Origin of the sequence: Methylobacterium sp. 1030, assembly GCF_040544715.1 — a bacterium.
In the GTDB taxonomy this organism is placed as follows: domain Bacteria; phylum Pseudomonadota; class Alphaproteobacteria; order Rhizobiales; family Beijerinckiaceae; genus Methylobacterium.
This window is the reverse complement of the sequence record NZ_JBEPKM010000014.1, coordinates 1-54364: the sequence shown is the minus strand read 5'-3', so window position 1 is coordinate 54364 and position 54364 is coordinate 1. Positions and strand designations below refer to the sequence as shown.

The 54364-nt window shown below is 71.4% G+C and carries 59 protein-coding genes and 1 pseudogene (1 of these 60 cut by a window edge); 17 read left to right on the top strand and 43 right to left on the bottom strand.

The window, feature by feature from the left end:
* From ABIC30_RS20580 to ABIC30_RS20535, 10 genes are all read right to left on the bottom strand, one after another.
* A protein-coding gene (locus ABIC30_RS20580; RefSeq protein WP_020095399.1) for an NIPSNAP family protein crosses the window boundary here: on the bottom strand, positions 1-364 show its 5' portion. Its footprint begins 251 nt before the window's first position; the window shows 364 of its 615 coding nt (coding positions 1-364); its start codon is at positions 362-364; the stop codon falls past the left edge of the window.
* 106 nt (positions 365-470) lie between these two features.
* Positions 471-752 (bottom strand): hypothetical protein, encoded by a 282-nt coding sequence (locus ABIC30_RS20575; protein WP_020095400.1) that lies wholly within the window; start codon positions 750-752, stop codon positions 471-473.
* Positions 749-3139, bottom strand: coding sequence for a hybrid sensor histidine kinase/response regulator (locus ABIC30_RS20570; protein ID WP_020095401.1), 2391 nt, complete (start codon positions 3137-3139; stop codon positions 749-751). The genes ABIC30_RS20575 and ABIC30_RS20570 overlap by 4 nt, the downstream gene beginning before the upstream one ends.
* Before the next feature lie 52 nt (positions 3140-3191).
* The gene (rarD, locus tag ABIC30_RS20565; RefSeq protein WP_020095402.1) at positions 3192-4088 is read right to left on the bottom strand and encodes an EamA family transporter RarD; all 897 of its coding nucleotides are present in this window, start codon (positions 4086-4088) and stop codon (positions 3192-3194) included.
* Positions 4089-4234: 146 nt separating this feature from the next.
* Positions 4235-4837, bottom strand: coding sequence for a pyridoxamine 5'-phosphate oxidase family protein (locus ABIC30_RS20560; RefSeq protein WP_020095403.1), 603 nt, complete (start codon positions 4835-4837; stop codon positions 4235-4237).
* The gene (locus tag ABIC30_RS20555; protein WP_020095404.1) at positions 4834-5166 is read right to left on the bottom strand and encodes a lipid-A-disaccharide synthase N-terminal domain-containing protein; all 333 of its coding nucleotides are present in this window, start codon (positions 5164-5166) and stop codon (positions 4834-4836) included. Before ABIC30_RS20555 ends, ABIC30_RS20560 begins: the two co-directional genes overlap by 4 nt.
* Entirely contained in the window at positions 5160-5951 is a 792-nt protein-coding gene (locus tag ABIC30_RS20550; protein ID WP_020095405.1) for a glycosyltransferase, read from the bottom strand. The genes ABIC30_RS20555 and ABIC30_RS20550 overlap by 7 nt, the downstream gene beginning before the upstream one ends.
* Positions 5948-7669, bottom strand: a complete 1722-nt coding sequence (locus ABIC30_RS20545) for an ArnT family glycosyltransferase (RefSeq protein WP_354456034.1) — start codon at positions 7667-7669, stop codon at positions 5948-5950. Before ABIC30_RS20545 ends, ABIC30_RS20550 begins: the two co-directional genes overlap by 4 nt.
* 165 nt (positions 7670-7834) lie before the next feature.
* A complete protein-coding gene (gene metC, locus ABIC30_RS20540; RefSeq protein ID WP_020095407.1) occupies positions 7835-9025 on the bottom strand; it encodes a cystathionine beta-lyase in 1191 nt (396 codons plus the stop codon).
* Between the two features lie 107 nt (positions 9026-9132).
* On the bottom strand, positions 9133-9306 hold the full coding sequence (locus ABIC30_RS20535; protein WP_020095408.1) for a ribosome modulation factor: 174 nt from the start codon (positions 9304-9306) through the stop codon (positions 9133-9135).
* 88 nt (positions 9307-9394) lie between these two features.
* Between ABIC30_RS20535 and ABIC30_RS20530 the strand changes: the two genes are divergently transcribed.
* A complete protein-coding gene (locus ABIC30_RS20530) occupies positions 9395-9664 on the top strand; it encodes a hypothetical protein (protein WP_020095409.1) in 270 nt (89 codons plus the stop codon).
* Positions 9665-9764: 100 nt separating this feature from the next.
* Here ABIC30_RS20530 and ntrC read toward each other — a convergent pair whose 3' ends face one another.
* Genes ntrC through dusB form a run of 3 tightly spaced genes read right to left on the bottom strand, consistent with a single transcriptional unit; the run spans position 9765 to position 13453 of the window.
* Entirely contained in the window at positions 9765-11231 is a 1467-nt protein-coding gene (gene ntrC / locus ABIC30_RS20525) for a nitrogen regulation protein NR(I) (protein WP_012319142.1), read from the bottom strand.
* A 48-nt stretch (positions 11232-11279) separates the two neighbouring features.
* Positions 11280-12422: a two-component system sensor histidine kinase NtrB gene (locus tag ABIC30_RS20520; protein ID WP_020095410.1), complete on the bottom strand. Its 1143-nt coding sequence runs from the start codon at positions 12420-12422 to the stop codon at positions 11280-11282.
* The gene (gene dusB / locus ABIC30_RS20515) at positions 12419-13453 is read right to left on the bottom strand and encodes a tRNA dihydrouridine synthase DusB (RefSeq protein ID WP_026605285.1); all 1035 of its coding nucleotides are present in this window, start codon (positions 13451-13453) and stop codon (positions 12419-12421) included. Before dusB ends, ABIC30_RS20520 begins: the two co-directional genes overlap by 4 nt.
* Positions 13454-13624: 171 nt before the next feature.
* Here dusB and ABIC30_RS20510 point away from each other — a divergent pair, with 171 nt between their 5' ends.
* Positions 13625-14956 carry a bifunctional 2-C-methyl-D-erythritol 4-phosphate cytidylyltransferase/2-C-methyl-D-erythritol 2,4-cyclodiphosphate synthase gene (locus tag ABIC30_RS20510; protein ID WP_331327297.1) on the top strand — a complete coding sequence of 444 codons (1332 nt, stop codon included), beginning with the start codon at positions 13625-13627 and terminating at the stop codon, positions 14954-14956.
* A 59-nt stretch (positions 14957-15015) separates the two neighbouring features.
* On the opposite strand, the gene ABIC30_RS20505 is transcribed toward ABIC30_RS20510, so the two are convergent.
* The gene (locus ABIC30_RS20505) at positions 15016-15414 is read right to left on the bottom strand and encodes an MAPEG family protein (RefSeq protein WP_091680423.1); all 399 of its coding nucleotides are present in this window, start codon (positions 15412-15414) and stop codon (positions 15016-15018) included.
* 103 nt (positions 15415-15517) lie between these two features.
* Here ABIC30_RS20505 and ABIC30_RS20500 point away from each other — a divergent pair, with 103 nt between their 5' ends.
* Entirely contained in the window at positions 15518-16015 is a 498-nt protein-coding gene (locus ABIC30_RS20500) for a CinA family protein (RefSeq protein WP_331327298.1), read from the top strand.
* A gap of 32 nt (positions 16016-16047) precedes the next feature.
* A pseudogene (locus ABIC30_RS20495) lies at positions 16048-16194 on the top strand (FAD-dependent monooxygenase); the annotation flags it as partial.
* A 325-nt stretch (positions 16195-16519) separates the two neighbouring features.
* Here the strand turns inward: ABIC30_RS20495 and ABIC30_RS20485 are convergent.
* The 7 genes from ABIC30_RS20485 to ABIC30_RS20455 form a co-directional block, all read right to left on the bottom strand.
* The gene (locus ABIC30_RS20485; protein ID WP_020095415.1) at positions 16520-16978 is read right to left on the bottom strand and encodes a type II toxin-antitoxin system RatA family toxin; all 459 of its coding nucleotides are present in this window, start codon (positions 16976-16978) and stop codon (positions 16520-16522) included.
* Between the two features lie 15 nt (positions 16979-16993).
* Positions 16994-17977, bottom strand: a complete 984-nt coding sequence (gene lipA / locus ABIC30_RS20480; protein WP_020095416.1) for a lipoyl synthase — start codon at positions 17975-17977, stop codon at positions 16994-16996.
* Positions 17978-18111: 134 nt separating this feature from the next.
* Entirely contained in the window at positions 18112-18843 is a 732-nt protein-coding gene (locus tag ABIC30_RS20475) for an MIP/aquaporin family protein (RefSeq protein ID WP_331327300.1), read from the bottom strand.
* 259 nt (positions 18844-19102) lie between these two features.
* A complete protein-coding gene (gene glpK, locus ABIC30_RS20470) occupies positions 19103-20608 on the bottom strand; it encodes a glycerol kinase GlpK (protein ID WP_020095418.1) in 1506 nt (501 codons plus the stop codon).
* A gap of 55 nt (positions 20609-20663) precedes the next feature.
* Complete coding sequence (gene glpD / locus ABIC30_RS20465; RefSeq protein ID WP_020095419.1) at positions 20664-22196, bottom strand: glycerol-3-phosphate dehydrogenase; 1533 nt, start codon at positions 22194-22196, stop codon at positions 20664-20666.
* 83 nt (positions 22197-22279) lie between these two features.
* Complete coding sequence (locus tag ABIC30_RS20460; RefSeq protein WP_020095420.1) at positions 22280-23101, bottom strand: DeoR/GlpR family DNA-binding transcription regulator; 822 nt, start codon at positions 23099-23101, stop codon at positions 22280-22282.
* 278 nt (positions 23102-23379) lie between these two features.
* Complete coding sequence (locus ABIC30_RS20455; protein ID WP_026605287.1) at positions 23380-23622, bottom strand: hypothetical protein; 243 nt, start codon at positions 23620-23622, stop codon at positions 23380-23382.
* A 207-nt stretch (positions 23623-23829) separates the two neighbouring features.
* On the opposite strand from ABIC30_RS20455, the gene ABIC30_RS20450 reads away from it, so the two are divergent.
* Genes ABIC30_RS20450 through ABIC30_RS20415 form a run of 8 tightly spaced genes read left to right on the top strand, consistent with a single transcriptional unit; the run spans position 23830 to position 35101 of the window.
* Complete coding sequence (locus ABIC30_RS20450) at positions 23830-24324, top strand: chemotaxis protein CheW (protein ID WP_026605288.1); 495 nt, start codon at positions 23830-23832, stop codon at positions 24322-24324.
* Positions 24325-24331: 7 nt separating this feature from the next.
* A complete protein-coding gene (locus ABIC30_RS20445) occupies positions 24332-25864 on the top strand; it encodes a CheR family methyltransferase (protein ID WP_354456033.1) in 1533 nt (510 codons plus the stop codon).
* A complete protein-coding gene (locus ABIC30_RS20440; protein ID WP_354456032.1) occupies positions 25864-26427 on the top strand; it encodes a chemotaxis protein CheW in 564 nt (187 codons plus the stop codon). Before ABIC30_RS20445 ends, ABIC30_RS20440 begins: the two co-directional genes overlap by 1 nt.
* Positions 26428-26463: 36 nt before the next feature.
* The gene (locus ABIC30_RS20435) at positions 26464-28137 is read left to right on the top strand and encodes a methyl-accepting chemotaxis protein (protein ID WP_091977363.1); all 1674 of its coding nucleotides are present in this window, start codon (positions 26464-26466) and stop codon (positions 28135-28137) included.
* Between the two features lie 13 nt (positions 28138-28150).
* Positions 28151-30439: a hybrid sensor histidine kinase/response regulator gene (locus tag ABIC30_RS20430; RefSeq protein ID WP_354456031.1), complete on the top strand. Its 2289-nt coding sequence runs from the start codon at positions 28151-28153 to the stop codon at positions 30437-30439.
* Positions 30436-31503, top strand: coding sequence for a chemotaxis-specific protein-glutamate methyltransferase CheB (cheB, locus tag ABIC30_RS20425; RefSeq protein WP_354456030.1), 1068 nt, complete (start codon positions 30436-30438; stop codon positions 31501-31503). The genes ABIC30_RS20430 and cheB overlap by 4 nt, the downstream gene beginning before the upstream one ends.
* Positions 31500-33218 carry a response regulator gene (locus ABIC30_RS20420; protein WP_056531218.1) on the top strand — a complete coding sequence of 573 codons (1719 nt, stop codon included), beginning with the start codon at positions 31500-31502 and terminating at the stop codon, positions 33216-33218. The genes cheB and ABIC30_RS20420 overlap by 4 nt, the downstream gene beginning before the upstream one ends.
* Positions 33215-35101, top strand: a complete 1887-nt coding sequence (locus ABIC30_RS20415) for a response regulator (protein WP_331327305.1) — start codon at positions 33215-33217, stop codon at positions 35099-35101. Before ABIC30_RS20420 ends, ABIC30_RS20415 begins: the two co-directional genes overlap by 4 nt.
* A 412-nt stretch (positions 35102-35513) precedes the next feature.
* On the opposite strand, the gene rplQ is transcribed toward ABIC30_RS20415, so the two are convergent.
* The 5 genes from rplQ to rpsM all read right to left on the bottom strand — a co-directional run bounded on the left by rplQ (position 35514) and on the right by rpsM (position 39082).
* Positions 35514-35924 carry a 50S ribosomal protein L17 gene (gene rplQ, locus ABIC30_RS20410; RefSeq protein ID WP_020096288.1) on the bottom strand — a complete coding sequence of 137 codons (411 nt, stop codon included), beginning with the start codon at positions 35922-35924 and terminating at the stop codon, positions 35514-35516.
* Between the two features lie 200 nt (positions 35925-36124).
* On the bottom strand, positions 36125-37144 hold the full coding sequence (locus tag ABIC30_RS20405) for a DNA-directed RNA polymerase subunit alpha (protein WP_010686165.1): 1020 nt from the start codon (positions 37142-37144) through the stop codon (positions 36125-36127).
* 109 nt (positions 37145-37253) lie between these two features.
* Entirely contained in the window at positions 37254-38126 is an 873-nt protein-coding gene (locus tag ABIC30_RS20400; RefSeq protein WP_026605429.1) for an MBL fold metallo-hydrolase, read from the bottom strand.
* 25 nt (positions 38127-38151) lie between these two features.
* The gene (gene rpsK / locus ABIC30_RS20395; RefSeq protein ID WP_010686167.1) at positions 38152-38541 is read right to left on the bottom strand and encodes a 30S ribosomal protein S11; all 390 of its coding nucleotides are present in this window, start codon (positions 38539-38541) and stop codon (positions 38152-38154) included.
* 172 nt (positions 38542-38713) lie between these two features.
* Positions 38714-39082 carry a 30S ribosomal protein S13 gene (gene rpsM / locus ABIC30_RS20390; RefSeq protein ID WP_010686168.1) on the bottom strand — a complete coding sequence of 123 codons (369 nt, stop codon included), beginning with the start codon at positions 39080-39082 and terminating at the stop codon, positions 38714-38716.
* Positions 39083-39332: 250 nt separating this feature from the next.
* On the opposite strand from rpsM, the gene ABIC30_RS20385 reads away from it, so the two are divergent.
* Positions 39333-39689, top strand: a complete 357-nt coding sequence (locus ABIC30_RS20385) for a Vch_cass14 family protein (RefSeq protein WP_020096285.1) — start codon at positions 39333-39335, stop codon at positions 39687-39689.
* Between the two features lie 32 nt (positions 39690-39721).
* Here the strand turns inward: ABIC30_RS20385 and ABIC30_RS20380 are convergent, their stop codons facing one another.
* From ABIC30_RS20380 to ABIC30_RS20300, 17 genes are all read right to left on the bottom strand, one after another.
* Positions 39722-39952 carry a hypothetical protein gene (locus ABIC30_RS20380; protein WP_020096284.1) on the bottom strand — a complete coding sequence of 77 codons (231 nt, stop codon included), beginning with the start codon at positions 39950-39952 and terminating at the stop codon, positions 39722-39724.
* A 95-nt stretch (positions 39953-40047) separates the two neighbouring features.
* Entirely contained in the window at positions 40048-40650 is a 603-nt protein-coding gene (locus tag ABIC30_RS20375) for an adenylate kinase (protein WP_020096283.1), read from the bottom strand.
* Positions 40651-40820: 170 nt separating this feature from the next.
* A complete protein-coding gene (secY, locus tag ABIC30_RS20370; RefSeq protein WP_020096282.1) occupies positions 40821-42167 on the bottom strand; it encodes a preprotein translocase subunit SecY in 1347 nt (448 codons plus the stop codon).
* Positions 42168-42312: 145 nt separating this feature from the next.
* Positions 42313-42816: a 50S ribosomal protein L15 gene (gene rplO, locus ABIC30_RS20365; RefSeq protein WP_020096281.1), complete on the bottom strand. Its 504-nt coding sequence runs from the start codon at positions 42814-42816 to the stop codon at positions 42313-42315.
* 10 nt (positions 42817-42826) lie between these two features.
* Positions 42827-43018 carry a 50S ribosomal protein L30 gene (rpmD, locus tag ABIC30_RS20360; protein ID WP_020096280.1) on the bottom strand — a complete coding sequence of 64 codons (192 nt, stop codon included), beginning with the start codon at positions 43016-43018 and terminating at the stop codon, positions 42827-42829.
* A gap of 11 nt (positions 43019-43029) precedes the next feature.
* Positions 43030-43617, bottom strand: a complete 588-nt coding sequence (gene rpsE, locus ABIC30_RS20355) for a 30S ribosomal protein S5 (protein ID WP_012319173.1) — start codon at positions 43615-43617, stop codon at positions 43030-43032.
* A gap of 104 nt (positions 43618-43721) precedes the next feature.
* Entirely contained in the window at positions 43722-44084 is a 363-nt protein-coding gene (gene rplR / locus ABIC30_RS20350; RefSeq protein ID WP_020096279.1) for a 50S ribosomal protein L18, read from the bottom strand.
* A 10-nt stretch (positions 44085-44094) separates the two neighbouring features.
* The gene (gene rplF / locus ABIC30_RS20345) at positions 44095-44628 is read right to left on the bottom strand and encodes a 50S ribosomal protein L6 (protein WP_020096278.1); all 534 of its coding nucleotides are present in this window, start codon (positions 44626-44628) and stop codon (positions 44095-44097) included.
* Positions 44629-44650: 22 nt separating this feature from the next.
* On the bottom strand, positions 44651-45046 hold the full coding sequence (gene rpsH, locus ABIC30_RS20340) for a 30S ribosomal protein S8 (protein WP_010686178.1): 396 nt from the start codon (positions 45044-45046) through the stop codon (positions 44651-44653).
* 10 nt (positions 45047-45056) lie between these two features.
* The gene (rpsN, locus tag ABIC30_RS20335; RefSeq protein WP_010686179.1) at positions 45057-45362 is read right to left on the bottom strand and encodes a 30S ribosomal protein S14; all 306 of its coding nucleotides are present in this window, start codon (positions 45360-45362) and stop codon (positions 45057-45059) included.
* 40 nt (positions 45363-45402) lie between these two features.
* Positions 45403-45969 carry a 50S ribosomal protein L5 gene (gene rplE / locus ABIC30_RS20330; RefSeq protein ID WP_020096277.1) on the bottom strand — a complete coding sequence of 189 codons (567 nt, stop codon included), beginning with the start codon at positions 45967-45969 and terminating at the stop codon, positions 45403-45405.
* Complete coding sequence (gene rplX / locus ABIC30_RS20325; protein ID WP_012319178.1) at positions 45962-46276, bottom strand: 50S ribosomal protein L24; 315 nt, start codon at positions 46274-46276, stop codon at positions 45962-45964. The genes rplE and rplX overlap by 8 nt, the downstream gene beginning before the upstream one ends.
* Positions 46276-46644: a 50S ribosomal protein L14 gene (gene rplN, locus ABIC30_RS20320; RefSeq protein ID WP_010686182.1), complete on the bottom strand. Its 369-nt coding sequence runs from the start codon at positions 46642-46644 to the stop codon at positions 46276-46278. Before rplN ends, rplX begins: the two co-directional genes overlap by 1 nt.
* A gap of 402 nt (positions 46645-47046) precedes the next feature.
* Positions 47047-47424: a hypothetical protein gene (locus tag ABIC30_RS20315; RefSeq protein ID WP_020096276.1), complete on the bottom strand. Its 378-nt coding sequence runs from the start codon at positions 47422-47424 to the stop codon at positions 47047-47049.
* Between the two features lie 193 nt (positions 47425-47617).
* On the bottom strand, positions 47618-48313 hold the full coding sequence (locus ABIC30_RS20310) for an amino acid ABC transporter permease (protein ID WP_020096275.1): 696 nt from the start codon (positions 48311-48313) through the stop codon (positions 47618-47620).
* The gene (locus ABIC30_RS20305) at positions 48310-49056 is read right to left on the bottom strand and encodes an amino acid ABC transporter permease (RefSeq protein WP_354456029.1); all 747 of its coding nucleotides are present in this window, start codon (positions 49054-49056) and stop codon (positions 48310-48312) included. The genes ABIC30_RS20310 and ABIC30_RS20305 overlap by 4 nt, the downstream gene beginning before the upstream one ends.
* 19 nt (positions 49057-49075) lie before the next feature.
* Positions 49076-49879, bottom strand: coding sequence for an ABC transporter substrate-binding protein (locus ABIC30_RS20300; protein ID WP_354456028.1), 804 nt, complete (start codon positions 49877-49879; stop codon positions 49076-49078).
* Positions 49880-50653: 774 nt separating this feature from the next.
* On the opposite strand from ABIC30_RS20300, the gene rpsL reads away from it, so the two are divergent.
* The 4 genes from rpsL to ABIC30_RS20280 all read left to right on the top strand — a co-directional run.
* Entirely contained in the window at positions 50654-51025 is a 372-nt protein-coding gene (rpsL, locus tag ABIC30_RS20295) for a 30S ribosomal protein S12 (RefSeq protein WP_007557568.1), read from the top strand.
* 128 nt (positions 51026-51153) lie between these two features.
* On the top strand, positions 51154-51624 hold the full coding sequence (gene rpsG, locus ABIC30_RS20290; RefSeq protein ID WP_012319183.1) for a 30S ribosomal protein S7: 471 nt from the start codon (positions 51154-51156) through the stop codon (positions 51622-51624).
* Positions 51625-51654: 30 nt separating this feature from the next.
* Positions 51655-53730, top strand: a complete 2076-nt coding sequence (gene fusA / locus ABIC30_RS20285; RefSeq protein ID WP_020096272.1) for an elongation factor G — start codon at positions 51655-51657, stop codon at positions 53728-53730.
* A gap of 44 nt (positions 53731-53774) precedes the next feature.
* Positions 53775-54364 (top strand): GTP-binding protein (locus ABIC30_RS20280; RefSeq protein WP_354456027.1); only part of this gene is annotated, 590 nt, incomplete at its 3' end.

Here is a 54364-nt window from a genome sequence, read left to right as displayed (position 1 = left end):
TCGGCGGCAGGCCCCCCGGCTTCTGGCGATAGGTCCGGATCTCGTACACCCCGCCCCGGTCGCCCGTCCGGATCGGCGGCAGGAAGGGGAACGGGGCGTAGCTGTCCATCTCCAGCGCGGTGATCACGTGCCCGGCGTTGAACGGGTTGGCGCTGAGCAGGGCGCGCCGGCGCTCGGCGGTCATGTCCTCGGGCGCCGCGAAGCCGCGCAGCACGATCAGGCGCCCCAGCGTCCCGATCTCGGTGCGCCAGCAGCCGACCAGCTCGCCCTTGGCGTCGGGATCGTCCAGCCAGGCCTCGACGCCGGCCGAGACCTGACCCACCGCGAGCAGCGGGCACGAGAGGGTCGCGAGTTCGTACAGCATGGGCGCCTCGGCGACGTCGTCCCGTCGACGTCACGCCGTCAAAGCGGGAGATCGTCTTTCGTTGCCATCGGGACGCGCGGACCAGCTCCGCGCCGCCGGCCGAGCCTCACAGCTCGGCGCGGGCATCCTCCAGCAGCTGCGCCAGCCCGCTGTCGACCTCCTCGGCGAGCATCGTCCGCTCGGCGTCGGTGAGGTCCTTGGCCCAGGCGCCGCTGCCGAACCCGTCCGTGCAGCGCGCCCGCTCCGAGGCGATGTAGGCCTCGGTCTCGACCGGCCGGGTCTTCATCGCGTGGACGAAGCCGAACCACGCCGCCCGCTCCACCACCGCGAGCCGCGCCCGCAGCCGGATGGCCACCGCCTTCTCCGGATCGATCCCGTCCGCGCTCATCGTGGTTCTCCCGCGTCCTTCTCGGCCAGCCGATCCAGCAATCCCTGGAGCTGCCCCGGCACCGGCTCGGTCGCCGAACGCGCGTAGAGGACGCGCAGTTGCCGGCCGATCTCCGCGAGGCTCATGGAGCCCTTGGCGATCACCCGGTCGGCCTGCCGGTTCAGGCTCTCCTTCTCGGCCGCCGTGACCTCCTTGGCGGTGAGCACCACCACGGGCACGTCGCCGTCGGGCCGTGACCGCAGCGCCCGCAGGAAGCCGAACCCGTCCATCTCGGGCATCATCAGGTCGAGCAGGATCAGGCTCGGCCGCGCCTGGCTGACCCGCTCCAGGGCGATCCGGCCGTTCTCCGCCTCGTCGACGGTCCAGCCCTCGCGGCCGAGCGAGCGGCGCAGGCGCTCCCGGGCATCCGCGTCGTCGTCGACTACGAGGACCCGCGCCTCGTTCGGCGCCGCGGGCCGGTAGCGCTCCATCAGGCCCTTGAGCCGGTCCCAGTCGATCGGCTTGACGAAGTAGTCGGTGGCGCCGAGCGCCTGGCCGAGCCCCTGCTCGGCCACCACCGAGGTCATGATCACCGGCGTCCCGGCGAGGTCGGGGTCGTTGCGGACCGCGTGCAGGACCGCCCAGCCGTCCATGCGCGGCATCTCGACGTCGAGCAGGATCGCCCGCGGCTTCAGGGCCCTGGCGAGCGTCAGGCCGGCGCGGCCGTCGTTGGCGCTGCGGACGTGGAAGCCCTCGCGCTCCAAAAAGCGCTGGAGCAGCTCGCGGGCGGCCGGGTCGTCGTCGACCAGCAGCACCGTCTCGTGCTCCTCGTGCGGCTCCACCGGCGTGTGCGCCTCGGCCTCGGTCGGCGGCGCGTCCTCCGGGCGCAGGGTCGCGGGCAGGCGGATCGTGAAGATCGCGCCCGCGCCCGGGGTGCTGGCGACGCCGATATCGCCGCCCATCGTCCGGCAGAACGCGCGGGTGATGGCGAGCCCGAGGCCCGTCCCCCCGAACTGCCGGGTGGTCGAATCGTCGGCCTGGACGAAGCGCTCGAACAGGCGGTCGATCTGGGCCTCGGTCAGGCCGATGCCGGTGTCGGCGACCGCGAAGGACAGCCAGTCGGCCCCAGCCTCGCGGTGCCGCCGCACCGTCAGGGTGATCGTCCCCCGCTCGGTGAACTTCGCGGCGTTGCCGATCAGGTTCAGCAGGCACTGGCGGATCTTGGTCTGGTCCTGGTGCATGGAGCCCAGGCCGGCCTCGCCCGCCGCGCCGGCGTCGAGGACGAAGCGGTTGCCCTTCTTCTCGACCAGGGAGCCGGTGGAGTCGGTGACGTCCCGGAGCAGGTCGGCCACCGTGAAGGTCTCGGCCGAGGCGGTCATGCGGCCGGCCTCGATCTTCGAGATGTCGAGGACGTCGTTGATCAGCGACAGCAGGTGACGGGCGGCCGCCTCGATCTTGCGCAGGTCCGGCAGCAGGGCGGCCTGGCCGATATCCTCCAGCTCCTCGCCGAGCATCTCGGAGTAGCCGATCACCGCCGAGAGCGGGGTGCGCAGCTCGTGGCTCATGTTGGCGATGAACTGGCTCTTGGCCCGGTTGGCCGCCTCGGCGGCCTGTCGGGCGCGCTCCACCGCCTCCTCGGCCTCCTTGCGCTCGGTGACGTCGACGCAGGTACCGACCCATTCCCGCAGGGAGCCGTCCTCGGCGAGAACCGGCACGCCGCGCACCTCCATGGCGCGCCAAGCCCCGTCGTGCCGGCGCAGCCTGTACTCGACCTCGTAGGTCGCGCGCGCCTCCACGCAGGCGGCCCAGGCATCGGCCGCGTGACCCCGGTCGTCGGGATGGACGGCGTCCAGCCAGCCCCAGCCCTGGTAGGCCTCCTCGGTCTGGCCGGTATAGGTGCTCCACCGGACCTGCGGCGGCATCAGCTCGCCCGCCGCATCCGTGTTCCAGATCACAGCCGCCGAGGCGTCCACCAGCGCCCGGAAGCGCTGCTCGGAATGGCGCAGGCGCTCCTCGACCGCGCGGCGGACGGTGATGTCGGTGTTGGTCCCGTACCAGCGCAGGATCCGCCCGGATTCGTCCCGGTAGGGCAGCGCCTTCGACAGGAACCAGCGGTAGCTTCCGTCGCGGCCGCGCAGCGGGAACGTGTCTTCCCAGGACCGGCCCAGCGTGATCGCGGCGCGGTAGCGCTCGGTCACCGACGCGACGTGGTCCGGGTGGTGGACCGTGCGCCAGCCCCAGCCCCGCATCTCGTCGAGGGAGGTGCCCGTGTAGTCGTACCAGCGCTGATTGTACCAGACGATGGTGCCGTCGGCCTCGGCGATCCAGGCGAGCTGCGGCAGCGTCTCGGCGAGGTTGCGGTAATCGGCATCCGTGACGGACCCTGGGCCGCTCTCAGTCTCGCTCATCGACCCGACGCTGTCCCGTCACCCGCCCCGCGGCGGCTTGAACCAGTATTCCTTATACACGCATCGCGTCCGGATCCGACCGCGGGGCCGCGGGGGCCGGCGGCCGGCGAAACCGCAGGGCGTCGATCGTGTAGAGCGCGAGCGCCACCCAGATCAGCGCGAGCATCAGCGCCCGATGCGGCTCGACGCGCTCGCCGTAGACGAGGACGCTCAGAACGAGCAGGCAGGTCGGCGCCACGTACTGCAGGAGGCCCAGGGTCGTGAGCCGCAGGCGCACCGCCGCGGCGGCGAACCAGATCAGCGGCAGCGCGGTGGTCAGCCCCGTGAGCATCAGCAGGGCACGGTCCCCCGGCGCGGCCGGCAGGAACGGCTCGGGCGACAGGACGAGCCAGACGATCGCCGCCGGCAGCAGCAGCAGGGTCTCGGCCAGGAACCCGACCAGCGCGTCGACGCCGACGATCTTCCGGGCGAGCCCGTAGAGGGCGAAGCTCACCGCCAGCGACAGTGACATCAGCGGCAGTTCCCCGGCCCACACCACCGCGACGGCGACGCCCGTCGCGGCGATACCGATCGCGACGGCCTGCGCCGGCCGCAGGCGCTCGCCCAGCACCACCCGGCCAAACGCCACGCTCACGAGGGGATTGATGTAGTAGCCGAGGCTCGCGTCGAGCAGGTGCCCGCCGCTGACGGCGTAGAGGTAGAGCAGCCAGTTCACGCCGATCATCGCCGCCGAGAGCACCAGCAGCGCGTGGCGCTTCCGGAGCGGCAGCGGCAGGTTGAGGCGGTGGCGGGCCGCGAGGATCAGCGCCAGCGCGCCGGCGAACACGCTCGACCAGACGATCCGCTCCGACAGGATGTGGTACGGCGTGTAGGCCCCGAGCATCCGGAAATGCACCGGGACCACGAGGCCCCAGCTCAGATAGGCGGCGAGCGCGTAGACGAGGCCCACGGAGTCCTCCCGGTCGACCCGGATGGGCGGCCGGGTCCGCGGGCTTTAGCCCGGACGGCCCGATCGCGACAGGCCGGGCGGTGCAGGGCTGCCATCTGGACCGGCGAGCCGACCCCGGGCGGCCCGGCTCGCGGACGGCGCTCCGGCTACGGCGCGATCCAGCCACCGGACCACCCGCCGGCCAGCCGATGCCAGGCGGCCCGGCGGTGTCCGCGGCGGTCGAGATAGAGGAAATCCAGCCGCTCGGCCCGAACCAGAACGGCGGCGAAGTGCGGCCGGCCGAGCGTCGCGGCCGCGGTCTCGTCCGGCAGGCTGTAGGCGTCCCCCGCCGGAAGCGACGTGCCGGGGCCGGGCTCGGCCCCGTAGCAGACCCGGCTCATCGCCCGGGACCCGGTCCAGGCCGCCTCGGCCAGAGCGTCGTCGGTGTGCAGCGCGGCGCGGCCCTCGACGCGGATCTGGATCTTCGCGGCCGCGTCGTAGGCGGCGAGGGCGCAGGCGGGGGCGGCCAGGATCTCGGCGGCCTTGTCGGAGCGGCGGTCGCAGTGGAACCGGAGCGTTCCCTCTCCCGGGTCGGCGGCGCGCAGGACCACGGTGCGCAGCCGCGGCCCGCCATCGGCCCCGAGCGTCGCCAGGGTCGGCAGGTGGACGCCGCCACGGCCATGGGCGGCCCCGTCCGCCAGCAGCCGCCAGAGTTCCGCGAAGGTGGCGTCGAGGTCGTCGTAGAAGGCGGGCAGCGGCGTCCGTGTCATGCGGCGCCCCGCTTCCTCCGCCGCTCGCGGAAGATCAGCGCGAGGTTGCGCAGGTAGATGCCGGTGGAGAGGCTCTGGCCGATGATGATCACCGGCTCGCGGCGCACGAACCCGTAGACCAGCGTCATCATCCCGCCGAGGATCGACAGGAACCAGAACGACAGCGGCATCACGCTCCGCCCGGCCCGCTCGCTCGCGATCCACTGCAGGATGAAGCGCGATCCGAACACCACCTGGGCGACGATTCCGAACACCAGCCAGAAGTCGAGCCGGGTGACGAACACGTCGTAGAAATAGGCCGGCAGATCGTGGGCGAGCTGGATCAGCATCCGACGTCCTGGTCCGCGGGTTGGCCGGCCGGCGGCTCCGCCGGCGCGCCGGCCGGGCCGGCGATCTCCTCGGGCCGCGGGTCCGCGCGCTTGCGCCGGATCAGCCACCAGACGCCGGCGAGGTCGAGGAGCCCGACCCAGAGGCGGTCGAACAGGCCGTAATTGGACACCCCCGTCAGCCGCGGCCGGTCGACCACGTCGCGGTGGACGACGGAGAAGCCCTCGCGGGCGACCAGGGCCGGCATGAACCGGTGCAGGGCGTCGAAATACGGCAGCCTGAGATACACGGCGCGGCGGAAGACCTTCAGGCCGCAGCCGGTGTCGCGGGTGGAATCGTTGAGGATCCGGCCGCGCACGCCGTTGGCGATCCGGGACTGGAGCATCTTGAAGCGGCCGTCCTTGCGGCCGCGCCGCTGGCCCTGGGCGAGACCGGCCCCCGGTCCCGCCGCCTCAAGGGCCTCGAGCAGCGCGGGGATGAAGGCCGGATCGTTCTGGCCGTCGCCGTCGAGGGTCGCGACGATCCCGCCGCGGGCCGCCAGGACGCCGCTGCGCACCGCCGCCGACTGGCCGCCGCTCCGCGCGTGGCGCAGCACCCGCAGCCAGGGGCGCCCCGCCCGGGCCGCCGCCAGGGCCGCCGGCGTGCCGTCGGTGGAGCCGTCATCCACGTAGATCAGCTCGAAGGCGAGGCCCGCGCAGGCGGCCTCGATCTCGGCCACCAGGGGCGCGATGTTGCCGGCCTCGTTCTTGACCGGAACGACGACGCTGAGATGGGGGGATCCGCTCACGGCGCCACCGCGTAGGCCGTCACGAAGACCCGGCGGCCGGTGTTGAGGTTGAAGCCCTCGACCTCCGCCAGGGGCGCGGGCGCGCCGCGTCCCACCGGCCAGGCCGCGTTGAAATCGTCGCGGTCCCGGGACTCCACGAAGAGCAGGCGGCAGCCGCCGCCCTCGAGGAAGGACCGGGCGGCGGCCCCGTCGGGCGGCAGGGCGAGGCCGGTGCCGACGAGGAAGACGAGGCTCGGCTCGCGGTAGCCGAGGCTCGCCACGAGCGGGTTCGGGCAGGGCATCCGCTCGCGCAGGGCCGCGAGCCGCGGCGAGACCTTCAGGGCCGGCAGCGAGCGCTGCGCCAAGCCGAGCACCGCGGGCCCGAGCAGGGCGGAGGCCAGCACGCCGAGGACGAGCGCGCGCTCGGCCGACCCGTGCGCGAAGGCGAGCCAGGCCAGGAATGCGACCGCGCAGGCAGCGGCGAGCAGCGGGAGGGCCGGCCACGGGATCGTGTGGGCGTCCAGGCGCCAGCCGGCGAGGCAGAGGCCGAGGGTCAGGGCGACCGGGATCGCCGGCAGCAGCAGGGCCGTCAGGCGGGCGCCCCGCAGGCGCGGGTCCAGCGCACCCCGGTTCAGCGCCAGCACGGTCAGGATCGCGAGCCAGGGCATCAGCGGCAGCACGTAGTGGGGCAGCTTGGTCGGCACCGCCTCGAAGATCAGCCAGGCCGGCAGCACCGCGGCGATCAGGAAGATCACGGCGGGCTCCCGCCGCGCCCGCCACGCGAAGGGCAGGCTCATGGCGGCGAAGGCCGCCCCGGGCCAGAAGGTCGCGAAGAACACGAGCGCGTAGGCCCCGGGCGGTCCCCAGTGCCGCTCGGCCACCCCGCCGACCTTGCCGAGCATGTCGTGCCCGACCGCCTCGGCGTAGAACGCGCCGCCGCTCTTCCAGGCGATCGCCGCGAACCAGGGCGCCACCAGCAGGAGCGTCAGGGCGAGGCCCGGCCACGGCCGCAGGGGCAGCAGCCAGCGGCCGGACCGCGCGACGAGCGACAGGCCGAGCGCCGGCAGCGCGACGAAGAGCGGCACCATCGGCCCCTTCACCAGGATCCCGACCGCCATGCCGAGCCAGAACGCCGCGAAGGTCGGCCCCGAGACCGGCCTGCCGTCCCGCGGCGCCAGCCACGCGCGGGCGAGCGCGGCGAGGCTCGCGGTGGCGCAGGCGGCGAGCAGCGCGTCGGTCTTAGCGAGGTGGGCCTCGGCCGAGAGCATCAGGCAGGCGCCGTAGAGGGCGGCGGCGAGCAGCGCCGACCGTCGGGGCAGGAAGGCGAGCGCCCCCCAGTAGGCGAGCAGGACCGAGGCGACGGCGCCGATCAGCGACGGGATGCGGTACAGGGCGATCTGGGTGCGGGCGCCGGGCACGCCCAGCGCCTCGCCGGCCGCCACGGCGGCGGCCTGCGCCCAGTAGATCCCCACCGGCTTCTTGTGCCGCGCCTCGCCCTGGAAGCGGATATCCACGAGGTCGCCGCTCTCCAGCATCTGCTTCGAGGCCTGGGCGAAGCGGGGCTCGTCGCGGTCCATCGGCTGCAGCGAGATCTGGCCCGGCAGGAACAGGAGCAGGCACAGCGCCAGCAGGGCGGCGGCGGCCCTGGCATGGGTGAGGCTCAGCGCGTCGAGCCCGCGGCCGATCCGGTCGACGGGGGCAAGGCGCGGCGCGCCGCCGGCGGAGAGGCTCGTGGTCATGCCGGGCCGGTCAATCAGGAACGCGGCGCGAGGTCAAATACGGTGGTGCCGTCGCCGGTCGCGACGGCGCGCACGCACATCACGATGCGCGGATGTGGCGCCGCTCCCGCCGCGCGTCCCGGCCCTGAGGTTCGCCGGTCCCCGCCCGTCGGGGACGGGACCGCCCTACGACGCCGCCCGGAGGCGCGCGAAGCCGGCGTCGAGGTCGGCCTTGAGGTCGGCGGTGTCCTCGAGGCCGATGTGGAAGCGGAGCGCCGGTCCGCCGGGCGCCCACCGGGTCGCGGTCCGGTAGCCCGCGCAGTCGAAGGGGATCACGAGGCTCTCGAAGCCGCCCCAGGAGAAGCCCATCCCGAAGAGCTGCAGCCCGTCGAGCATGGCCGCCACCGCCGCCTCGGGCACCGGCTTGAGGATCACCCCGAACAGACCGGAGGCGCCCGCGAAGTCGCGCTTCCAGATCGCGTGGCCCGGATCCTCCGGCAGGCCGGGATGGAGCACCCGCAGCACCTCGGGGCGCGCCTGGAACCACCGGGCCATCTCAAGGCCGGCGCGGCCGTGCTCGCGCAGCCGCAGGTTCATCGTCCGCAGGCCGCGCAGCGCCAGGAAGATGTCCTCGGCGCCGGCGCACATGGCGAAATGGTCGAAGGTGCGGCGCACGGCCGGGTAGTAGCGCGCGTTGGCGGAGGTCAGGCCGATCAGCAGGTCCGAGCCGCCGCTCAGGTACTTGGTGCCGGCCTCCACGGCGATGTCGACCCCGCGCGCGTGCGGCGGGAACAGCAGCGGCGTCGCCCAGGTGTTGTCCATGATCACGCAGGCATCGTGGGCGTGCGCCACCTCGGCGATGGCCGGGATGTCCTGCATCTCGAAGCTCTGAGATCCGGGCGCCTCGACCAGCACGGCCCGGGTGTTCGGGCGCATCAGTTCCGCGATGCCGGCGCCGATGACCGGGTCGTAGTAGGTGATCTCGACGCCGTAGCGCGCCAGCACGCCGTCGCAGAACTGGCGGGTCGGCCGGTAGGCGGAATCGGTGACGAGGAGGTGGTCGCCCGCCGACACCGCGGCCATCAGCGCCACGGTGAGCGCCGCGAGGCCCGAGGGCGTCACGACGGTGCCGGCGGCGCCGGCGAGTTCCGTCCAGGCCCCCGTCAGCGCGTCCATGGTGGGCGTCGCCGAGGTGCCGTAATTGTAGCGCCCGCGCCGGTTCTTGATCGCGTCGTAGGTCGGGTAGAGGACCGTGGAGCCGCGGTAGATCGGCGTGTTCACGAAGCCGTGCTGCTCGCCCGGGTCGCGGCCCGCGTGGACGAGGCGCGTCGCGGGCGCGAAGGTCTGCGTGGCGTCGGGCGAGGGCTTCAGGGACATCGAGGCTCGGAGATCGCGTTGCGGTGCACCGCACGAAGCGCGCCGCGCCCGGCGAGGTCAAGCCGGACGCGCGGGCTCGCAGTGCCGGGCCGCCGCGTTTTCCGCCGTCACGGCTTCTCGGGCGGATCCGAGACCGCGGCCTCCTCGTAGGCCTCCATCCACGCGGCGCGCTCCTGGGAGCCCTCCGGATAGGGGCATTCGCTCACGGGCTTCCCGTAGAGGCGCGCGTTGCGGCCCTGGATGAACGGGCTGTCGCTCGCGGTGGCCTGGACGTTGGTCAATATCGCCTCCCGAAGACTTGGAGTGGGGCTTCGTTAACGGCCGCGCCGTAAATCTGTTGCCGTCTCAAGTCGCGTCCCGGGTGGTCGCTTGCGTATCCTGCGTTCCCTCCTCGGCGCCGTCCTCGTCCTCGTCTCGACGGCGACCGTCGCCCTCGTCAGCGCCGACCGGCTCGCCCATCTGGCGCCGGCGCCGGTGGTCCGTGCCGCCCAGGCCGAGCCGTCGGCGACGGGGTCGATCCCGCTTACGGCGAAGGCCGCACCGGCGCCGAAGCCGGCCGTGCCCAGCATCCCCAACGGGTTCGACACGGAGCGGCTGCACGCGCTGATGCGCGGCGACCCGATCCTGCCGGGCCGCTGAGAGCGGGCCGGAGCGCGCTCATCCCACCCTCCGCGTGATCCCGGGGCGCGCCGCGCGCACCTCGGGACCTGGGATGTGTTGGGATCGGCCGGGGATCGCCCTACCGCGCCGTCCGGAAGACCTGCAGGTCGAGGTCGCGGACCTTCTTGCGCAGGGTGTTGCGGTTGACGCCGAGCAGCTCCGCGGCCCGAATCTGGTTGCCGCGGGTGGCGGCGAGCGCCGCGCCGATCAGCGGGCCTTCGATCTCCCGCAGGATCCGGTGATACAGCCCGGGGGGCGGCAGCGTGTCGCGATAGCCGGAGAAGTAGTCCGAGAGGTGGCGCTCCACCGCGCTGGACAGGGTCTCCGACTCGCCGTTGGCCTTGCGGGCGGCGCCGTTGGCGGCCGGCGCCGCGGGTGTCGCCAGCGGCAGCGTGTCGAGCTCGGCCTCGATCACCGGGCCGGTGATCGTCTCCTGCGGGTAGAGGGCGGCGAGCCGCCGGACGAGGTTCTCGAGCTCGCGGACGTTGCCGGGCCAGCGGTAGCGCTTCAGCCGCTCCATGGCGTCGCCGTCCAGGGTCTTCCGGGTCAGGCCCTCGCGCTCGACCAGCACGAAGAAGTGGCGGACGAGGTCCGGCACGTCCTCGGAGCGCTCGCGCAGGGCCGGCAGCCGCAGCGGCACGACGTTGAGGCGGAAGAACAGGTCCTCGCGGAAGATGCCCTGCTGGATCGAGACCCGCAGGTCCTTGTTGGTGGCCGCGATGATCCGGACGTTGGTGCGGATCGGGACGCGCCCGCCCACCGTCGTGTACTCGCCCTGCTGGAGCACGCGCAGCAGCCGGGTCTGCGCCTCCATGGGCATGTCGCCGATCTCGTCGAGGAACAGCGTGCCGCCCTCGGCCTGCTCGAACCGGCCGGCGGAGCGCTGGAGCGCGCCCGTGAACGCGCCCTTCTCGTGGCCGAACAGCTCGGACTCGATCAGGTCGCGCGGGATCGCCGCCATGTTGACCGGCACGAACGGGCCGGTGCGGCGGCGGCCGTAATCGTGCAGCGCGCGGGCGACCAGCTCCTTGCCGGTGCCCGACTCGCCGGTGATCATCACGGTGAGGTCGGTCGGCATCAGCCGGGCGAGCGCCCGGTAGATCTCCTGCATGGCCGGCGAGCGGCCGACCAGCGGGATGTCCTCGTTCTCGGGGGGCGCCCCGGCCGGCGCCGCGCCGCGGGGGCGCGAGAGCGCCCGGCCGACGATGGCGATCAGCTCCTTCAGGTCGAAGGGCTTGGGCAGGTACTCGTAGGCGCCGCGCTCCGAGGCGCGGATCGCCGTCATGAAGGTGTTCTGCGCGCTCATCACGATGATCGGCAGTTCCGGCCGCACCCGCTTGATGCGCGGCAGCAGGTCGAACACGTTCTCGTCGGGCATGACCACGTCGGTGATGACGAGGTCGCCCTCCCCCTGCGCGACCCAGCGCCAGAGGGTGGCGCAGTTGCCCGTCGAGCGGACCTCGTAGCCCGCCCGGGACAGCGCTTGGTTCAGCACGGTGCGGATGGCGGCGTCGTCGTCGGCGACGATGATGTGGCCGTTCGGCATGACTCTCTACTCAGACCTCCGACGGGGGGCCGGATTCGGGGATCGACATCACGGATCGACCGCCGATTCGCGCCCGTCCCGGGCACTCGACATCGGCAGAAGGATGCGGAACGCCGTGCGGCGCGGGGCGGGATCGCACTCGACGATCCCGCCGTGATCGCCGACGATCTTGGCCACCAAAGCAAGACCCAGGCCGGAACCCTGCGCCTTGGTGGTGACGAACGGGTCGAACAGGTCGGGCAGCAGGTCGGCCGAGATGCCCGGGCCGTTGTCGCGCACCGCCACCTCGATCGGCAGGCTGACCCGCTCGCGGGAGCCCGGAACCTGCAGGCGCAGGCCGGTGCGGAAGGCGGTCGACAGGGTGATCTCGCCCTCGACCGCGTCCGGGCCGATCGCCTCGGCGGCGTTCTTCACGAGGTTCAGGATCACCTGGATCAGCTGGTCGCGGTTGCCGAGCACCGGCGGCAGCGACGGGTCGTAGGTCTCGATGAACCGGATGTGCCGGGCGAAGCCCGACTGCGCCGAGCGCTTCACCTGGTCGAGCACCCCGTGGACGTTGACGGCGCCGCGATCCGAGGGGCGCTCGTCGCCGAACAGCTCCATGCGCTCGACGATGCGGACGATCCGGTCCGACTCGTCGCAGATCAGGCGGGTGAGCAGCCGGTCCTCCTCGGCGCCGGTGCTCTCGAGGAGCTGCGCCGCGCCGCGGATGCCGGCGAGCGGGTTCTTGATCTCGTGGGCCAGCATCGCGCCGAGCGCCACCATCGAGCGCGCCGCGCCGCGATGGGTGAGCTGGCGGTTCATCTTGTCGGCGATGGTGCGCTCCTGGAGCATCATCACCACGGCCTCGCCGTCGTCGCCGAGCGGCGTCGCGAACACGTCGACGCTGCGCTCCAGGCCGAGGCGCGGCTGGGTCAGCTCGACCCGGTACTCGCTGACGCTGGCGCGGCGGCGGCGGACCTCGGCCACGAGCGCGATGATCGGCGAGGCGAACGGGATGATGTCGCGCAGGCGCCGGCGCTGCATCAGGCGCGCCGAGTAGTCGAAGAACGCCTCCGCGGCGTGGTTGCAGTGGAGAATCTGCTCGTCGGCGCCGATGGTCAGGACCGGCAGCGGCAGCGCGTTCAGGACGGCCTCGGCGGCCGTGTCGCGCCGGGTGCCGGGTTCGCGCGGGAGGGGCTCGTCGCTCACGCGGCCTCCTGCACGGGGTTCGCCGCACCCGCGAAGGCCCGGGCCAGCAGGTTGAGCGCGATCTCCGGGTCGGTGGTGGTGAGGAGGGTCGCGCGTTCCGCGGGACCCAGCGCGCCGCCGGTCTCGGCATAGGCGGCGAGGTGCTTGCGGGCGTGGCGCACGCCCATGTCGCGGCCGTAGAGCGACAGCAGCCCCGCGTAATGCTCGGCGGCCAGGACGGCCTGCGCGGCCCGGGACGGTTCCGCGGCCGGCCGGCCCGCGAGCGCCGCGGCGACTTGGCCGACCAGCCAGGGGCGGCCGGTCGCCGCACGGCCGATCATGACGCCCGCGGCGCCGGAGGCGTCCAGGCAGGCGCGGGCGCTGGCGAGGTCGGTCACGTCGCCGTTGGCGATCACCGGGATCGACACCGCCGCGACGACGGCCCCGATCGCCGACCAGTCGGCGCTGCCTTTGTAGAATTGCTGCCGGGTGCGCCCGTGGACCGTCACGGCGTTCAGGCCCAGCCGCTCGGCCCGGGCGGCGAGATCCACGGCGTTGCGGCTCGCGTCGTCCCAGCCGAGGCGCATCTTCACCGTCACCGGGACCGACACCGCGCCCCGGACCGCGGCGAGCAGGCGCTCGGCGTGGTCGAGGTCGCGCATCAGGGCCGAGCCCGAGGCGATCCCCGTCACGATCTTGGCCGGGCAGCCCATGTTCACGTCGATCACGTCGGCGCCCCCGGCCTCCGCGATCCGGGCGGCCTCCGCCATCGGGCCCGCCTCGCAGCCCGCGAGCTGGACCACGTGCAGGTCGACCCCGGAGCCCTCGGCGCGCATCGCGGCCTCGCCGGACCCGCGCGCGAGTTCCCGGGCCGCCACCATCTCGGAGACGACCGCGTCGGCGCCGCAGCGGCGGGCGATGCGGCGCATGTGCAGGTCGGTGACGCCCGAGAGCGGCGCGAGCAGGCAGAGCGGGGCGGGATCGGTCCCGTTTGCCCCCTCCGCGGTCGCTCCCGCACGGCGCAGCGCGCTCAAATATTGGTCAGTCGTCATTCTGCACAACAATGAGGCAAAGCCGGTCCGCTGGCAAGCGGGACCGCGCGTTGATTTCGGGCCCTCCCCCGCTTAAACGACGGGCACCCTCCGCGGCAGGGTCACGGCGGCACGCCTGGCCCGCGCGCTGGCCGCCATTCCGCCCCTCAGGACGTCACGAGCTCGTTGCCCATGCCCGCCACCGGCACGCCAGCCACCGGACCCGCCAGCGCGGGAGCCGGCGTCGCCGCGGTGGTGGTGGCGGCCGGACGCGGCATCCGCATCGGCGGCGGCACCCCCAAGCAGTACCGCCGCGTCGGCGGCCAAGCGGTCCTCACCCGCACCCTGGCGGCGCTCGCGGCGGACGACTCGATCGCGCGGATTCAGCCTGTGATCGCCGCCGACGCGGCGGAGTTCTTCCGCGACTGCCTGGAGGAACTCGCGCCCGCGATCCGCGCCAAGGTCGCGCCGCCGGTCGAGGGCGGCGCGACGCGCCAGCTCTCCGTGCGCGCCGGTCTCGAGGCCCTGGCCACCGGCGACGCGCCCGAGATCGTGCTCGTCCACGATGCCGCCCGCCCCTACGTGGATTCCGCTTTGATCGCCCGGGCGATCGCGGCCGGCCGCGACCACGGGGCGGCCGTTCCCGGCGTGCCGGTCACCGACACGGTCAAGCGCGTCGTCGACATCGCTCCCGGCATCGGCCGGGTGCACGAGACCCCGCCGCGGGAGCACCTGCGCGCGGTCCAGACACCCCAGGCCTTCGTGTTCGGCCCGCTGCTCGGCGCCCACCGGGACGCCGTCGCGCAGGGCCTCGACGGTTTCACCGACGACGGCGCCCTCGCCGAATGGGCCGGCCTGCCGGTGGTGGTGTTCGCGGGCGACGTCGCCAACCGCAAGATCACCCAGCCCGCCGACCTGATCGAGGCGGACCGCGCCTTCGCGACCGAGACCACCGCATTGCCAGCGCCGGGAGCCCGCGCCATGACCACCTACGTGACCCGCCTCGGCACCGGCTTCGACGTGCACGCCTTCACCACCGGCGACCATGTCTGGCTGGGCGGGGTGAAGATCCCCGCCGACCGCGGCGTGCTCGCCCACTCGGACGGCGACGTCGCGCTGCACGCCCTGACCGACGCCCTGCTCGGGGCCATCGCGGACGGCGATATCGGCACCCACTTCCCGCCCTCCGACGAGCGCTGGCGCGGGGCTTCCTCGGACCAGTTCCTGGCCCATGCCTGCGACCTCGTCCGTGCCCGCGGCGGCCGCATCGACCACCTCGACATCACCGTGCTCGCCGAGGCCCCCCGCATCGGCAAGTACCGCGAGGAGATCCGCGCGCGCATCGCCGCCATCGCGGGCGTCCCGCTCTCGGCGGTCTCCATCAAGGCGACGACCACCGAGAAGCTCGGCTTCGTCGGCCGGGCGGAGGGGCTCGCCGCCCAGGCGGCCGCGACGGTCCGGCTGCCCGAGGAGGACGGCCCCGCCCTCGACGCGCAGGCCGAGACCGCGATGCGGCAGGGCTGAGCGGCCAGAGGTCGGGCGCGGGCCCCTCTCTCGCACGGGAGGGGGCGTCGCGCTCCGCCTCAGGCCACCCGCACCAGCAGCGCGATCGCCGCGACGCCCAGGACCGCCATCGTCAGCAGGATGCCGCCGCCCCGGCAGGCGAACTGGCGCGGCGAGTTCGGGGGCGCGAACATCCCGATCGGGTGCAGGATCCGGGCGACCAGCAGGGCGACCAGCAGCGCCCGGACGAGCCCGTGGCTGCCGCCGCTCGCCTCCAGCAGGCCGACGACGATCAGGGCCAGCGGCACGTATTCCGCGAAATTGGCGTGCGAGCGCACGCGCCTGAGGACCGTGTCGTCGCCGCCGTCGCCGAGCAGCACGTTCCCGGAGACGCGGGCCCCGATCACCCATCCCGAGAGGCCGAGATACACGAGGGCGAGCAGCCCGGCGTAGAAGGCCGTGGTCGCGGGGAAGATCATGGAAGGGCTGTCTCCAGTCGGCGGCCGCCGGTCCTTGAGCCGGGCTCGGCCATGGGTCACAACAGGAGATAGGGCGGCGGCGCCCGAGGGGAGCCCGTTCGCGATGGTCGACGACGCAGAGCTTCTCGCCCGGGCCGAGGCGCTGGTTAACGCCTACGCGGCGGACGGGCGCACCGTCGCCACCGCCGAGTCCTGCACGGGCGGCCTCGTGGCCGGGCTGCTCACCGCGGTGCCGGGCTCGTCGGCCGTCCTGGAGCGCGGCTTCGTCACCTACTCGAACGACGCGAAGGCCGAGGCGATCGGTGTGCCCATCGACCTGATCTGCCGGCACGGCGCGGTCAGCGAGCCCGTGGCGCGGGCGATGGCCGCCGGGGCGCTGGCCGCGTCGCGGGCCTCCGTCGCTGTCGCGATCACCGGCATCGCCGGCCCGGGGGGCGGGAGCGCCGAGAAGCCGGTGGGGCTGGTGCATTTCGGCCTCAGTCGGCGAGATGGCGAGACGCGCCATCTGGAGCGGCGCTACGGCGATCTCGGGCGCGCGGGCATCCGCCGCGCCGCCGTGGCCGACGCGCTCGGTCTGTTGGAGGACGCCCTCGGCGACTGATCGCGGCACGGGAAGGACGGCCCACGGGTACGATGACGACCCGCCTCTGCATCGTCGGCGGGGGCCCCGCCCGGACGATGGCCGGCCTGCTCTTCGTCCGCGCGAGCCTCGACGTCACCGTTCTGGAGACGCACGCGGACTTCCTGCGCGACTTCCGGGGCGAGACCATCCACCCCTCCGGCCGATGGACGAGCCGGGCTTCACCGAGCGCTTCCGCGCCCTCCCCCAGGCAGTCCCGCGTGATCGCCGCGTCGCTGGCGGCCGACGTGCCGGTCCGGGCGCCGCTCGCCCTGCGCCTCTTCGACGCCCTGCCGCGGCTTCAGGTCCTTCCGGCGCTGAGGATCGGGATGGATGTGCGGCCCGAGCACGTGCGCGTGTCGCTGCGGGCCTGACGCCATCCCTGCGCACCGTCTTTGCGAGCGCTGCGAAGCAATCCAGGGCAACGCCACATTCGGAGGCGTCCCATTTCCCTGGGTCGCTTCACGGCGCGCGCGAGGACGGCGGCTAAGCCCGCGCCCCGTACATCCGGTTCGCCCGCCCCTCGAAGGCGTCGGTGAACTTGCGGAAGGCGCGGTCGAACATCGTGCCCATGAGGAGCCCCAGGGTGCGGCTCTTGAACTCGTAGGTGATGAAGAAGTCGACGTTGCAGCCGCCGTCGGGGCCGTCCTTGAACAGCCAGCGGTTCTCCAAGTGCCGGAACGGGCCGTCGATGTACTCGGCGACGATCTTGAGACTCGCCGGATCGAGGGTGACCCGGGTGGTGAAGCGCTCGCGGATCGCCTTGTAGCCGACGCCCATCTCGGCGATCAGCACCTGCCCGCCCTCGGGCATGTCCTGCCGGCGGATCACCCGCAGGGATTCGCAGAGCGGCAGGAACTCGGGGTAGCGCTCCACGTCGGCGACGAGGTCGTACATCTGCTGCGGCGTGTGCTTCACCGCGCGGGTGACCCGGAAGGACGGCATGGTCTTCGGATATCCTCAGGCCGAGAGCGCGGGCGACAGTTTGGCCAGACGCGCCGCCTGCAAACGCGCGAAATCCTCGCCGGCATGGTGCGACGAGCGCGTGAGCGGCGTGGCCGAGACCAGCAGGAAACCCTTGGCGTAGGCGGTGGTCTCGTAGGCCTTGAACTCGTCGGGGGGGACGAAGCGCACGACCTCGTGGTGCTTCTTCGACGGCTGCAGGTACTGGCCGACGGTGAGGAAGTCGACGTCGGCCGAGCGCAGGTCGTCCATGAGCTGGAGCACCTCGTTCCGCTCCTCGCCGAGCCCGACCATGATGCCGGACTTGGTGAAGATCGTCGGGTCGAGCTCCTTCACCCGCTGCAGCAGGCGCACCGAGTGGAAGTAGCGGGCACCCGGCCGCACCGTGAGGTACTTGGCCGGCACCGTCTCCAGGTTGTGATTGAACACGTCGGGCTTGGCGGCGACCACGACCTCCAGCGCCCCGTCCTTGCGCAGGAAGTCGGGCGTCAGGATCTCGACGGTCGTGCCGGGACTCGCGAGCCGGATGGCCGCGATGGTCCGGGCGAAATGCTCGGCGCCGCCGTCCTTCAGGTCGTCCCGGTCCACCGAGGTGATGACCACGTGGTGCAGGCCGAGCTTGGCCACCGAATCGGCGATCTTGTCCGGCTCGCCCAGGTCGAGGGCGTCGGGCAGGCCGGTGCGCACGTTGCAGAAGGCGCAGGCCCGCGTGCAGGTGTCGCCCATGATCATGAAGGTGGCGTGCCGCTTCTCCCAGCACTCGCCGATATTCGGGCAGCCCGCCTCCTCGCAGACCGTGACCAGACCGTGCTCGCGCACGATCTTCTGCGTCTCGGACCAGGCCCTGGAGCCCGGCGCCTTCACGCGGATCCAGTCCGGCTTCTTGGCCTGGACGGGCTGGTCGGGCCGGTGCGCCTTCTCGGGGTGGCGCAGGCGGACCGGCCGCGGATCGTTCTTCAGGGTGTCGAGGACGACGGCCATGGGTCGGGGGCACACCGCGGGGAAGCGCCCCAGGGGCGCGGTCGGGATCGCCCTGACTTAGGGCCCAAGGCCGCGCGCCGCAAACCGCCGCGACGCCGGGCCGCCCCGCGGTGGTTGAGGGTGCGGCCGTTCCGTCAGATCCCCAGCGCCCGGACGAAGAGCCCGGCCAGCACCGACCCGACCAGGGGCGCGGCCACCGGGATCAGCGCGTAACCCCAGTCGGAGCTGCCCTTGCCGGCGATCGGCAGCACCGCGTGGGCGACGCGCGGCCCGAGGTCGCGGGCCGGATTGATGGCGTAGCCGGTGGTGCCGCCGAGCGACAGGCCGATGCCCCAGACCAGCATGCCGACCATGTAGGGCGCGACGGCCCGCGGGATCGCGCCGGCCGAGCCCAGGGTGGTGGTCACGAGGGCGGAGATCGTCAGGATCAGGAAGAAGGTCGCGATGATCTCGGAGATCCAGTTGGCCTTCGCGTCGCGGATCGCCGGGCCGGTGCAGAAGCAGGCGAGCTTGAGGCCGGGATCCTGGGTCGCGCCCCAGTGCGGCAGGTAGTGGAGCCAGACGAGCACGGCGCCCACGAAGGCGCCGAGCATCTGGGCCGGGATGTAGACGGGGATCTTGCTGAAATCGCCGGAACTGACCGCGCCCGCCACGGTGACGGCCGGGTTGATATGGGCGTCGGCGCTGCCGGTGGCGTTGGCCACGAAGACGCCCGCGAGGACCGCGAAGGCCCAGCCCGCCGTGATGGCGATCCAGCCGGCATTCTCGCCCTTGGAATGCTTGAGCAGGGCGCCGGCCACGACGCCGTCGCCGAGCACGATCAGGGTCATGGTGCCCAGGAATTCGCCCAGGAAGGGTGATGTCATCGTCTCGTCTCCCCCGTTCGCTGCTTTTTGTGAAAGTTCAAAGCTTTGGCGAGCGCGTGAACGCCGGTGGCGGTCACCGAATGGTTACGCAGATCCGGGCCGGCACCCTCTCCTGCGGTACCGGAGCGCCCCGGAGGCCTCTTCGAAGGCCTCCGGGGATCCCGCGGCGATCTGGAGCCCTTCTTCGAGGCCGCCGCGCAGCGGCTCCGGATGCGGGCGCGAGTGGGACTGCGCGGGGCGTGTGCGCCCCGAGCCCGTCTCAATCCTCGTCGGTCTTCCAGTCGAAGGAGCGCTGCACAGCCCGGCTCCAGGCGGCGGCGATCTTCTCGCGCTGGCCGGCATCCATCTTCGGCGTCCAGCGCTTGTCGACGCCCCAGTTGCGCTTGAGGTCGTCGAGGCCCTTCCAGTAGCCGACCGCGAGACCCGCCGCGTAGGCGGCGCCGAGCGCCGTGGTCTCGGCCACCTTCGGGCGCACCACCGGCACGTCGAGCAGGTCGGACTGGAACTGCATCAGGGTGTTGTTGGCGACCATGCCGCCGTCGGCCCGCAACTCCTTGACGGGGATGCCAGAATCCTTGGCCATGGCCTGCAGCACCTCGCGGGTCTGGAAGGCGGTCGCCTCCAGCACCGAGCGGGCGATGTGGCCGCGGTTGACGTAGCGGGTCAGGCCGATGATCAGGCCGCGGGCGCCCTCGTTCCAGTGCGGCGCGTAGAGGCCCGAGAAGGCCGGCACGAAGTAGACGCCGCCGTTGTCTTCGACCGTCGTGGCGAGCGTCTCGACCTCGGCGGAATCCTTGATCATGTGCAGGTTGTCGCGCAGCCACTGCACCAGGGCGCCCGTGATGGCGATCGAGCCTTCGAGCGCGTAGGCCGGCTTCTGGCCGTCGAGGCGGTAGGCCAGCGTGGTGACGAGGCCGGCCTTCGACGGGACCGGCTCCTCGCCGGTGTTCATCAGCGCGAAGCAGCCGGTGCCGTAGGTGTTCTTGGCCTCGCCCGGCGCGAAGCAGGTCTGGCCGAACAGGGCCGCCTGCTGGTCGCCCAGGATGCCGGCGATCGGAACGCCCGCGAACGGAGCGCTGGTCTCGCCGTAGACCTCGCTCGACGAGACGATCTTCGGCAGCATCGCCCGCGGGATGCCGAAGGTCGACAGCATGCCCTCGTCCCAGTCGAGGGTCTTCAGTGACATGAGCTGCGTGCGGCTGGCGTTGGTCACGTCGGTGACGTGGAGGCCGCCCTCGGTGCCGCCGGTCAGGTTCCAGACGAGCCACGTGTCGATGTTGCCGAACAGCACGTCCCCGGCCTCGGCCTTCTGCCGGGCGCCCTCGACGTGGTCGAGCAGCCAGCGCAGCTTGAGGCCGGAGAAGTAGCTCGCCAGCGGCAGGCCGGTGAGGTCGCGGAACCGGTCGCGGCCGCCGTCGCGGGCGAACTCGCCCACCAGCCGGTCGTTGCGGGTGTCCTGCCAGACCAGGGCGTTGTGCAGGGGCTTGCCGGTCGTCCGGTCCCAGATCAGCGTGGTCTCGCGCTGGTTGGTGATGCCGACTGCCGCGAGGTCGGAGGGCTGGAGCCCGCCCTTCTCCAGGGCCTCGCGCATCACGCTCTGGGTCTTCGTCCAGATCTCGGTGGCGTCGTGCTCGACGTGGCCGGGAGCCGGGTAGATCTGCGCGTGCTCGGCCTGGGCGAGTGCGATCACGCTGCCCTCCCGGTCGAACACGATGAAGCGGCTGCTGGTTGTGCCCTGGTCGATGGCCCCGACGTAACGGCTCATCGTTCCCTCCCCTAGATGGCCCGAGCGGTCTGTCGCCGGATCGGGTTCGAAAGCGTCAGGCGGCCTCGGCCCTGCGGTCGAGGTAGGCGGCGAGGCGCGCGGCGCTCTCCGCGCCGGTGCGCAGACCGAGCTTGGAGCGCCGCCACAGGATGTCGTCGGCGGTGACCGCCCACTCCTCGGTGCGCAGGTAGTCGACCTCGGCCGCCGTGAGGCCGCCGTCGAAGGCCTCGCCGAGATCCGCCAGGGACTGCGCCGTCCCGACGATGTCCCGGGCCCGGGTGCCGTAGGCGCGGGCGAGGCGGCGGGCGGTCTCCTCCGGAAGGAACGGCGTCTCGGCCCGCAGCTTGGCGAGGAACTGGTCGAAATCGGCGTCCTTCATGGCGCCGCCCGGCAGGACCGCGTCGCCAGTCCAGGACTTCCCGAGGTGCGGGAAGTAGGGCTTCAGCTTCTCGAGCGCGTGCTCGGCGAGCCGCCGGTAGGTCGTGATCTTGCCGCCGAAGACCGACAGCACCGCAGCCGCCCCGCCCTGGTCCTCCACGTCGAGGACGTAGTCGCGGGTCACGGCCGACGCGTTCTCGGCCGCGTCGTCGTAGAGCGGGCGCACGCCCGAGTAGCTCCAGACCACGTCGGCCGGGGTGATCGTCGTGTCGAAGGAGCGGTTGATGCAGCCGCAGAGGTAGTCGGTCTCGCTCTCGGAGATCGAGACCGGGCCGGGCTCGCCCTCGTAGGGGACGTCGGTGGTGCCGATCAGCGTGAAGTCGCGCTCGTAGGGGATCGCGAAGATGATGCGCTTGTCGGGCTGCTGCAGGATGTAGGCCTGATCGCCCGCGAACAGGCGCTTGACCACGATGTGGCTGCCCTTGATCAGCCGCACCGCCGCGCGGCTGTTGATGCCGAGCGTGCCGCCGAGCGTCTCGCTGACCCACGGGCCGGCGGCGTTGACGACGGCCTTCGCGTGGACCGTCCGCTCGGTGCCGCCGCGCTCGTCGCGCAGCGTCGCGACCCAGCCGTCACCCTCGCGCCGGGCCGAGACGACGCCGGTGCGGGTCATCACCGTGGCGCCGCGCTCACGGGCGTCCATGGCGTTGAGCACCACGAGGCGGCTGTCCTCGACCCAGCAGTCGGAATAGACGAAGCCGCGCGTCAGGCGCCGCTGCAGCGGCGCCCCGTAGGCGGAGCTGCGCAGGTCGACCCCGTGCGAGCCCGGGAGCGTGCGCAGCCGCGCGAGGTGATCGTAGAGGAACAGGCCGAGCCGCAGCATCCAGGCCGGGCGCAGGCCCTCGTCGTGAGGCAGGACGAAGCGCAGGGGCCAGATCACGTGCGGGGCGAGCCGCAGCAGCCGCTCGCGCTCGGCGAGCGCCTCACGCACGAGGCGGAACTCGTAGTATTCGAGGTAGCGCAGGCCGCCGTGGATCAGCTTCGTCGACGACGAGGAGGTGAAGCCGGCCAAGTCACCGCGCTCGGCCAGCAGGACCGACAGACCCCGGCCGGCCGCGTCCCGGGCGATGCCCGTGCCGTTGATGCCGCCGCCGATGATCAGGAGATCGTAGGCGTCGGACGGCTCGCGCTGTCGCGGTGCAGCCGCCATGATTCCTCCTGGGCCGCCTTGGTGGCGGTTCGGCACTATATTGACGCGGCGGTCGGCTTTCGCAAGCGAAAAATTGATGTTCGTTACGGTTCGTCCGCGCTGTCGGCGACCGCCAAGTTTACGCCCAGGCGCTCCATGAGCGCGACGATCTCGGCCGGTGGCGCCCGGTCGGTGAAGAAGGTGTCGACCTGCTCCAGGCGCCCGACCTGGACCATGGGCCGCCGCGTGAACTTGGTGTGGTCGGCCACCAGGAAGGTTTTCCGGGCATGGGCCAGGATGGTCTGGGTCGCCCGCACCTCCTCGTAATCGTAGTCGAGGAGCGCCCCGTCGCCGTCGATGCCGCTGATGCCGATCACCGCCACGTCGACCCGGAACTGGCTGAGCGTGTCGCAGGTGAGCTGACCCAGCACCGCGCCATCGCGGTTCCGCACGGTGCCGCCCGCCACGACGATGCGGAACTCGGTCGTCTCGGCGAGCGAGATCGCCACGTTGAGGTTGTTGGTGATGATGCTGAGATCGTCGTGTCGGGTCAGCTCGCGGGCGACGGCCTCCGGTGTCGTGCCGATGTTGATGAAGACCGAGCAGTGCGACGGGATACGGCTCGCCGCGAGGCGGCCGATCCGGCTCTTCTCCGGCAGCAGGGTCACCCGCCGGTCGGCGTAATCGATGTTCTCGACGCTGGAGGGCAGGCCGCCGCCGCCGCGGTAGCGCTCCAGCCGCCCCTCGGCGCTCAGCTCGTTGAGGTCGCGCCGGATCGTCTGGACGGTGACGCCGAACTGCGCCGCCAGGGCCTCGATCGTCACGAAGCCGCGCTGGCGGACCGAGGCGACGATCGCGCTGCGCCGCCCCTCGACACCGGTCGCCTCGATCCTGTCGTCGGATCTCCGGTCGAGCGGTCGTGACATCGATACTCCCTCGCCTTCGTGAGGCCGTCGCACCGCTGTACTGATTGCCGGACGATGTTCGTTTGCGAACATGTTCGGGCGTAGCGGCTTTCGCACAACTCTGGACCGCGCCGCGCCGGCCGGCAACAGTCGGACGGCACGCGTCGACCGGACTGCACTATGCTTCAGGCCCGCACAACCGGCATTTCGCCTGCGACCGGGCATAAAAAAGGCCTGCCGCGGGTGCGACAGGCCGAGCCACCCGGACGACGCCTGCGGCGCGTCCCGGTGTTCGCCACTCACATGTGGTGGCGCATCCGGCGATGATGCTTCATCCGCTTGTGCTTCATGCGCTTGCGCATCATCGGACGCGCGGCCGGAGCGGCTCCCTGCTCCATCGCGGCCGCCTCGCCGGCGCGCTCCAGGCCGCCGCGCGGGCCGCCGGCCTGCGCGCCCGAGGCGTTGTAGGGCGAGTTGCCCTGGGCGTAGGCGGAGCCCGCGAGGAGCGTCAGCGACGCGGCGGCCAACAGAAGTTTCCTCATCGTCAATCCCTGGCGTAGACCGGCGCAGGCAAAGCGCCGCGCCTCGTCAGGCGCGTTGCCGCTGCGTCGGAAAATAAGCGGCTCAGGCGAGACTTGGTTCCGCGTCATCGCGCCCGTGCGGCGCACAATTGCCGGCAGCGTTAACTCGGCCTATGTCGCGACCCGTCCCGGCCCGGCCGCGACCGAGCAACAGGGGAGCGGGTGGCGGTGGCCAGCAGCGGTTCGGCCTATCTCCTGCTGGATGTCGCAGGCACGGCCTGCGCCCTGCCCCGCGGCGCGGTCGCCGAGATCCTGCCGCTGCCGGATCTGCACGCGCCGCCCGCTTCCGGCAGCTGGCTCACCGGATTCCTCAATCTCGGCGGCACGCCGGTCCCGGTCGTCGACCTCGCGGCGCTGCTCGGCCTGCGCCCGGCCGGCGCGACGCCCGGTCTCTACGCCCATCTCGCGCTGATGCAGGGCGAGGCCGTCGCGTACCTCGTCGATCGCGTGGCGGACCTCGCGACCGTCCCGGATTCCGCGGTCCGGCCGGCCGAGGCGGCCGACACGCTCAACGGCTGCGTCGCGGCCGAGCTCGTCCTCGGCGAGCGCCTCGTCCACGCTCTGGCGCCGGAGCGCCTCCTGACCGTGCAGGAACGGGCCCGCGTCGACGCCCTGGCCCGGGCGGCCGCCGAACGTCTCGCCGCGCTGCCGCACGCCGTCTGACCGCGCGATGGCCCGACCGGGGAATCCCCGTCCCGACCTGAGTGCCGATCCCGCCTACGCGCCGCTCAAGGCGCGCATCATCGCGCGCACCGGCCACCACTACTACACCGACAAGGACGAGCTGCTGATCGAGCGGCTGCACCGCCGGTTCCGCGCCGCCGCCGTGGCCGACTGCGCCGCCTACGCGGCCCTCCTGTCGAGCGGCGCGGAAGGCGAGGCGGAATGGGCCCGGCTGGAGGCCGAGATCACCGTCGGCGAGACGTTCTTCTTCCGCTACGCCGAGCAGTTCAGCGCGCTGCGCGCGACGATCCTGCCGGCGCTGATCGCGGCGCGGGCGTCCGAGCGCGTCCTGCGGATCTGGAGCGCGGGCTGCTCCACGGGGGCCGAGGCCTATTCCCTGGCGATCCTGGTGCACGAGCTGCTCGGCGACGCCCTGCCCGAGTGGCGGGTGGCGATCCTCGGCACCGACATCAGCGTCGAGGCGCTCGCCACGGCCCGCGCCGCCGAGTACGGCCGCTGGGCGCTCCGGACCATGCCGCCGGAGGACCGGCTCCGCTACTTCACCCGGCTGCCGCCCGCGCCGGGCATCCGGCGCGAGGGCGGCTACGCCCTCCGGCCCGAATACCGCGGTCCGGTCCGGTTCGAGCGCGGCAACCTGCTGAGCCTCGTCGAGCCGGGGCCGCCGCAGGGCGAGCCCTTCGACCTGATCCTCTGCCGGAACGTGCTGATCTACTTCGATGCCCGGACGGTCGCCGCGGTGGTGCGCGGGCTGGGCCGCAGGCTGCGGCCGGAGGGCTGGCTGCTCCTCGGCCACGCCGAGCCGAGCCCCGCCTTCGCGAGCTTCCTCGACGCCGTCAGCCTGCCCGGGACCGTGGCCTACCGACCGCGCGCCGAAGCGCCGCCGGTCGCGCCACCGGTCGCCCTGTCCGGTGCGCCCGCGCCGGACCCCGTCCCTCCGGCGCGACAGGCGACGGAGCCGCTCCCGGCGGATCCTGGCCCGGGCCAGTCCGGGGCTGCAGAGGCCGACGCCGCGGCCGTTCCCGCCCCAGACCCGGTCACCGCACCCGGCACCGGTCCGGCTCCCGCAGCGCCCGAGACCCGGGAGGACCGGCCGGAAGAGGAGGACGCCGTCGACCTCGACCGGATCCGCGCGCTGGCCGATTCCGGCGAGACCGGAGCGGCCTGGCGGGCGCTGCGGGGCGCCCTCGACCGCGATCCGACCGACACCGCCCTGCGCTTCTACGAGGGCCTCCTGGCCCGCACCCTCGGACGCGACGCCGAGGCCGAGCGGGCGCTGCGGGCCGCGCTCTACCTCGACCGCGGTTTCGTGATGGCCCACTACCACCTCGGCCTGCTGCTGATCGCGCTGCGACGGCCGCACGAGGCGCTCCGCGCCCTCGACAACGCCGTCGCCTTGAGTCAAGCCCTCGGGCCGGACACGGCGCTGCCCGAGGGCGACGGCGCCTCCGCGGGCGAGATCGCGGCCAGCGCGGCCGCGGCCCGCGCCGCGCTCGGCGGCGCCGGCAGCAGGAGGTCCTGATGGGCGCAGGCCCGAGTGCACAGGGCGGCCGTCCGCGGCCGGAGCGGGACCTGCGCGCCGAGCGCGCCGCCGCCCTCGCCCGGCGCGGTTCCGCGGCGGCCGCGACCGATTCGGGCGTCGATCACCTCGTCTGCGCCTGCGGTGGCGAGCGCTACGGCGTGCCGCTGGCGGCCGTCGCCCAGGTCCTGCCGTCGCGCCCCGCCACGCCGATGCCCGGGGCGGTGCCGGCGCTGGACGGTCTCGTCGCCCTGTCCGGGCGGATCGTCGGCGTGCTCAGCCTCGCCCGGGCCCTCGGCCGGCCGGATCCCGCGTCCGACGCCGACGCGGCGGCCCACATGATCGTGCTGCGCGGCGTCCACCCCCAGCCCCTCGCCCTCGCGGTGGACCGGGTCCTGGGCATCGCCCGGGCCCCTGGCGCGGCCGGCGCCGAGGCGACCGATCCCGACCGCTTGGGCAACGAGGCCGCCTCGGTCTATGCCCCGGCCTCCGGGGCGGCGGGCGACGGCCGTCCCGACTTCGTCGTCATCGACCTCCCCCGCCTCCTGCGCCGCGCGCTGCCCTGACCGGGCCGCCTGCCCCAACCGGAGCCATCCCCGCCCGTGTCGCTCTCGATCGGAAAACGCATCCTCCTCGGCTTCTTCGCCATCACGGTGGTGGTGGTGGCGCTCGGCCTCTACGCCCTGGAGCAGATCGGCGCGGTGCGCGACACGACCGACGCGATCGTCCGGCGGGACATGACGATCCTGCGCCAGCTCGACGATCTCGGGAACGACGCGCGCGACCTCGGTCTCCTGCGCCGCACGGCCGTGATCACGATGCTGATGCAGGCCCAGGGGCGCGCGACCCAGGCCGGCGACACCCTGGCGGCTTGGCGCCAGACCGCGGCCCAGGTCGAGAACCGGCTCGCCACGACGATCCAGCTCGCCACCCAGTACCGGACGCAGGTCGTGTCCGCCGAGCGCGTCGCGGCCTGGGACCGCATCGCCGCGGCGGCGACCGCGGTCCAGGGCTCGTTCCGCGAGGTCAGGGCGCAGGGCGAGGCGCAGTTCGCCGCCATCGCCCAGCAGGACGTCGCGGCGGTCGAGGCCCGCAACGCGGAGATCGCGCGGCTGCAGGCACCCTTCCTCGAGGGGATCAAGAACCTCCGCTCGCAGCTCGACGGCGGCATGGCGCTGGGCCAGCGCGCCGCGCAGGAGGTCTACGAGCGCTCGCGCCTCTCGATCTACCTGACCCTGGCCGCCGCGGTGCTGCTGGCGGTCCTGATCACGTGGCTGATCAGCCGCGCGGTGGTGCGGCCGCTCGAGACGGTCATGGCCTTCGTCGGCCGCGTCGGCGAGGGCGACCTGTCCGGCCAGCTGGCGGCGGGCGGGCGCGACGAGATCGGCCGTCTGAGCACGACGCTGAACACGATGGTCTCGGGTCTGTCGGACTTGGCGCGGACGAACCGGGCGGCGACGGCGGACCTGAACGCGGCCGCGGCCGAGATCCGCGCCTCGGCGCAGGAGCAGGCGGCCTCGGTCGAGCAGCAGTTCGCCGCCGTGCAGGAGACCGCCGCCACGGTGGACGAGATCACCCATTCGGGGGCGCAGATCTCCAAGCGCGCCACCGAGGTGATCGCCACCGCCCAGGCCACCGCCCAGACCTCTCGCCAGGGGCTGCGCGCGGTCTCCGACACCGCCAAAGCCATGGACGCGATCCGCGAGCAGGCGGAGGCGGTGGCGGGCAACATCGTCAGCCTGTCGGAGAAGACCCAGACGATCGGCGACATCATCGAGACGGTCAACGACATCTCGGAGCGCACGCACCTGCTGGCGCTGAACGCCGCCATCGAGGCGGCCGCGGCCGGCGAGAGCGGGCGCAGCTTCTCGGTGGTGGCCTCGGAGATGAAGCTCCTGGCCGACCAGGCCAAGGCGGCCACGGGGCAGGTGCGTGGGATCCTGGGCGAGATCCAGCGGGGCATCAACACGTCGGTGATGCTGACCGAGGAGGCGGTCAAGCGCGCGGCGGCGGGCAAGACGCGCTCGGACACGACGCAGCGCACGATCGAGGAGATCACCGCGCGGGTGGAGGAGAACGTGCAGACGTTCCAGCAGATCGTGGCCTCGACCAACCAGCAGCAGCTGGGCATCGAGCAGGTGATGGGGGCGCTGCAGAACATCCGCCAGGCCAGCCAGCAGACCGCGGCCGGCACGCGGCAGGTCGAGGCCGCCTCCGCCAACCTCACCGAGCTCGCCCAGGCCCTCATGGCCCTGGCCGAACGATACCGGCACTGAGGCGGGCGCCCCGTTGGCCGAGGATATCCGCAAGCTCCTGCTCGCCGCCTTCGACGTCGAGCACCGGGAGCACGTCGCGGCGATCCGCGGGGCGCTCGGCAGCGCCACGCCGGACTGGAACGACGTCTTCCGCCGCGCCCACAGCCTGAAGGGCGCCTCCCGCGCCGTCGATCTCCCGGCGGTCGAGGCGGTGGCCCACCGTCTCGAGACGCTGTTCGAGGGCGTGCGCACCGGCGCCACCGCCCTCGACCGCGAGGCGGCCAACGCCGTCCACCTCGCCCTCGACCGGATCGAGTCCTACGTCGCCGGCCTCACCGACGGGTCCGGTCCGGACATGCCGGCCGATGCCCTGGCGGCCCTCGGCCACGTCCTCCGGCTCCCGGGCGAGACGCCGCCGCCGGCACAACCCGCACCACCCGCACCACCCGCACCGCTGCCGGATCCGAGTCCGAGCCCGCCACCGGGGCCCCCCGCCGCGCCGGCATCCCCGCCGGCCGCGACCGCCGCGCCGACACAGGCCGACCCCGCGCCGAAACCCGGCTCCGAGCCGCCGGAGGCCTCCGCGGCGATCCTGCGGGTGCCGGCGGAGGCCGTCGAGGCGCTGGCCCGGGCGAGCCACGATCTCGCCAGCACCCTGGCCGGCCAGGCGCCCGCGGCCGACGGCCTCGCCCGGCTCGCCCGCCTGGCCCGCGACCTGCGCGTCGGCGCCGAGGCCCTCGCGGCCGGGGCCGGCGCGGAGCGACCCGAATGGCGCGCCCTCGCGGCGCGCGCCGGCGCCTTCGCCCGGGAGGCCGCGGACCTGTCGCGGCGCCAGGCCTCCGCGACCAGCGCGGTCGAGGGCGCCGCGACCCGCGTCCGCGCCGCCGCCGAGCGCCTCGCCCTGGTCCCGGCCGAGAGTGTCCTGGCCCCCCTCGCGAGGTCGCTGCGCGAGACCGCCCGGGAGCAGGGCCGCGAGGTCGATCTCGACCTGCGGGGCCTCGACCTGCCGGTGGAGCGCGGCACGCTGCAGGCGCTGAAGGATCCGCTGCTCCACGCCCTGCGCAACGCCCTCAGCCACGGCTGGCAGGCGCCGGAGGTGCGGCGCGCGGCCGGCAAGCCGGAGGCCCTGGGCCTCGGGCTGGAGGTCGCGGTGCGCGGCGCCCGCCTGCAGGTCACCGTGTTCGACGACGGGCCCGGCCCCGACCTCGCCCGGATCGAGGCGGCGGCCCGCGAGCGCGGCCTCCTCGGCCCCGCTTCCGCGGCCGAACCCGACACCCTGCTGCGCCTCGTGTTCGAGCCCGGCTTCTCCACCGCCGAGGCGGTCGACACCCTGTCGGGGCGCGGCTACGGCCTCTCGGTGGCCGCGGACGCCGCCCGCCAGCTCATGGGCAGCGTCCGCCTGGAGCCGCGCGACCCGGCCGGCACCGCCCTGATCTTCAGCCTGCCGCTCTCGGCGGCCCGGCGCAGTCTGCTGCTGGTCGAGGCGGCCGGGCGCAGCTACGCCCTCCCCGGGGGCGCCGTGGAGCGCCTCCTGCGCCTGCGGCGCGACGACCTGCCGGTCGCCATGGGCCGGACGATCGTGCGCCTCGGTGACGGGGACGCCGCGACGAGCCACCCGGTGACGGACCTCGCCGCGATCCTCGGACAGGTCGCCGACCCGGCCGATCCCGGCACGCTGACCGCCGTCGTCCTGCGGACCGGCGGCGGCCGTCTCGCCCTGGCGGTCGACCGCCTGCACGACGTCCGCCCGTTCCTGGTCCTGCCCGCGCCGGATTTCGGCGCCGATCCGGGTCTGATCGCCGGCACGGCGGTGCTGCACGGGGACGTGCCGGTGCTGGTCCTCGACCCCGAGGGGCTCGCTTCGCGCGCCCAGGCCGGGACATCGGGCGGCGCGCTCGGAACGATGGCGCCGGCTCCACGTTCGACGACTCACGCCGCGGCGGCCGCGTCCGCGCGCGCGACCATCCTGGTCGTCGACGATTCGATCACCACCCGGACTCTGGAGAAGGGAATCTTGGAAGCCGCCGGCTACCGCGTGGTCGTCTGCGTCGACGGGCAGGACGCCCTCGACCGGCTGCGCGCCGAGATCGAGCCCGTGAACCTGGTGCTCGCCGACGTGGAGATGCCGCGCCTCGACGGGTTCGGCCTCCTGAAGGCCCTGCGGGCCGACGAGCGCTTCGCCCGGCTCCCGGCGATCCTGATGACCTCCCGCGGGGATGCCGCCGACGTCGCCCGGGGCCTGGATCTCGGCGCCGACGCCTACCTGACCAAGCAGAAGTTCGACCAGCGCCAGCTGCTGGATACGATCGGGCAGCTCCTATGACCCCCGTCCGTGTGATGCTCGTGGAGGACAGCCTCGTGGTGCGCGAGCTGCTGCGCCACATCGTCTCCCGCGATCCCCGCCTCGAGCTCGTGGCCGCGGTCGCCTCCGGCGAGGAGGCCCTCGACAAGCTCCGGACCGTGCGGCCGGACGTGATCTCGATGGACATCCGCCTGCCGGGGATCGACGGGCTGGAGACGACCCGCCGGATCATGGCCGAGCACCCGACGCCGATCGTCGTGGTGGCGGATTCGGTCGAGGATAACTCGCTGCGCATCTCGATGAACGCGCTCCGGGCCGGGGCCCTGTCGGTCGTCGAGAAGCCCGTGGCCACGACCCATGCCGGCTACGAGGGCGTGGCCGGCGAGATCTGCACGCAGCTGCGGATCATGGCCCAGGTTCCGGTCATCCGCCGCCGGCCGATCGGCACCGAGTGGGCCGGCCGCTCCGCCGTCGCGCCCCAGGCGCCGCCGGCCGACCTGTCCGGGCAGGCCCCGAGCCTCCTGGGCATCGCCGCCTCGACGGGCGGTCCCCCGGCGCTGGCGCGGGTGATCGGCGCCCTGCCCAAGGACTTCCCGCTGCCGGTCCTGGTCGTCCAGCACATGGGCGCGGCCTTCATGGACGGGTTCGCCAGCTGGCTCGACAGCGTCGTCGCCCTCCCGGTCTCCCTCGCCCAGGACGGCGAGCGCGCCGAACCCGGCCGGGTCTACGTGGCCCCGGGCGACCGCCACCTGGAGATCGGCTCCGGCCGGATCCTGCGGGTGATCGATTCCGCGCCGGTCTCCGGCCAGCGCCCGGCCGCCACCGTGCTGTTCCGGTCCATGGCCCGGCAATCCGGACCCTCCGGCATCGGCGTGCTGCTGACCGGCATGGGCGAGGACGGGGCCCTGGGCCTCGCCGACATGCACCGGGCCGGCGCCCAGACCGTGGCCGAGCACGAGAGCACCGCCGTCGTCTACGGCATGCCGGCGGCGGCCGTGCGTCTCGGGGCCGCCCGCGCCGTCCTGCCCCTCGACCGCGTCGCCGACCACGTCCTGCGCCTCGTGGATGCGGGGGCGCGGCCGTGAGCGAGGCCGGCCCGGCGGAGGTGCCGGCCCGGATCCTGCTGGTCGAGGATTCGGAGACGCAGGCCCTGGAACTGCGCCTGCTGCTGGAGGCGCACGGCTTCGCGGTGGAGCGCTGCGCCTCCGCCGAGACCGCCCTCGATCACCTCAACCGCAGCCAGCCCGACCTCGTGGTGGCCGATTACCACCTGCCGGGCATGAACGGCGACGAGCTGATCCGGCAGATGCGCCTGTCGCTGCGCACCCGGGCCCTGCCGGTCCTGATGCTGACCGGCGGCAGCGGCGGCGAGCGCCAGGGTCTGGAGAGCGGCGCCGACGCCTACCTGCCGAAATCCGCCGACCGCGACCTGATGATCCTGCGCATCCGCGCCCTGCTGCGCGAGCGCCGGCCGACGACCGACGGCGAGGGACCGGGCGCCGCCGCGTTCCGGCGCGGGCGGGTCCTGGTGATCGACGGCAGCGCCACCTACCGGACGTTCCTGGCCGGCGTGATGGGCCAGGACGGCCACCACGTGGCGAGCGTCGACGGGCCGGAGGCGGCCCTGGCCGCCCTGGACGCGGCCGCCGGCGACGAGGCCTTCGACTGCGTGACGGTCGATCTCCTGGGGCACGCCTATGACGGCCTCGCCCTGTGCCGGGCGATCAGCCAGCGGCGCTCGGGACAGGCGGCCGGCGCGGGCTTCCACCTCGTCGGCATCGCCGGCAGCGATCCCGCCAAGGACTTCCTCGTCGAAGCCTACGCGGCCGGCGCCGACGACGTGGTCTCGAAGACCGACGCCGAGGTCCTGGCCCTGCGGGTCCGCGGCTTCGTGCGGCGGCGGCTCCTGGAGGAGGACGACCGGCGCATCGCCGGCCAGTTCGGCGAGCGCGAGCGGGCGGTGGAGCGCGCCCGCGCGGAGGCCGACGCGGCCGAGGCCCGAGCGGGCCTCGCCGACGCCCTGGAGCGGGCCAACCGCGACCTCGCCGACGCCAACCGCCAGCTCACCGAGGCGCAGTCCAAGCTCGTCCAGGCCGCCAAGATGGCCTCGCTCGGCGAGCTGGTGGCGGGGATCGCCCACGAGATCAACAATCCCCTGGCCTTCATCCTGGCCCACCAGGGCACCGTCGAGCGCCTGCTCGGCGAGTTGCCGGGCGCCGCTCCGGAGGCCGCCACCCGCGCCATCGACAAGGCCCGGCAGCGGGTCGGCTCGATGCGGATGGGGCTGACCCGCATCCAGGATCTGGTGCTGAACCTCCGGAAGTTCTCGCGCCTCGACGAGGGCGAGCGCGCCCTGGTCAACGTGCCGGAGGCGATCGAGACGGTGCTCGCGCTGATCCAGCACAAGCTCGGCGAGCGCATCGCCGTGGAGCGCAGCTTCACGGGCCGCGCCGAGATCCACTGCACCCCGGCGCTGCTCAATCAGGTGGTGATGAACATCCTGGGCAACGCCGCCGACGCCATGCCGGAGGGCGGCACGATCCGGATCACGACCCAGTCGAACCCCGAACTCGACGAGATTCGCATCAGCGATACCGGGCCCGGCATCCCGGATACGCTGCGTGAGAAGATCTTCGAGCCGTTCTTCACGACGAAACCGGTCGGATCCGGCACGGGCCTGGGTCTTGCGATTGCCTACAGCGTCGTTCAAGCGCATAGCGGCTCGCTCACCGTGGAGACGGCCCCGGGTGGGGGAGCCTGCTTCGTGATCGGGATTCCGCGGCAGGCGGCCAGTGCATGAGTGACGGTACGGCAGGTGTAGGAACGATCCTGGCCGTCGACGACGAGCCGGACATCCTGATCGCCCTGGAGGACCTGTTCGAGGATTCCTACCGGGTTCTGACGACCTCGCGCCCGGCCGAGGCGCTGGAGATCCTGCGCGCCGAACCCGACATCGCCGTCGTGCTCTCGGACCAGCGGATGCCGGGCCTCACCGGCGACGCGCTCCTCGCCGAGGCCCGCAGCTTCCACGACGCGCAGGCGATCCTGCTGACCGGCTACGCCGACATCACCGCGGTGATCGCCGCCCTCAACCGCGGCGGCATCGTCGGCTACGTCACCAAGCCCTGGGACGCGGGCCTGCTCCGTTCCACCGTCCGGCAGGCCTTCGAGCGCCACCGCCTCGGCCGAGACCTCGCCACCGAGCGGGCTCTCCTGCGCGGCCTCCTCGACCACGCCCAGGACGCGATCAGCTTCAAGGACGCGGAGGGCCGCTTCGTCCGGCTGAACGGCCGCAAGGCCGCCCTGCTCGGCCACGACGTCGCCGCCAGCCTCGGGCGGCGTGAGGACGAACTTCTCGGCCCGAAGGCCGAGCCCGTGACGGCGGCGGACGCGGCCGCGATCCGGTCCGGGGCGGTGGTCGAGAGCCTGATCAGCGACGGCCCGACCGGCGCCGAGCAGTGGAGCCACGTGACGCGGGTGCCGATCCGCGACGCGGGCGGGGCGATCAGCCACCTCGCGACGATCGAGCGCGACGTGACCGAGCAGCGGACCCTGGAGGCGCGCCTGCGCCAGTCCGACAAGATGCAGGCGCTGGGCACCCTCGCGGGCGGCATCGCGCACGATTTCAACAACCTGCTGACCGCGATCCTCGGCAGCCTCGAGCTCGCCGGCCCGAAGGTCGCCGACCAGCCGCGGGTCCAGCGCCTGATCGAGAACGCCCGCGGCGCCGCCGAGCGCGGGGCGTCCCTGACCAAGCGCCTCCTGAGCTTCAGCCGCGCCCACGACCTCCAGGCGCGCGCCGTCGACGTGAACACCCTGATCTCCGGGATGAGCGACCTGTTCGGACGCAGCCTCGGCGGCCTCGTGACGGTCCGGACCGACCTCGCGGACGGACTGCCGGCGGTTCAGGTCGATCCGGACCAGCTCGAACTCGCCGTGCTCAACCTCTGCATCAACGCCCGCGACGCCATGCCGGACGGGGGGGCGATCACGGTCGCGACGCGCCGGCTCGCCATCAGCGGCGATCCCGAGATCGCCGACGGCACCTATCTCGGCATCAGCGTCACCGACGAGGGCACCGGCATCCCGGAGGAGATCCTGCGCCGGGTCTGCGAGCCGTTCTTCACCACCAAGGCCGTCGGCCAGGGCACCGGGCTCGGCCTCGCCATGGTGTTCGGCCTCGCGCAGCAATCCAAGGGCCGGCTGGCGATCGACAGCGTGGTCGGTCGGGGCACCCGCGTGGAGCTCGCCCTCCCCTTCGCCGATCAGGCGCCCGAGCAGGCGCCCGAGGCCGCCGGCACCGTCCCGGTCGCCGGCCGGCGGGCCCGCGTCCTGATCGTCGACGACGATTCGCAGGTGCGCCACGTGACGGCCTCGTTCCTCACCGGCTTCGGCCACAGCACCACGGAAGCCGGCGACGGCGAGGCCGCGCTCCGGCTCCTCGAGGCGGACCTCTACGACATCGTCGTCGCCGACCTCGCCATGCCCGGCATGAGCGGCATCGAGCTGGCCGCCGAGATCCGCGAGCGCGATCCGCGCCTGCCGGTCCTGATCCTTACCGGACATGCCGAGGCGATGCAGATCCCCGACGACCTGCCGGTGCTCACGAAGCCGTTCCGCTCCGCGGACCTCGCGGCCCGCGTCGCCACGCTGCTTGACGGCGGAGCCGGACCCGTCGGCTGACGGGGGCTTGCAACCAATCGGTTGCCGGCTCATTCTCTCCTCGTGGGGCCCGCAGGCCCCGGGTTACGAAGAGGAGGTGGACCATGAGCAATCACGGCATCTTCCCGCGCCGCAGGCGTGACAACGATCTCGACCAGGACGGTCCACCGGACGAGTCCCGGCAGGGATAGGGGTTTTCGGAGCGCGGCGCGGTCGAGTTCCCGGCCTGTCTGAGACGGGCCGCCAGGGCGAGCTCCCGCGACCATCCGAGACGTGGACCCTGCTTCAGACCCGTCGGCGCGAGCCGGCGGGTTTTTTTGTTGTTCGCGCGTCGTCATGGCGATCGCGGCGAGGAGCCGAAACGCGAGAAGCCGCCCCGGAGGGTCCGGGACGGCTTCTCAAAGACTAGGAGCGACGGGGCGCTCCGTGCCGATCAGGCGGCTTCGGAGACCTGGCTCGGACCGGAATCCTTTCCGCGAGCCTCGACGTCGCGGTCGACGAACTCGATCACCGCGAGCGGGGCGTTGTCGCCCTGGCGGAAGCCCGCCTTCATGATCCGGCAGTAGCCGCCCGGACGGCCCTTGTAGCGCGGGCCGAGGACGGTGAAGAGCTTCTTGACCATGTCGGCGTCGCGGAGCTGCGCCATGGCGAGGCGGCGGGTGTGGACGCTGTCGATGCGGCCCAGCGTGATCAGCTTCTCGACGACCGGACGCAGGTCCTTCGCCTTCGGCAGGGTGGTGATGATCTGCTCGTGCTTGATCAGCGCGGCGGACATATTGGCGAACATCGCCTTGCGATGCTCGGCGGTGCGGTTGAAACGGCGGCCGCGGTAGGCGTGACGCATGGTGCTGGCTTCCTTCTCGTCTCGGCCGCCGTGCCACGGTACGGCCGGGTGCCCCGGGAACGGGGCGGTTGATGTCCGCGTAACCCCGCGGCGGGATTCGTTCGGGACTTGGCGTCGTCGCCGCGGGTCCCGGGCCTGGATGGGCCGAACCGGCGGCGCGGTGCGGCGCCGCCCGGTTCAGCTCGAGGCGGCTTCGCCTCTCAGTAGTGTTCCTCGAAGCGCTTGGCGAGATCCTCGATGTTCTCCGGCGGCCAGCCGGGGATGTCCATGCCGAGATGCAGGCCCATGCCGGCGAGCACTTCCTTGATCTCGTTGAGCGACTTGCGGCCGAAGTTCGGGGTCCGCAGCATTTCGCCCTCGGACTTCTGGATGAGGTCGCCGATGTAGACAATGTTGTCGTTCTTCAGGCAGTTCGCCGAGCGGACCGACAGCTCCAGCTCGTCGACCTTCTTGAGCAGCGCCGGGTTGAAAGGAAGCTGCGGCGCGAGCGGCGCGGCCTCTTCCTTGCGCGGATCCTCGAAGTTCACGAAGACCTGCAGCTGGTCCTGGATGATGCGCGCCGCGTAGGCGAGCGCGTCCTCCGGAGAGACCGCGCCGTTGGTCTCGACCGTCATGGTCAGCTTGTCCTTGTCGAGATCCTGGCCCTCGCGGGTCGTCTCGACGCGGTAGCTGACCTTGGTGACCGGCGAGAACAGCGAGTCGACCGGGATCAGGCCGATCGGCGCGTCCTCGGGACGGTTGCGCTCGGCCGGGACGTAGCCCTTGCCGGTTGCGACCGTGAACTCCATGCGGATCTCGGCGCCGTCGTCGAGGGTGCAGATCACGAGGTCGGGGTTCAGGATCTGGATGTCGCCGACCGTGCCGATGTCACCGGCGGTGACGAGGCCCGGGCCGGTCTTGCGCAGGGTCATGCGCTTGGGCGCGTCGGTCTGCGAGCGGATCGCGATGGTCTTGATGTTGAGGACGATGTCGGTGACGTCCTCGCGCACGCCCGGGATCGACGAGAACTCGTGCAGCACGCCGTCGATCTGCACCGAGGTCACGGCCGCGCCCTGGAGCGACGACAGGAGCACGCGGCGCAGGGCGTTGCCCAGCGTCGTGCCGAAGCCGCGCTCGAGCGGCTCGGCGACGACCGTGGCGACCCGCTTCGGGTCGTCGCCGGTCGTGACCTGCAGCTTGTTCGGCTTGATCAGTTCCTGCCAATTCTTCTGAATGACCACGATCCTACCTCTCGTCCTTGCCCGGGATCCGCGACGCCCGTCCCCGCGCTTCGGCCACTCGGTGCCGCCCCCTGGCGCCCCGAACGGTCCCTGAAATCCGTATCCGCCGTTACTCGCCGCCGACCCACAGCACCGGCACGAAGCTGTAGCCAGCCCCATCCCGATCCACGTAGCCGAGCGCCGGGAACTCGAGATGGCCGCCGGCGATGAGCGTGCGCTCGCGGGCCACCTCGTCCAGGATCCGCTTGCGCGTCTCCCGCGCTTGGTCGCCGTCGACGTCGAAGCCGACGCCGGCCTCCGGGTTCTTGAACTGGATCGCCGGCAGGTGCACCACGTCGGTCCACATCATCAGCGCCTGTCCACCGGAGACGATGCGGAAACCGCAATGGCCCGGCGTGTGGCCGGGAAGAGGGACCGCCGTGATCCCCGGAAGGACCTCGCCGCCGCGGTGCTCGCGCACCTTGCCGGCGTAGGGAGCCAGGGACTTGCGGGCGCCCTCGAAGTAGGGCTTCGCGGCCTCCGGCGCCTTGGCCAGGGCCTCGTCCGGAAGCCAGTGCGCCGCCTCGTCGGCGTGCAGCACGATCTCGGCGTTCGGGTAGCGCGCCGCGCCGTCCTTCACGAGACCGCCGACATGGTCGGGGTGCAGGTGACTGACCAGCACCGTGCCGATCTCCTCCGGCGCGACGCCGGTCAGCGCGAGCGCTGCACCGGCGCGACCCAGGGTCGGTGCCGGGGCGAGGTCGCCGTAGCCCGTGTCGATCAGGGTCGGCTTGAGGCCCGGACCCGTGATCAGGAAGGCGTTCAGCGTGATCTTGGGCTGCTCCGTGCGGAAACCCGCCACTTGGAGCCGCCCGGCCTCCTCCTTGGAGATGCCCGTGACGAGATCGAGGCTGGCCTGAAACCAGCCGTCATTGAGCGCGGTGACCGTGAGGTCCCCGAGGTTCCAACGCAGCACGCCCGGAAGCGGCTTCGATCCCGTCATGAACTTCTCCGTCAAGAGGCTTCGATCAGACGCGGCGGCGCTTGCGCGGCCGGCAGCCGTTGTGCGGGATCGAGGTGACGTCGCGGATCGAGGTCACCGTGAAGCCCGCGGCCTGCAGGGCGCGGAGCGCCGACTCGCGGCCCGAACCCGGACCCGACACCTCGACCTCGAGGGTGCGCATGCCGTGCTCGGCGGCCTTGCGGCCAGCATCCTCTGCGGCGACCTGGGCGGCGTACGGGGTCGACTTGCGCGAACCCTTGAAGCCCATCGCACCGGCGGACGACCACGAGATCGTGTTGCCCTGCGCGTCCGTGATGGTGATCATCGTGTTGTTGAACGAGGCGTTCACGTGGGCGACGCCCGACACGATGTTCTTGCGCTCGCGGCGGCGGACGCGTTGCGGTTCCTTAGCCATTCTGGTCTCACTCTTCCTTCAGGCACGCCCGTAACACCAGGCGCTCGGGATTCTTTTTGGGACTTGGCCGGAGCACCCGTGCAGGGCGGTCGAGCCGGCGCCGGACCCGTTGCGGGATACCTGGCGCGACGGGAAGGAGGCCGAGCGGAGCACGGCCTCCCAGTTCCAAAACTTACTTCTTCTTGCCGGCGATCGGCTTCGCCTTGCCCTTGCGGGTGCGGGCGTTGGTGTGGGTGCGCTGGCCGCGGACCGGCAGCTGCTTGCGGTGACGCAGACCGCGATAGGCGCCGAGATCCATCAGGCGCTTGATGTTCATCGAGACTTCGCGGCGCAGGTCGCCCTCGACGAGATAGTCGCGATCGATCGTCTCGCGGATCGACAGAACCTCGGCGTCGGTCAGCTGGTTGACGCGACGCTCGGCAGGGATGTTCACCTTCTGGGTGATTTCCTCGGCCTTCTTGGCGCCGATGCCGTGGATGTACTGGAGCGCGATGACGACGCGCTTGTTGGTCGGGATGTTGACGCCTGCGATACGGGCCACGATCACTCTCCATATGGGACCCGGGGATCCGGGCCGCTGTCGCGCGCGTCCGGTGGAGGCCGGCCCCTGCGCACGTGAAACGACGACGCGGCCCGCGGGCGGCCCTGGACAGGGCACCTCGGACCATCGTTCGGTTGGACGAAGGAGGGCCTGCTAGCGCGCGGGCGGCCCGTTGTCAACGACGGGTCGGCACGGCCTCGCCCCGTCACGCGCGCGTCGGGGCGCCCTGGGATCTGATCGAGGAGCGGAGATGGCGGTTCTGACGAGCGACGGCGCGACCCTGCGGGCCTTCGCCGATTCGGTGCTGCGCGCCGCCGAGGAGACCCTGGAGGAGGTCATGCCGGTGACGCTGGCGGTGATCGGCGGCGTTCTCGCCGAGGCGGAGCCTGGCTCGGTCGCGCTGCAGGACGCGGATGGCGGTCCGCCCCTGCTCTGGGCGACCTTCGCCGGTCGCCGCATGGTGTTCCGCTACAACACGATGACGGCGATGATCGAGCTGCGCGACGGCACCGCGGAGGGCTACCCGCTCCGGCTGTTCGGCCACCGGTCGCTCCAGATGGACGTCGTCAATTTCTTCGGCAGCCTCCGCAGGGAGGGCCGGATCTGAGCAACGCCCCCGACGGGCGGCCCGCCCGCGCCTCAGCGAAAGCCCTGATTCCGCAGCCGGCAAGTGCGGCCCATGTCCTGGTAGCCCGCCGGGCAGCGGCGGGCGCAAGTCCCCGCCAGATACTTCAGCGGCGGCCGGCAGGCGTTGCGGAACCGCTTCTGGCCGTACACGAAGGACTGGGCCGGACTCTGCGCGAAGGCCGGCAGCGGCGGGAGGGCCACCGCGAGCAGGAGGGAGGCGGTGGCGAGGAGGCGGACGGTCATGGCGTTTCCGATCGTGGACCCGCCCCATAACCCCCAGGGACACCGCCGGGTTCACGGGCGCGCTGAAACGGCCGGTCAGCGCGCCGCGATCGCCCTCAGGAGGCGACGCGCTCCTCGTGCGGCTCCAGTGTCGCCATCAGGTCGGCCGTGACCTTGTCGATCGGCTGCATGCCGTCGATGGTCTCCAGCATGCCCTTCTGCGCGTAATAGGCGGAGAGGGGCGCCGTCTGGGCGCGGTATGCCTCAAGCCGCTGCTTGAACACCTCGGGGGTGTCGTCCTTCCGCACGGCCTGGCCGCGGGCCAGGGTCTCGGCGGCGCGCTTCTCGATGCGGCCGACTAGGGCGTTCTCGTCGACCTTCAGCTCGATGACGGCGGAGAGGCTCAAGCCCTTGCTCGCCAGCATCTCGCTGAGCGCTTCCGCCTGTGCGACCGTGCGCGGGAAGCCGTCGAGGATGAAGCCGCGGCGGGCATCCGGCTCCTCGATCCGGTCGGCGACGATGCCGACCACGATCCGGTCTGAGACGAGACCGCCGGATTCCATCACCGCCTTGGCCTCGAGGCCGACCGGCGTGCCGGCGGCCACTGCGGCGCGCAGCATGTCCCCCGTCGACAGCTGCGGGATGCCGAAGCGCTGTACGATCCGCTCGGATTGCGTCCCCTTCCCCGCACCGGGCGGCCCGAGCAGAATGATGCGCATGGCGTTGTCCTCGTTCGGCCCACTCTCTCAGTGGGCACAAGCCGTGGTGGCGAAGCCTCCCTGGCATCGCCGGGTTCGGGGTTTTCTAGCCGGTCCGGGCCGGTGAGGCATCCAGACCTTTGGGCCAGAGGCGGGAGCGTCCTCGGAGTCCGGCCGCCTCTGTAGCAGGCTCAGCGCCGCCGTTGCGTGGTCGACGCGCCACGCAGCTTGGCCTTCTTCACGAGGCCCTCGTACTGATGGGCCATCAGGTGCCCGTGGACCTGCGCCACCGTGTCCATCGTGACCGAGACCACGATGAGCAGGGACGTGCCGCCGAAGCCGAGGCTGGCCGCGGCGTAGGACGACAGGATCTCCGGGCAGAGGCACACGAGGGTCAGGTACAGGGCGCCGATCACCGTGATGCGAGTCAGCACCTTGTCGATGAAGGCCGCGGTGCGCTCGCCCGGCCGGATGCCCGGGATGAAGCCGCCATGCTTCTTCAGATTGTCGGCCGTCTCCTGCGGATTGAAGACGACTGCGGTGTAGAAGAACGTGAAGAAGATGATCAGCGCCGCGTAGAGCACCATGAACAGCGGGGTGCCGTGGCCGAGATAGGCCGTGACCGTGCCGAGCCAGCCCGTGGCGCCCCCGTTGGCCGAGAAGCTCGCGGCGGTCGCCGGCAGCAGCAGTAGCGACGAGGCGAAGATCGGCGGGATCACGCCCGAGGTGTTGAGCTTGAGCGGCAGGAACGAGGTCTGACCCTCGTACATGCGGTTGCCGACCTGGCGCTTCGGGTAGTTGATCAGGAGCCGGCGCTGGGCGCGCTCCATGAACACGATGAAGTAGACGAGCGCGACGGCGGCGACGCCGACGCCCAGGATGATCGCCGGGGACAGGGCGCCGGTGCGGCCGAGCTCGAGCGCGCCCGCGATCGCCACCGGCAGGTGGGCCACGATGCCGGCGAAGATGATCAGCGACGAGCCGTTGCCGATGCCGCGCGAGGTGATCTGCTCGCCGAGCCACATCAGGAACAGGGTTCCGCCCGTCAGGGTGATCACCGTCGAGGCCAGGAAGAACGGCCCCGGATCGATGGCGGCCGAGGAGCCCTGGAGGCCGATGGCGATGCCCCAGGACTGAACCAGCGCCAGCACCACCGTCAGGTAGCGGGTGTACTGGTTGATGACCTTGCGGCCCGACTCGCCCTCCTTCTTGAGCGCTTCCAGGCTCGGGATCACCGAGGTCAGGAGCTGCACGATGATCGAGGCCGAGATGTAGGGCATGATGTTCAGGGCGAAGATCGCCATGCGCTCCACGGCGCCGCCCGAGAACATGTTGAACAGGCCCAGCACGCCGCCCGCCTGCTGCTGGAAGTTCCGGGCGAACTGCTCCGGATCGATGCCGGGGATCGGGATGTACGTGCCCAGCCGGAACACCACGAGGGCGCCGAGCGTGAACCAGATGCGCTTCTTCAGCTCATCGGCCTTCGCGATCGCACCGAAATTGAGATTGGCGGCAAGCTGCTCGGCGGCTGAGGCCATAAGCGTCGCGTCCTGGAAGTGTCGCCGGGCGACCGGCGCCCGGATGAAATGAAAACGGCGGCCCGCGTGGTCGCAGGGCCGCCGCTCGAAGGATCGGCTTAAAGGGTGCGCGGAGCCCGTGCAACGGGTTCCGGAGTCGCTCCCGTCAGGCCGTGGCCGCCTCGCTGCCGCCGCGGGTGGAGGCACCCTGGGCGTAGACGGTGCTGACCGAGCCACCGGCCTTCTCGACCGCCTCGACGGCGGACTTGGAGGCGCGGGTCACCTCGAAGCTGAGCTTCGCGGTCAGCTCGCCGACGCCGAGCAGCTTCACGCCGTCACGGGGACGGGCGATGATGCCGGCGGCGACCAGGCTCTCCACCGTCACGGTGGCGGCCTTGTCGAGCTTGCCCGCGTCGACGGCCTCCTGGATCCGGCCGAGGTTCACCTCGTTCAAGTCCTGGGCGTAGAGGTTGTTGAAGCCGCGCTTCGGCAGGCGACGATGCAGCGGCATCTGACCGCCCTCGAAGCCCTTGATGGACACGCCGGTCCGGGCCTTCTGACCCTTCACGCCGCGACCCGCGGTCTTGCCCTTGCCGGAGCCGATGCCCCGACCCACGCGCATCCGGTTCTTGGTTGCGCCGGGGTTGTCGCTGATCTCGTTGAGCTTCATCGGGACCTCCTCACGCCACGTCGCCGTGGACGCGCACGAGGTGCGCAACCTTGCGGATCATGCCGCGAACGGAGGGAGTATCCTCCAGCTCGGACACGCGGTGGAGCTTGTTGAGCTTGAGGCCGATCAGCGTCTGGCGCTGGCTGGCCTCGCGGCGGATCGGCGAGCCGATCTGCTCGATGCGGACGGTCTTCTGTGCCATCGGACCCTCCCTTACGCGACCGCGGCTTCGGACTGGTCGGCCGGATCGGCATCGCGGCGACGCGACTGCAGCGTCGACACCTTGATGCCGCGGCGGGCCGCCACGGAGCGCGGGCTGTCCTCGTTCTTGAGCGCCTCGAAGGTGGCGCGCACGAGGTTGTAGGGGTTCGACGAACCCAGCGACTTGGCGACGACGTCCTGCATGCCGAGCGTCTCAAACACGGCGCGCATCGGGCCGCCGGCGATGATGCCGGTGCCCTGCGGGGCCGCGCGGAGGATCACCTTGCCTGCCCCGTGGCGGCCGTTGACGTCGTGGTGCAGGGTCCGGCCCTCGCGGAGGGAAACGCGGATCAGACCGCGCTTGGCGGCCTCGGTCGCCTTGCGGATGGCCTCCGGCACCTCGCGGGCCTTGCCGTGGCCGAAGCCGACGCGGCCCTTCTGGTCGCCGACGACGACGAGGGCGGCGAAGCCGAAGCGACGGCCGCCCTTGACCACCTTGGCGACGCGGTTGATGTGGACGAGCTTGTCCACGAACTCGCTGTCGCGCTCCTCGCGATCCTCGCGGCGGCCGCGGCCCCCGCCTTCACGTTCACGTGCCATGTTGTCTACCTGTCCATCTCACTGACGCGGCCGGCGGGGCCGCTCGCTCGATCGGGTTTCGGATATGCCGGGCGAAGAGGATCCGCCCGGCCCGCCGTCGTGACTTAGAACTCCAGGCCACCCTCGCGGGCGGCTTCGGCCACGGCGGCGACGCGGCCGTGGTAGATGTAGCCGGAGCGGTCGAAGATCACCTTCGTGACGCCCGCCGCCTTGGCGCGCTCGGCGACGAGCTTGCCCACCGCCTTGGCGGCGGCGACATCGGCGCCGGTCTTCAGTTCGCCCTTGAGCGCCTTGTCGATCGACGAGGCCGAGGCCAGCGTCTTGCCGGCGACGTCGTCGATGACCTGCACGTAGATCTGCTTCGACGAGCGGAACACCGAGAGCCGCGGACGGCCGTTGGCGGCCGCTCGCAGCGCGCGGCGGACGCGCGCCTTGCGGCGATCGAGGGCTTCGAGCTTGCGAGACATGATGCCCTCCTTACTTCTTCTTGCCTTCCTTGCGGAAGATGAACTCGCCCGCGTACTTCACGCCCTTGCCCTTGTAGGGCTCGGGTCCGCGGTAGTCGCGGATCTCGGCGGCGACCTGACCGACCTGCTGGCGGTTGATCCCGGAGATCGTGATCTCGGTGGGCTTCGGGGTAACGATCGTGATCCCGGCCGGGATCGCGTACTCAATGTCGTGGCTGTAGCCGAGCGACAGCTTCAGCGCCTTGCCGGCCATCGCGGCGCGATAGCCGACGCCGGTGATCTCGAGCTTCTTCTCGAAGCCCTTCGAAACACCCTCGGCGATGTTGGCGATCTGCGCCCGCGACGTGCCCCACAGGGAGCGCGCCGGCTTGGACTGGTTGACGGGCTGCACCTCGATGGCGCCGTCCTTCATCGCCACGTTGACGAGCGACGGAACGACGAACGACAGCTCGCCCTTCGAACCCTTCATCTTCACCGTCTGACCGGTGACCGTGGCGGTAACGCCGGCCGGTACGGGGACCGGCTTCTTGCCTACGCGAGACATGGGATAACCTCCTCCGTCCCGATCAGAACACGGTGCAGAGCACTTCACCGCCGACGTTGCGCTCACGCGCCTCGTGGTCGGCCATGACGCCCTGCGGGGTGGAGACGATGGTGACGCCGAGGCCGTCGGCCACGTGCGGCAGCTCGCCGACCGACGAGTAGACCCGGCGGCCCGGCTTCGAGACGCGCTTGATCTCGCGGATCACGGGGCGCCCGTCGTAGTACTTGAGCTCGATGGCGAACTCGGTGCGGCCGTTGCCGAGGTCGGTCGCCGCGTAGTCGCGGATGTAGCCCTCGGACTTCAGGACGTCGAGGACGCTGGCGCGCAGGCGCGAGCCGGGCGTCTGGACGACGTTGCGACGGCGCAGCTGGCCGTTGCGGATGCGGGTGAGCATGTCGCCCACGGGATCGTTGACCATGGGGACCTCCTTACCAGCTCGACTTGACCAGACCGGGGATCAGGCCCCGGTTGCCAAGCTCGCGCAGCGCCACGCGCGAGATGCCCATCTTGCGGTAGTAGGCGCGCGGACGGCCGGTCATGCCGCAACGGTTGCGGATGCGCGTGGCCGACGAGTTGCGCGGCAGCTCCGCGAGCTTGAGGCGCGCCTCGAAGCGCTCCTCCATCTCGAGGGCGTCGTTGTTGGCGATCTCGAGGAGCGCCTTCCGCTTGGCCGCGAAGCGCTTCACCAGCGCCTTGCGGGCCTCATTCTTCTCGACTGAGCTTTTCTTCGACATGTCGTCTATCTCCGGTGTCCGCGTCTGAGACCCGAGGGCCTCACTGCCGGAACGGGAACTTGAAGGCGGCGAGCAGCGCCTTGGCCTCGGCATCGGTCTTGGCGGTGGTCGCCACGACGATGTCCATGCCCCACATCTGCTCGGCCTTGTCGTAGGAGATCTCCGGGAACACGAGGTGCTCCTTGAGACCCAGGGCGTAGTTGCCGCGGCCGTCGAACGAGCGCGGGTTCAGGCCGCGGAAGTCACGCACGCGCGGCAGCGCGATGGTGATCAGCCGGTCCATGAACTCGTACATGCGCTGCTTGCGCAGGGTCACCTTGCAGCCGATCGGCATGCCCTCGCGGACCTTGAAAGTCGCGATGGCCTTGCGGGCCTTGGTTATGACCGGCTTCTGGCCGGCGATCAGGGCGAGGTCGCCCGCCGCCACCGAGGCCTTCTTCGAGTCCGCGGTGGACTCGCCGACGCCCATGTTGATCACGATCTTCGTGATCTGCGGCACTTCCATGGGGTTCTTGTAGCCGAACTCTTCGATCAGCTTCTGGCGAACCACCTCGTCGTAGTGCTTGCGCAGGCGCGGGGTGTAGGCGTTCTTGTCGGCCTCAGCCATCGATCTGATCCCCCGTGGTCTTGGCGAACCGGACCTTGCGCCCGTCTTCGAGGATGCGGAAACCCACGCGGGTCGGCTTGCCGTTGGCATCCGCGACCGCGATGTTCGAGAGCTGGATGGCGGCCTCCTTGGAGATGATGCCGCCTTCCTGGTTCTGGGTCTGCTTCTGGTGCTTCTTCACCAGGTTGATGCCGCGCACGAAGGCCCGGCCTTCCTTCGGCAGAACCTGGATCACCTCGCCCGACCGGCCCGAATCACGGCCGGTGAGCACGACGACCTTGTCGCCCTTCTTGATCTTGGCGGCCATTACAGCACCTCCGGAGCCAGGGAGATGATCTTCATGTGGTTGCGGGCGCGGAGCTCGCGCGGCACCGGTCCGAAGATACGGGTGCCGATCGGCTCCTTCTGATTGTTGATCAGGACCGCGGCGTTCTTGTCGAAGCGGATCACCGAACCGTCGGCGCGCTTCACGTCCTTCGCCGTGCGGACGACGACCGCCTTCATGACGTCGCCCTTCTTGACGCGACCGCGCGGGATCGCCTCCTTGACGGAGACGACGATCACGTCGCCGACGCCGGCATACTTGCGCTTCGACCCGCCGAGAACCTTGATGCACATCACACGGCGTGCACCCGAGTTGTCGGCGACGTCCAGATTCGTCTGCATCTGGATCACGTGCGTGACTCCTTGTTTCAGGCGGGTTTCCGCACACGGACGGTATTGCCCGGCGGACGACGCCTGATGGGGACCTGACGCCCCCGGCTCATGTGTTCGACCGCGCTGGCGGTGTCGTCAGACACCGGCGCGGTCACCGCGTTCACGGGGTGCGAGCACCCATCGGAAATGTCGCGAAGGCCGGGCGCATACTACGGGCCGCGGGTGATGGCAAGCGGAGCGGCGGGAAATCGTCGCTGCCGCATAGGGGGGCTGATCCGGCTTCGGGGCTGGTCCGCGGCGCCGCGCGGCTCGATCGCTGCGGTGCCCGCCCGTCCGGCCGCGGAACGCGAGCCCTGAACGTGCGACGACCGGCGCGCCTTTCGGCGCGCCGGTCGGTTGACGTGCAGCGTTCGGGGTCGATCAGATCGGCTGGCCGGCCGTCTCGAACAGGAATCCGTCGAGGCTCGGGATGGTGACCGAGGCTTCGCTCGCGGGCCTCGACAGGCGCCAGGGCCGCTCCGACCGGGCGCGAATCGCCTCGGACGGGCGAAGCCGCCGCATTAGGCCGTCCTCGCCGACCTCCTCGATCGCCAGGAAGCCGTAGACCTGCAGCCGCGAGGCGGTGAGCTTGAGGCCGCGATCCTCCGCGGCGACGACCATGCTGCCAGTCGCGTAGACAGCGTCCAGGAGGGAGCGCTGCTCGCTGCGGCGACGGTTGCGCGCCTCCCGCTCGCCGGGGGCCTGGGCGGGAATCGGCCGCCGGAACGGAACGACGTTGCTGACCGCGACGCAACCCATACGCAACACCCTCGACGCGAACCTGCGGCGGCGACTTGGCCGCCCGATGTGCGCGACAATTCGATGGATCGCTTTAATTCTCCGTAGACCGTGCCGGCGCGCACCTGCCCCGATCCGGTACGCCTTGCACGTGTGCCCCGGTAAATCGGTCGTGTCCCGCGAGCCGGCTCGGGCGCGTCGGCCGGCCGCTCCGTCACGGGGTGCGATGTGCCGCGACCTTGCCGGTATTCGTCAGCCGGGCGGCCAGCCCGTCGAGACCGGCGCAGAGGATGCCGTACACGGCACCGACGAAGAGGAAGATCTCGGCCGGGTAGACCATCGCGCGGTTGTTCACCTGCGCCGCCACGAAGGCGAGTTCGGGCACGCCGATCACGTAGGCGAGCGACGTGTCCTTGATGAGCGTGGTCCATTGGTTGACGAAGGACGGTGCCATGGCCCGCAGCGCCTGCGGGAGGACGACGAAGCGCAGGGTGCGCCAGGGGTCGAGGCCGAGCGCGAGGCCGGCCTCCCACTGACCACGGCCGACGCTCGCGATGCCCGCCGCCACCCCGTAGGACAGGTAGGCGCCTCCGACGAGCGACAGCGCCACCGCGACCGTGCCGATCTCGGGGATCGACACGCCGAACAGGATCGGCAGCAGGAAGTAGGTCCAGAAGATCAGCATCACGACCGGCACGGCGCGGAGGAAGCCGAGCCCGGCTGTGAGCGCTGCCCGGGCCGCGCCCGCGCTCACGGCCAGGGCGATGCCGAGGACGAGCCCGAGCGCGGCCGAGGCCAGACCGGACAGGCCGGAGAGGATCAGCGTCAGGGCCAGCCCGCCGACCGGCCCGTCGGGCCAGGCCCCGACCATTAGGTAGCCGAGATTGTCGATGATGACCGACGGATTCATCGGTGCCGGCCCGGTCGACGGGCGCGGCGGTCGAGCATCTGCCCGGTCGTCTCTGCCGCGGCGGCCGCGCCGACGTAGAGCAGCGTCGCGATGCCGAAGGCCTGGAAGGCCTGGAAGGTCTGGAAGGTCTCGGTCTCCACCTGCCGCGACGCGTAGGACAGCTCCGCGAGGCCGATCGTCATGGTCAGTGACGTGTTCTTGAGCGTGTTGAGGTACTGGCCGACGATCGGCAGCCAGGCGACGCGCAGGGCCTGGGGCAGAGCGATGTGGCGGAACGCCTGGACGGGCGTGAGGCCGAGGGCCAGGGCCGCCGCCCGCTGAGCGGGCCGGACGGCCCTGATGCCGGCGCGGAGTTCCTCGGCGATGTAGGCGCCCGCGTAGAGCGTGAGCCCGCAGAACCCGGCGAGGCTCTCGTAAGCGGGCCAGCGCAGGATCCCGAATCCCAGGTCCAGGACGTGCGGCGCGTTGAGCCAGGCCGTCACGCCCTGCGGCAGGGCGGCGGCCACCGCGAAGTACCAGACGAAGAGTTGCACCAGCAGCGGCGTGTTGCGGACGATGCCGACGGAGACGGCCACGGCGCCGCGCCCGGCGCGCCCGCCCGCCTCGCGCAGCCCGCACGCCGCGAGGCCCAGCACCGTGCCGGCAAGGCAGGTGGCTGCCGACAAGGTCAGGGTCGTCCCGAAGCCTTGCAGCAGCCAGACGAGGTAGCGCGGCGCGAGTGGATCGCCGAACAGCGCGGCCATCGTCGTCGTGCCGCCCCGGTCAGGGACGGTCCCCGATCCGGAACAGTCGCGGCAGCGGCTGCTCGGTCGCGGGCCCGAACCAGCGATCATAGATCGCCGCCGCCCTGCCGCTCGACTCCAGGCCGCGCAGGGTCTCGTTCACGCGGTCCCGGAGCCGCGCCTCATCCTTCGGGATGCCGACGCCGATATAGTCGTTGGAGATGCTGAAGGCGGGGATCTCGTAGTTCTGCCGGTCCGGCACCTTCGCGAGCAGCCCGACCAGCTTCGGGCCGTCCTGCGTGATCGCCTGGACATTGCCGTTGCGCAGGGCCGTGAATGCGAAGGGCGTGTCGTCGAAGGCGACCACGACCGCCTTCGGGAAGTCGCGGTGCAGGACGATCTCGTTGGTGGTGCCCTTGTCTGCACCGATTCGAAGCCCATTGAGCTGCTCCGGCGACGACAGGGTGCCCTTCTTGGCCAGGAACTGCTGGCCGGAGGCGAAGTACGGGATGCTGAAATCGAGCTGCCTAGCCCGCTCGTCCGTGATGGTGAAGTTCGCCAGAACCAGATCGACCTTGCCGGAGGTCAGCAGCGGGATACGATTCGCCGGGTTGGTGGGCCGGATCTCCAGCTTGACGCCGAGCGCGTCGGCGATGGCCTGCGCGTAGTCGACGTCGAGGCCGGCGATCCGTTTCCTCGCGGGATCGACGAAGCCGAACGGCGGGTTGCTGTCGAAGGCGGCGACCCGGAAAACGCCGGCCTTTCTGATGTCGTCCAGACGGTCGGCCGTTGCGGGGCCGACCGACAGGAGGGTCGCGAGAACGAGGGCGAAGAGGCGGCGCACGGGTGACTCCGTCGAATGGTTCGGGGCCGGTACAGGCAGAGCGATGATCAAATATCGCGAATATTGCAGTCTAAACCGCGTCGGACTCCTGAGTTGAGGTATAAATCGATCTTGTCTTCGCTCTTTGCGCAAAGTCAGAGGATGCCAGTCGGATTTATCTCGACCGCCGCCACATTTTCATCTTTGGAGAACGCGAAAATCAACGGAGAAAGATTCTATTTTTTCCTCGCGGGTGGGCGCCGCTCGCCGAAAGATCTGGCGGCTGCGGGGCAGATTTTCCTGCCGCGCCCGGGCACGGCCCGAGGCTGCGCCGAAGTCCCGCCGCCACGTGGCCGGCCTGCCCCGGCTTCCGTTGACGGGACAAGGCGCCGTGCGCGATAGCGGTCCCTCGGCTCCGCCGTCGCGAAGGCTCGCCGATCGCGGGCGCCGTGCGCGCCCTTGACCGATCCTTAACCTCCGCCGCGGTGCAGTTTTCTGCCGTGACCGCATTGACCTGCGGCGCAACGGCGTCTAGAAGCGCGCCACTTCGGACGGCCATCGGCTGCCGACGGCCCTTGGGCGCAACCCCGGAAGCCGCCGCCATCGCCCCGAGCGCTCCGAGGGTTCAAATCGCCTGACGCTGTAAGTCAGATCCGTAGGTACGAGCGCGTTCGTTTCGGGCGTGCTCCTCTGCCCACACCGCGCCGAGGGTCCGTGACAGGCCCTCCGGCGCATATTCGTTTTGCGGACTGCCCTGCGCAGTTCGGACTAGGTGACCGAGGAAGAGGGCACAGGATGCCGACGATCAACCAGCTGATCGCCCAGCCGCGGAAGATCCAGCGGAGCCGCAACAAGGTTCCGGCGCTCGACGCTTGCCCGCAGAAGCGCGGCGTCTGCACCCGCGTTTACACGACGACCCCGAAGAAGCCGAACTCGGCGCTCCGGAAGGTCGCCAAGGTGCGCCTCACCAACGGTTTCGAGGTGATCGGCTACATCCCGGGCGAGGGTCACAACCTTCAGGAGCACTCCGTGGTGATGATCCGCGGCGGCCGCGTGAAGGATCTTCCGGGTGTGCGCTACCACATCCTGCGCGGCGTGCTCGACACGCAGGGCGTGAAGAACCGCAAGCAGCGCCGGTCGAAGTACGGCGCCAAGCGCCCGAAGTAAGTCGGACGCCCGGATATTTCCCGGGCGCCGGTACGCGTTTCCACGGCCTCGCAAGGATGTCGCCGGCCTCAGGGCTAAGGCGGCCTGCGCGGGGCGCTTAAGATCTTTTCGTTCGAGAGTCTCAGAAGATGTCCCGTCGTCACTCTGCCGAGAAGCGTGAGATCATCCCGGACCCGAAGTACGGGGACGTGGTGCTGACGAAGTTCATGAACTCCATCATGTACGAGGGCAAGAAGTCGACCGCCGAGCGGATCGTCTACGGTGCCTTCGACATCGTCGAGAACCGCGCCCGGGCCAACCCGATCGAGGTGTTCCGCGCCGCGCTCGACAACGTCGCCCCGATGATCGAGGTCCGCTCCCGCCGCGTCGGCGGCGCGACCTACCAGGTCCCCGTCGAGGTCCGCACCGAGCGCCGCCAGGCCCTCGCGATCCGCTGGCTGATCCAGGCCGCGCGTTCGCGCAACGACCGCACCATGGTCGAGCGCCTCTCGGCCGAGCTGCTCGACGCCGCGAACAACCGCGGCAACGCCGTCAAGAAGCGCGAAGACACGCACCGGATGGCGGAAGCCAACCGCGCCTTCTCGCACTACCGCTGGTAAGCGGTTCCGCCGTCTCTCAGGAGCAATTCGATGCCCCGCACGCACGCGATCGAGGACTACCGCAACTTCGGCATCATGGCCCACATCGATGCCGGCAAGACCACGACGACCGAGCGGATCCTCTACTACACCGGAAAGTCCCACAAGATCGGCGAGGTCCATGAGGGCGCCGCCACCATGGACTGGATGGCGCAGGAGCAGGAGCGTGGCATCACGATCACCTCGGCTGCGACGACCTGCTTCTGGCGCGACAAGCGCCTGAACATCATCGACACCCCCGGCCACGTCGACTTCACCATCGAGGTCGAGCGCTCGCTCCGCGTCCTCGACGGCGCCGTGTGCGTGCTCGACGGCAACCAGGGCGTCGAGCCGCAGACCGAGACCGTGTGGCGTCAGGCCGACAAGTACGACGTGCCGCGCGTCGTGTTCGTCAACAAGATGGACAAGATCGGCGCCGACTTCTTCAAATGCGTCGCCGACATCATCGACCGCGTCGCCGGCAAGCCCGTCTGCCTGCAGCTGCCGATCGGCGCCGAGTCGAGCTTCCAGGGCGTGATCGACCTCATCAAGATGAAGGCGATCGTCTGGTCGGGTGAGGCGCTGGGCGCCAACTTCGACGAGACCGAGATCCCGGCCGACCTCAAGGACCAGGCCGTCGAGTACCGCACCAAGCTGGTCGAGGCCTGCGTCGAGCTCGACGACGACGCCATGGCCGCCTACCTCGACGGCAACGAGCCCGACGAGGCCACCATGCGCGTCCTGGTGCGCAAGGCCGTCCAGCTGCGCGCCTTCCACCCGGTGCTCTGCGGCTCGGCGTTCAAGAACAAGGGCGTGCAGCCGCTCCTCGACGCCGTCGTGGATTACCTGCCCTCCCCGGCCGATCGCGGCGAGATCAAGGGCATCGACTTCAAGACCGAGGAAGAGACCGTCCGTCACCCGTCGGACGCGGATCCCTTCTCCATGCTCGCCTTCAAGATCATGGACGATCCGCATGTCGGCACGATCACCTTCTGCCGTGTGTATTCGGGCAAGGTCGAGACCGGCGCCAACGTGCTGAACTCGTCGCGCGACAAGAAGGAGCGCGTCGGCCGCATGCTCCTGATGCACGCCAACAACCGTGAGGACATCAAGGAGGCCTTCGCGGGCGACATCGTCGCGCTGGCCGGCCTCAAGGACACCCGCACGGGCGACACCCTCTGCGACCCGCAGAAGGCCGTGATCCTCGAGAAGATGGAGTTCCCCGAGCCCGTCATCGAGATCGCCGTCGAGCCGAAGTCGAAGGCCGACCAGGAGAAGCTCGGCATCGCGCTCTCGAAGCTCGCCGCCGAGGACCCGTCCTTCCGCGTCTCCACCGACCAGGAATCCGGCCAGACCATCCTCAAGGGGATGGGCGAGCTCCACCTGGACATCAAGGTCGACATCCTGCGCCGCACCTACAAGGTCGACGCGAATATCGGCCAGCCGCAGGTCGCCTACCGCGAGAAGCTGACGCGCCGTCAGGAGATCGACTACACGCACAAGAAGCAGACCGGCGGTACCGGTCAGTTCGCCCGCGTGAAGTTCGTCGTCGAGCCGAACGAGCCGGGCGCCGGCTTCTCGTTCGAGTCGAAGATCGTCGGCGGCGCGGTGCCCAAGGAGTACATCCCGGGCGTCGAGAAGGGCCTCAACTCGGTCCTCGGCGCGGGCGTCCTCGCCGGCTTCCCGGTGGTCGACGTCAAGGTCGAGCTGGTCGACGGCGCCTACCACGACGTCGACTCCTCGGCGCTCGCCTTCGAGATCGCCTCCCGCGCCGCCTTCCGCGAGGCGCTGCAGAAGGGCGGCTCGGTTCTGCTCGAGCCGGTGATGAAGGTCGAGGTCGTCTCGCCGGAGGAGTACACCGGCTCGGTCATCGGCGACCTGAACGCCCGCCGCGGCCAGATCCAGGGTCAGGACATGCGCGGCAACGCCAACGTCATCAACGCGATGGTGCCGCTGGCCAACATGTTCGGCTACGTGAACCAGCTGCGCTCCTTCTCGCAGGGCCGCGCCAACTTCACGATGCAGTTCGATCACTACGAAGAGGTGCCGCGCGGCGAGGCCGACAAGGTCATCGCCAAGTACGCCTAAGCATCTCTTCTTCCGCAACGCGAATTCGAATCTAGGAGGCTCTGATGGGCAAGGAAAAGTTCTCCCGCACCAAGCCGCACTGCAACATTGGCACGATCGGCCACGTCGATCACGGCAAGACGTCTCTGACGGCGGCGATCACGAAGGTCCTGGCCGAGACGGGCGGGGCGACGTTCACGGCCTACGACCAGATCGACAAGGCGCCTGAGGAGAAGGCGCGCGGGATCACGATCTCGACGGCGCACGTGGAGTACGAGACGCAGAACCGTCACTACGCGCACGTGGATTGCCCCGGCCACGCCGACTACGTGAAGAACATGATCACGGGCGCGGCGCAGATGGACGGCGCGATCCTGGTGGTGTCGGCGGCCGACGGCCCGATGCCGCAGACCCGCGAGCACATCCTGCTGGCCCGCCAGGTCGGCGTTCCGGCGCTGGTGGTGTTCCTCAACAAGGTCGACATGGTCGACGACGAGGAGCTCCTGGAGCTGGTCGAGCTGGAGGTGCGCGAGCTGCTGTCGAAGTACGACTTCCCGGGCGACGACATCCCGATCACCAAGGGCTCGGCGCTGATGGCGCTCGAGGACAAGGAGCCGAAGATCGGCAAGGAGGCGGTCCTGGCGCTGATGGCGAC

What these genes read in the sequence shown, in the direction of transcription:
- ABIC30_RS20310 (WP_020096275.1), bottom strand. Translation starts at nt 48,313, where the DNA reads ATGAATCCGTCGGTCATCATCGACAATCTCGGCTACCTAATGGTCGGG.
- ABIC30_RS20485 (WP_020095415.1), bottom strand. Translation starts at nt 16,978, where the DNA reads ATGCCGTCCTTCCGGGTCACCCGCGCGGTGAAGCACACGCCGCAGCAG.
- glpK (WP_020095418.1), bottom strand. Translation starts at nt 20,608, where the DNA reads ATGAGCCGTTACGTCGGGGCCATCGACCAGGGCACAACCAGCAGCCGC.
- ABIC30_RS20385 (WP_020096285.1), top strand. Translation starts at nt 39,333, where the DNA reads ATGGCGGTTCTGACGAGCGACGGCGCGACCCTGCGGGCCTTCGCCGAT.
- rplO (WP_020096281.1), bottom strand. Translation starts at nt 42,816, where the DNA reads ATGAAGCTCAACGAGATCAGCGACAACCCCGGCGCAACCAAGAACCGG.
- rpsE (WP_012319173.1), bottom strand. Translation starts at nt 43,617, where the DNA reads ATGGCACGTGAACGTGAAGGCGGGGGCCGCGGCCGCCGCGAGGATCGC.
- rplR (WP_020096279.1), bottom strand. Translation starts at nt 44,084, where the DNA reads ATGTCTCGCAAGCTCGAAGCCCTCGATCGCCGCAAGGCGCGCGTCCGC.
- ABIC30_RS20305 (WP_354456029.1), bottom strand. Translation starts at nt 49,056, where the DNA reads ATGGCCGCGCTGTTCGGCGATCCACTCGCGCCGCGCTACCTCGTCTGG.
- ABIC30_RS20505 (WP_091680423.1), bottom strand. Translation starts at nt 15,414, where the DNA reads ATGATCTTCCCCGCGACCACGGCCTTCTACGCCGGGCTGCTCGCCCTC.
- ABIC30_RS20500 (WP_331327298.1), top strand. Translation starts at nt 15,518, where the DNA reads ATGGTCGACGACGCAGAGCTTCTCGCCCGGGCCGAGGCGCTGGTTAAC.
- rpsH (WP_010686178.1), bottom strand. Translation starts at nt 45,046, where the DNA reads ATGGTCAACGATCCCGTGGGCGACATGCTCACCCGCATCCGCAACGGC.
- ABIC30_RS20445 (WP_354456033.1), top strand. Translation starts at nt 24,332, where the DNA reads ATGGCCCGACCGGGGAATCCCCGTCCCGACCTGAGTGCCGATCCCGCC.
- ABIC30_RS20575 (WP_020095400.1), bottom strand. Translation starts at nt 752, where the DNA reads ATGAGCGCGGACGGGATCGATCCGGAGAAGGCGGTGGCCATCCGGCTG.
- ABIC30_RS20460 (WP_020095420.1), bottom strand. Translation starts at nt 23,101, where the DNA reads ATGTCACGACCGCTCGACCGGAGATCCGACGACAGGATCGAGGCGACC.
- cheB (WP_354456030.1), top strand. Translation starts at nt 30,436, where the DNA reads ATGACCCCCGTCCGTGTGATGCTCGTGGAGGACAGCCTCGTGGTGCGC.
- metC (WP_020095407.1), bottom strand. Translation starts at nt 9,025, where the DNA reads ATGTCCCTGAAGCCCTCGCCCGACGCCACGCAGACCTTCGCGCCCGCG.
- rpsK (WP_010686167.1), bottom strand. Translation starts at nt 38,541, where the DNA reads ATGGCTAAGGAACCGCAACGCGTCCGCCGCCGCGAGCGCAAGAACATC.
- ABIC30_RS20375 (WP_020096283.1), bottom strand. Translation starts at nt 40,650, where the DNA reads ATGCGCATCATTCTGCTCGGGCCGCCCGGTGCGGGGAAGGGGACGCAA.
- rplQ (WP_020096288.1), bottom strand. Translation starts at nt 35,924, where the DNA reads ATGCGTCACGCCTACCGCGGCCGCCGTTTCAACCGCACCGCCGAGCAT.
- ABIC30_RS20455 (WP_026605287.1), bottom strand. Translation starts at nt 23,622, where the DNA reads ATGAGGAAACTTCTGTTGGCCGCCGCGTCGCTGACGCTCCTCGCGGGC.
- ABIC30_RS20475 (WP_331327300.1), bottom strand. Translation starts at nt 18,843, where the DNA reads ATGACATCACCCTTCCTGGGCGAATTCCTGGGCACCATGACCCTGATC.
- ABIC30_RS20440 (WP_354456032.1), top strand. Translation starts at nt 25,864, where the DNA reads ATGGGCGCAGGCCCGAGTGCACAGGGCGGCCGTCCGCGGCCGGAGCGG.
- ABIC30_RS20545 (WP_354456034.1), bottom strand. Translation starts at nt 7,669, where the DNA reads ATGACCACGAGCCTCTCCGCCGGCGGCGCGCCGCGCCTTGCCCCCGTC.
- glpD (WP_020095419.1), bottom strand. Translation starts at nt 22,196, where the DNA reads ATGGCGGCTGCACCGCGACAGCGCGAGCCGTCCGACGCCTACGATCTC.
- rplF (WP_020096278.1), bottom strand. Translation starts at nt 44,628, where the DNA reads ATGTCTCGCGTAGGCAAGAAGCCGGTCCCCGTACCGGCCGGCGTTACC.
- rpsL (WP_007557568.1), top strand. Translation starts at nt 50,654, where the DNA reads ATGCCGACGATCAACCAGCTGATCGCCCAGCCGCGGAAGATCCAGCGG.
- rpsN (WP_010686179.1), bottom strand. Translation starts at nt 45,362, where the DNA reads ATGTCGAAGAAAAGCTCAGTCGAGAAGAATGAGGCCCGCAAGGCGCTG.
- ABIC30_RS20510 (WP_331327297.1), top strand. Translation starts at nt 13,625, where the DNA reads ATGCCCGCCACCGGCACGCCAGCCACCGGACCCGCCAGCGCGGGAGCC.
- ABIC30_RS20400 (WP_026605429.1), bottom strand. Translation starts at nt 38,126, where the DNA reads ATGACGGGATCGAAGCCGCTTCCGGGCGTGCTGCGTTGGAACCTCGGG.
- rplX (WP_012319178.1), bottom strand. Translation starts at nt 46,276, where the DNA reads ATGGCCGCCAAGATCAAGAAGGGCGACAAGGTCGTCGTGCTCACCGGC.
- fusA (WP_020096272.1), top strand. Translation starts at nt 51,655, where the DNA reads ATGCCCCGCACGCACGCGATCGAGGACTACCGCAACTTCGGCATCATG.
- ABIC30_RS20315 (WP_020096276.1), bottom strand. Translation starts at nt 47,424, where the DNA reads ATGGGTTGCGTCGCGGTCAGCAACGTCGTTCCGTTCCGGCGGCCGATT.
- ABIC30_RS20555 (WP_020095404.1), bottom strand. Translation starts at nt 5,166, where the DNA reads ATGCTGATCCAGCTCGCCCACGATCTGCCGGCCTATTTCTACGACGTG.
- dusB (WP_026605285.1), bottom strand. Translation starts at nt 13,453, where the DNA reads ATGACGACTGACCAATATTTGAGCGCGCTGCGCCGTGCGGGAGCGACC.
- ABIC30_RS20415 (WP_331327305.1), top strand. Translation starts at nt 33,215, where the DNA reads ATGAGTGACGGTACGGCAGGTGTAGGAACGATCCTGGCCGTCGACGAC.
- ABIC30_RS20380 (WP_020096284.1), bottom strand. Translation starts at nt 39,952, where the DNA reads ATGACCGTCCGCCTCCTCGCCACCGCCTCCCTCCTGCTCGCGGTGGCC.
- lipA (WP_020095416.1), bottom strand. Translation starts at nt 17,977, where the DNA reads ATGGCCGTCGTCCTCGACACCCTGAAGAACGATCCGCGGCCGGTCCGC.
- rplE (WP_020096277.1), bottom strand. Translation starts at nt 45,969, where the DNA reads ATGGCTGAGGCCGACAAGAACGCCTACACCCCGCGCCTGCGCAAGCAC.
- rpmD (WP_020096280.1), bottom strand. Translation starts at nt 43,018, where the DNA reads ATGGCACAGAAGACCGTCCGCATCGAGCAGATCGGCTCGCCGATCCGC.
- rpsG (WP_012319183.1), top strand. Translation starts at nt 51,154, where the DNA reads ATGTCCCGTCGTCACTCTGCCGAGAAGCGTGAGATCATCCCGGACCCG.
- ABIC30_RS20560 (WP_020095403.1), bottom strand. Translation starts at nt 4,837, where the DNA reads ATGACACGGACGCCGCTGCCCGCCTTCTACGACGACCTCGACGCCACC.
- secY (WP_020096282.1), bottom strand. Translation starts at nt 42,167, where the DNA reads ATGGCCTCAGCCGCCGAGCAGCTTGCCGCCAATCTCAATTTCGGTGCG.
- ntrC (WP_012319142.1), bottom strand. Translation starts at nt 11,231, where the DNA reads ATGCCGAACGGCCACATCATCGTCGCCGACGACGACGCCGCCATCCGC.
- ABIC30_RS20570 (WP_020095401.1), bottom strand. Translation starts at nt 3,139, where the DNA reads ATGAGCGAGACTGAGAGCGGCCCAGGGTCCGTCACGGATGCCGATTAC.